Annotated in this window: 51 protein-coding genes (2 of these 51 only partly in view); 29 read left to right on the top strand and 22 right to left on the bottom strand. The window is 67.6% G+C overall.

Going from position 1 to position 55994, the window contains the following annotated elements; translation table 11 throughout:
• Positions 1-8447 carry the 5' portion of a SwmB domain-containing protein gene (locus D5041_RS00630; RefSeq protein ID WP_265283596.1) on the bottom strand. Its footprint begins 235 nt before the window's first position, so the window shows 8447 of its 8682 coding nt (coding positions 1-8447); the start codon lies at positions 8445-8447; its stop codon lies beyond the left edge, outside the window.
• Between the two features lie 662 nt (positions 8448-9109).
• Between D5041_RS00630 and D5041_RS00625 the strand changes: the two genes are divergently transcribed.
• The gene (locus D5041_RS00625; protein WP_407702242.1) at positions 9110-9559 is read left to right on the top strand and encodes a hypothetical protein; all 450 of its coding nucleotides are present in this window, start codon (positions 9110-9112) and stop codon (positions 9557-9559) included.
• Between the two features lie 26 nt (positions 9560-9585).
• Positions 9586-10416 carry a DUF2145 domain-containing protein gene (locus tag D5041_RS00620; protein WP_265284358.1) on the top strand — a complete coding sequence of 277 codons (831 nt, stop codon included), beginning with the start codon at positions 9586-9588 and terminating at the stop codon, positions 10414-10416.
• A gap of 51 nt (positions 10417-10467) precedes the next feature.
• On the opposite strand, the gene D5041_RS00615 is transcribed toward D5041_RS00620, so the two are convergent.
• On the bottom strand, positions 10468-11820 hold the full coding sequence (locus D5041_RS00615) for a glycerate kinase type-2 family protein (protein ID WP_265283594.1): 1353 nt from the start codon (positions 11818-11820) through the stop codon (positions 10468-10470).
• Between the two features lie 122 nt (positions 11821-11942).
• Here D5041_RS00615 and puuE point away from each other — a divergent pair, with 122 nt between their 5' ends.
• The 3 genes from puuE to D5041_RS00600 are packed head-to-tail and all read left to right on the top strand — an operon-like array spanning position 11943 to position 15903.
• Complete coding sequence (gene puuE / locus D5041_RS00610; RefSeq protein ID WP_010105583.1) at positions 11943-12908, top strand: allantoinase PuuE; 966 nt, start codon at positions 11943-11945, stop codon at positions 12906-12908.
• Positions 12905-14644, top strand: coding sequence for a hydantoinase/carbamoylase family amidase (locus D5041_RS00605; protein ID WP_265283593.1), 1740 nt, complete (start codon positions 12905-12907; stop codon positions 14642-14644). Before puuE ends, D5041_RS00605 begins: the two co-directional genes overlap by 4 nt.
• Positions 14641-15903 (top strand): M20 family metallopeptidase, encoded by a 1263-nt coding sequence (locus D5041_RS00600; protein ID WP_265283592.1) that lies wholly within the window; start codon positions 14641-14643, stop codon positions 15901-15903. Before D5041_RS00605 ends, D5041_RS00600 begins: the two co-directional genes overlap by 4 nt.
• A gap of 27 nt (positions 15904-15930) precedes the next feature.
• Here the strand turns inward: D5041_RS00600 and modE are convergent, their stop codons facing one another.
• Positions 15931-16695: a molybdenum-dependent transcriptional regulator ModE gene (gene modE, locus D5041_RS00595; RefSeq protein ID WP_265283591.1), complete on the bottom strand. Its 765-nt coding sequence runs from the start codon at positions 16693-16695 to the stop codon at positions 15931-15933.
• Positions 16696-16832: 137 nt separating this feature from the next.
• On the opposite strand from modE, the gene modA reads away from it, so the two are divergent.
• The 3 genes from modA (at position 16833) to D5041_RS00580 (ending at position 19020) form a co-directional block, all read left to right on the top strand.
• Positions 16833-17594 (top strand): molybdate ABC transporter substrate-binding protein, encoded by a 762-nt coding sequence (gene modA / locus D5041_RS00590; RefSeq protein ID WP_407702199.1) that lies wholly within the window; start codon positions 16833-16835, stop codon positions 17592-17594.
• 81 nt (positions 17595-17675) lie between these two features.
• Entirely contained in the window at positions 17676-18329 is a 654-nt protein-coding gene (gene modB / locus D5041_RS00585) for a molybdate ABC transporter permease subunit (RefSeq protein ID WP_010105672.1), read from the top strand.
• Position 18330: 1 nt separating this feature from the next.
• The gene (locus D5041_RS00580; protein ID WP_265259509.1) at positions 18331-19020 is read left to right on the top strand and encodes an ATP-binding cassette domain-containing protein; all 690 of its coding nucleotides are present in this window, start codon (positions 18331-18333) and stop codon (positions 19018-19020) included.
• A 111-nt stretch (positions 19021-19131) separates the two neighbouring features.
• On the opposite strand, the gene D5041_RS00575 is transcribed toward D5041_RS00580, so the two are convergent.
• Positions 19132-19290: an AbrB/MazE/SpoVT family DNA-binding domain-containing protein gene (locus tag D5041_RS00575; protein WP_265259508.1), complete on the bottom strand. Its 159-nt coding sequence runs from the start codon at positions 19288-19290 to the stop codon at positions 19132-19134.
• 78 nt (positions 19291-19368) lie between these two features.
• Between D5041_RS00575 and relB the strand changes: the two genes are divergently transcribed.
• The 6 genes from relB (at position 19369) to D5041_RS00545 (ending at position 26793) form a co-directional block, all read left to right on the top strand.
• A complete protein-coding gene (gene relB / locus D5041_RS00570) occupies positions 19369-19638 on the top strand; it encodes a type II toxin-antitoxin system RelB family anti-toxin (protein WP_265283590.1) in 270 nt (89 codons plus the stop codon).
• Positions 19631-19771, top strand: coding sequence for a DUF4433 domain-containing protein (locus tag D5041_RS00565; protein ID WP_265283589.1), 141 nt, complete (start codon positions 19631-19633; stop codon positions 19769-19771). The genes relB and D5041_RS00565 overlap by 8 nt, the downstream gene beginning before the upstream one ends.
• 18 nt (positions 19772-19789) lie before the next feature.
• Positions 19790-20848: a type II toxin-antitoxin system antitoxin DNA ADP-ribosyl glycohydrolase DarG gene (gene darG / locus D5041_RS00560; protein ID WP_265283588.1), complete on the top strand. Its 1059-nt coding sequence runs from the start codon at positions 19790-19792 to the stop codon at positions 20846-20848.
• A 241-nt stretch (positions 20849-21089) separates the two neighbouring features.
• Positions 21090-22856, top strand: coding sequence for a gamma-glutamyltransferase (gene ggt, locus D5041_RS00555; RefSeq protein WP_265283587.1), 1767 nt, complete (start codon positions 21090-21092; stop codon positions 22854-22856).
• A gap of 206 nt (positions 22857-23062) precedes the next feature.
• A complete protein-coding gene (locus D5041_RS00550; protein ID WP_265283586.1) occupies positions 23063-24349 on the top strand; it encodes a C4-dicarboxylate transporter DctA in 1287 nt (428 codons plus the stop codon).
• A gap of 122 nt (positions 24350-24471) precedes the next feature.
• Positions 24472-26793: an NADP-dependent malic enzyme gene (locus D5041_RS00545; protein ID WP_265259503.1), complete on the top strand. Its 2322-nt coding sequence runs from the start codon at positions 24472-24474 to the stop codon at positions 26791-26793.
• Between the two features lie 12 nt (positions 26794-26805).
• Here D5041_RS00545 and D5041_RS00540 read toward each other — a convergent pair whose 3' ends face one another.
• Together D5041_RS00540 and xseA are read right to left on the bottom strand one after the other, a co-directional pair.
• Positions 26806-27801, bottom strand: coding sequence for a hypothetical protein (locus D5041_RS00540; RefSeq protein ID WP_265259502.1), 996 nt, complete (start codon positions 27799-27801; stop codon positions 26806-26808).
• Between the two features lie 199 nt (positions 27802-28000).
• Complete coding sequence (xseA, locus tag D5041_RS00535; RefSeq protein WP_265283585.1) at positions 28001-29323, bottom strand: exodeoxyribonuclease VII large subunit; 1323 nt, start codon at positions 29321-29323, stop codon at positions 28001-28003.
• Positions 29324-29677: 354 nt separating this feature from the next.
• Between xseA and D5041_RS00530 the strand changes: the two genes are divergently transcribed.
• The 7 genes from D5041_RS00530 (at position 29678) to ltaE (ending at position 34786) form a co-directional block, all read left to right on the top strand.
• Positions 29678-30325, top strand: a complete 648-nt coding sequence (locus D5041_RS00530; protein ID WP_010101482.1) for a MotA/TolQ/ExbB proton channel family protein — start codon at positions 29678-29680, stop codon at positions 30323-30325.
• Positions 30322-30750, top strand: a complete 429-nt coding sequence (locus D5041_RS00525) for an ExbD/TolR family protein (RefSeq protein WP_010101483.1) — start codon at positions 30322-30324, stop codon at positions 30748-30750. Before D5041_RS00530 ends, D5041_RS00525 begins: the two co-directional genes overlap by 4 nt.
• Before the next feature lie 5 nt (positions 30751-30755).
• Positions 30756-31841 (top strand): tetraacyldisaccharide 4'-kinase, encoded by a 1086-nt coding sequence (gene lpxK, locus D5041_RS00520; protein WP_265283584.1) that lies wholly within the window; start codon positions 30756-30758, stop codon positions 31839-31841.
• A 38-nt stretch (positions 31842-31879) separates the two neighbouring features.
• Positions 31880-32062, top strand: coding sequence for a Trm112 family protein (locus D5041_RS00515; protein WP_010105649.1), 183 nt, complete (start codon positions 31880-31882; stop codon positions 32060-32062).
• The gene (gene kdsB / locus D5041_RS00510) at positions 32059-32883 is read left to right on the top strand and encodes a 3-deoxy-manno-octulosonate cytidylyltransferase (RefSeq protein ID WP_265259499.1); all 825 of its coding nucleotides are present in this window, start codon (positions 32059-32061) and stop codon (positions 32881-32883) included. Before D5041_RS00515 ends, kdsB begins: the two co-directional genes overlap by 4 nt.
• Before the next feature lie 126 nt (positions 32884-33009).
• The gene (adk, locus tag D5041_RS00505) at positions 33010-33693 is read left to right on the top strand and encodes an adenylate kinase (RefSeq protein ID WP_265283583.1); all 684 of its coding nucleotides are present in this window, start codon (positions 33010-33012) and stop codon (positions 33691-33693) included.
• 22 nt (positions 33694-33715) lie between these two features.
• Complete coding sequence (ltaE, locus tag D5041_RS00500; RefSeq protein ID WP_265259497.1) at positions 33716-34786, top strand: low-specificity L-threonine aldolase; 1071 nt, start codon at positions 33716-33718, stop codon at positions 34784-34786.
• Positions 34787-34817: 31 nt separating this feature from the next.
• Here ltaE and D5041_RS00495 read toward each other — a convergent pair whose 3' ends face one another.
• From D5041_RS00495 to lptF, 5 genes are read right to left on the bottom strand one after another with little or no spacing between them, the layout of a single operon-like run.
• Positions 34818-36008 carry a pyridoxal phosphate-dependent aminotransferase gene (locus D5041_RS00495; RefSeq protein WP_265283309.1) on the bottom strand — a complete coding sequence of 397 codons (1191 nt, stop codon included), beginning with the start codon at positions 36006-36008 and terminating at the stop codon, positions 34818-34820.
• A gap of 25 nt (positions 36009-36033) precedes the next feature.
• The gene (locus D5041_RS00490; protein WP_265283310.1) at positions 36034-36975 is read right to left on the bottom strand and encodes a CysB family HTH-type transcriptional regulator; all 942 of its coding nucleotides are present in this window, start codon (positions 36973-36975) and stop codon (positions 36034-36036) included.
• Positions 36976-36997: 22 nt separating this feature from the next.
• The gene (locus D5041_RS00485; protein WP_029554347.1) at positions 36998-37357 is read right to left on the bottom strand and encodes a sirohydrochlorin chelatase; all 360 of its coding nucleotides are present in this window, start codon (positions 37355-37357) and stop codon (positions 36998-37000) included.
• A gap of 20 nt (positions 37358-37377) precedes the next feature.
• Positions 37378-38487 (bottom strand): LPS export ABC transporter permease LptG, encoded by a 1110-nt coding sequence (gene lptG, locus D5041_RS00480; protein ID WP_029554348.1) that lies wholly within the window; start codon positions 38485-38487, stop codon positions 37378-37380.
• A complete protein-coding gene (lptF, locus tag D5041_RS00475) occupies positions 38484-39587 on the bottom strand; it encodes an LPS export ABC transporter permease LptF (protein ID WP_029554349.1) in 1104 nt (367 codons plus the stop codon). The genes lptG and lptF overlap by 4 nt, the downstream gene beginning before the upstream one ends.
• 26 nt (positions 39588-39613) lie before the next feature.
• Here lptF and D5041_RS00470 point away from each other — a divergent pair, with 26 nt between their 5' ends.
• The 7 genes from D5041_RS00470 (at position 39614) to D5041_RS00440 (ending at position 45227) form a co-directional block, all read left to right on the top strand.
• Complete coding sequence (locus D5041_RS00470) at positions 39614-41170, top strand: leucyl aminopeptidase (protein WP_265283582.1); 1557 nt, start codon at positions 39614-39616, stop codon at positions 41168-41170.
• A 15-nt stretch (positions 41171-41185) separates the two neighbouring features.
• On the top strand, positions 41186-41620 hold the full coding sequence (locus tag D5041_RS00465) for a DNA polymerase III subunit chi (RefSeq protein ID WP_265259494.1): 435 nt from the start codon (positions 41186-41188) through the stop codon (positions 41618-41620).
• Entirely contained in the window at positions 41620-41925 is a 306-nt protein-coding gene (locus D5041_RS00460) for a hypothetical protein (RefSeq protein WP_010104566.1), read from the top strand. The genes D5041_RS00465 and D5041_RS00460 overlap by 1 nt, the downstream gene beginning before the upstream one ends.
• Positions 41926-42068: 143 nt before the next feature.
• A complete protein-coding gene (locus tag D5041_RS00455) occupies positions 42069-43199 on the top strand; it encodes a branched-chain amino acid ABC transporter substrate-binding protein (protein WP_265283581.1) in 1131 nt (376 codons plus the stop codon).
• A 106-nt stretch (positions 43200-43305) separates the two neighbouring features.
• Complete coding sequence (locus tag D5041_RS00450) at positions 43306-44433, top strand: branched-chain amino acid ABC transporter substrate-binding protein (protein ID WP_265283580.1); 1128 nt, start codon at positions 43306-43308, stop codon at positions 44431-44433.
• Between the two features lie 147 nt (positions 44434-44580).
• Positions 44581-44817, top strand: a complete 237-nt coding sequence (locus D5041_RS00445; RefSeq protein ID WP_265259492.1) for an antitoxin — start codon at positions 44581-44583, stop codon at positions 44815-44817.
• On the top strand, positions 44817-45227 hold the full coding sequence (locus D5041_RS00440; RefSeq protein ID WP_265259491.1) for a type II toxin-antitoxin system VapC family toxin: 411 nt from the start codon (positions 44817-44819) through the stop codon (positions 45225-45227). Before D5041_RS00445 ends, D5041_RS00440 begins: the two co-directional genes overlap by 1 nt.
• Positions 45228-45283: 56 nt before the next feature.
• Here the strand turns inward: D5041_RS00440 and D5041_RS00435 are convergent, their stop codons facing one another.
• Positions 45284-46018, bottom strand: coding sequence for a glutamine amidotransferase (locus tag D5041_RS00435; protein WP_265283579.1), 735 nt, complete (start codon positions 46016-46018; stop codon positions 45284-45286).
• A 97-nt stretch (positions 46019-46115) separates the two neighbouring features.
• Positions 46116-46925 carry a YggS family pyridoxal phosphate-dependent enzyme gene (locus D5041_RS00430; protein ID WP_265283578.1) on the bottom strand — a complete coding sequence of 270 codons (810 nt, stop codon included), beginning with the start codon at positions 46923-46925 and terminating at the stop codon, positions 46116-46118.
• 52 nt (positions 46926-46977) lie between these two features.
• Here D5041_RS00430 and ptsJ point away from each other — a divergent pair, with 52 nt between their 5' ends.
• A complete protein-coding gene (gene ptsJ, locus D5041_RS00425; protein WP_265283577.1) occupies positions 46978-48279 on the top strand; it encodes a MocR-like B6 salvage transcription factor PtsJ in 1302 nt (433 codons plus the stop codon).
• A gap of 61 nt (positions 48280-48340) precedes the next feature.
• Here the strand turns inward: ptsJ and D5041_RS00420 are convergent, their stop codons facing one another.
• The 9 genes from D5041_RS00420 to ybeY all read right to left on the bottom strand — a co-directional run.
• Positions 48341-49348 (bottom strand): D-2-hydroxyacid dehydrogenase family protein, encoded by a 1008-nt coding sequence (locus D5041_RS00420; protein WP_010104578.1) that lies wholly within the window; start codon positions 49346-49348, stop codon positions 48341-48343.
• Positions 49349-49465: 117 nt separating this feature from the next.
• On the bottom strand, positions 49466-50533 hold the full coding sequence (gene cheB / locus D5041_RS00415) for a protein-glutamate methylesterase/protein-glutamine glutaminase (RefSeq protein WP_265283576.1): 1068 nt from the start codon (positions 50531-50533) through the stop codon (positions 49466-49468).
• A gap of 12 nt (positions 50534-50545) precedes the next feature.
• On the bottom strand, positions 50546-51262 hold the full coding sequence (gene cheD / locus D5041_RS00410; protein ID WP_265283315.1) for a chemoreceptor glutamine deamidase CheD: 717 nt from the start codon (positions 51260-51262) through the stop codon (positions 50546-50548).
• Positions 51263-51291: 29 nt separating this feature from the next.
• The gene (locus tag D5041_RS00405; RefSeq protein ID WP_265259486.1) at positions 51292-52194 is read right to left on the bottom strand and encodes a CheR family methyltransferase; all 903 of its coding nucleotides are present in this window, start codon (positions 52192-52194) and stop codon (positions 51292-51294) included.
• Between the two features lie 82 nt (positions 52195-52276).
• The gene (locus D5041_RS00400; RefSeq protein ID WP_010104583.1) at positions 52277-52765 is read right to left on the bottom strand and encodes a chemotaxis protein CheW; all 489 of its coding nucleotides are present in this window, start codon (positions 52763-52765) and stop codon (positions 52277-52279) included.
• A 24-nt stretch (positions 52766-52789) separates the two neighbouring features.
• Positions 52790-54868 (bottom strand): chemotaxis protein CheA, encoded by a 2079-nt coding sequence (locus tag D5041_RS00395; protein WP_265283575.1) that lies wholly within the window; start codon positions 54866-54868, stop codon positions 52790-52792.
• Between the two features lie 29 nt (positions 54869-54897).
• Positions 54898-55260: a response regulator gene (locus D5041_RS00390; protein WP_010104587.1), complete on the bottom strand. Its 363-nt coding sequence runs from the start codon at positions 55258-55260 to the stop codon at positions 54898-54900.
• A 42-nt stretch (positions 55261-55302) separates the two neighbouring features.
• Entirely contained in the window at positions 55303-55749 is a 447-nt protein-coding gene (locus tag D5041_RS00385; RefSeq protein ID WP_010104588.1) for a hypothetical protein, read from the bottom strand.
• Between the two features lie 181 nt (positions 55750-55930).
• On the bottom strand, positions 55931-55994 hold the 3' end of the coding sequence (gene ybeY / locus D5041_RS00380) for an rRNA maturation RNase YbeY (RefSeq protein WP_265284356.1). The gene runs 395 nt beyond the window's last position; 64 of the gene's 459 nt are visible here — the last part of the coding sequence; its start codon lies beyond the right edge, outside the window; the stop codon is at positions 55931-55933.

Raw genomic sequence — 55994 nt, 5'->3', positions numbered from 1 at the left:
CCGCCCACGCCCAGCGCCGGGTCCAGATACAGGCTGAACGTCTGGCTGCTGCGGCCCGTGGCCAGTGTCGCCTCGAAGCGGAGGAGTCCGAGGGGTGTCTCCATCCCCTGGGGCAACTCGGCGGGTGCGTCCTCTTGCTCCAGGCGGGTGATGCGTGCGCCGCTGCTGTCCGGGTCCAGTTGGCCGTCCTGGCTGCCGGCTACCAGGGTCACGGGGGTGCTGGCCGTGTCTGCGGGCTGGTTTGCTCCGGTGGGGCTGCTGAGCACAAGGCGGGTCGAATGCACTGCTGCCTGCGTGCTGTCCGGGATGCCGTCTCCGTTGCCGTCGTCGGCCACGGGGGCTGCGCCAGCGGGGCTGGAGGTGCCGGGGGGCTGGTTCTTGGCGCTGCCGGGAATGCCGTTGCTGTTCGTGTCCTGGGTGCTCTTGTCCGTCGGGCCTGCCGGGGCCGAGAGGGTTGAGAGGGTCGAGGGGGTCGAGAGGGTCGATGGGGCTGACGAGGTCGACGGAGTTTGACCCTGTGGCGCGGGTGTGTTGTTGAGCACCTCGGTGGCCGCAAAGCTGACCGCGTCGTTGCCGGCAGCGTCCTGTATGGCGTTGGCGTCGTCGTCGGTCGTGGGGTCGGCGTAGGCGACGGTGACCGTCTGGCCGTGGGTGACTGCCGTGGTCAGTGTGAGCGTGACGGTTTTTGCGCGGGCATCGACGGTGACGTTGGTGACGGCGTTCTCGGCGCCATCGACGAGCACCGCAAAGGCTTCGCTCTCCGGCTGGTAGATCGGGTCCGCGTCCAGGTTGTCCGTGTTGCCAAAGCTGAGTACCAGTTGGTCGCCGTTGACCCTGGGGCGCGTCGTGTCGCCGGTGGTGATCAGCTGCGGGCCCTCGCGGTCCGGCACGCGGTTGTCCACTGCCGTGGACGGGAAGCTGGTCAGGCGGTTGCCGGCAGTGTCCCGTATGGCGCTGGTGTCGTCGGGCGTGCTGTCGTTGTAGGCGATGCTCACGCTCTGAGCATGTCGCACGGGGGTACTCAGCGTCAGGTAGACGAGCTTGCTGTTTGCACCCACGATGATCGAGGTGACGGCATTGGCTGCCCCGTCCACAAGCACCGTGAAGTCCCCGCTGAGCGGCTTGTGGGCCTCGGTGGTGTCCAAGTTGCTCGCGTCGCTGAATTCGAGCACCAAGTCACTGTCAAGGACCCTGGGGCCTGCGGTGCCGCTGGTGATCAGCTGCGGGGCCGTGGTGTCTGCTGGCGCTGGCGTGTTGTTGACCACCACGGTGGCCGCAAAGCTGACCGCGTCGTTGCCGGCGGCGTCCTGTATGGCGTTGGCGTCGTCGTCGGTCGTGGGGTCGGCGTAGGCGACGGTGACCGACTGGCCGTGGGCGACCGCCGTGCTCAGCGTGAGCGTGATGGTTTTGTCTTGGGGCTCGACGGCGACGTGGGTGACGGCGTTCGCGACGCCCTCCACGAGCACCGCAAAGGCCTCGTTCGCCGGCTTGCGGGTCGGGTCTGCGTCCAGGTTGCCCGTGTCGCTAAAGCGGAGCACCAATTGGTTGCCAGTGACATGGGGGCGATGGTCGTCGGTGGTGATCAGCTCCGGGGGCGTGGTGTCTGCTGGCGCTGGCGTGGTGTTGGTCACCGTGGTGGCCGCAAAGCTGGCCGCGTCGTTGCCGGCGGCGTCCTGTATGGCGTTGGTGTCGTTGTCGGTCGTGGGGTCGGTGTAGGCGACGGTGACTGACTGGCCGTGGGTGGCCTCCGTGGTCAGCGTGAGCGTGACGGTTTTGTCTTGGGGCTCGACGGTGACGTGGGTGACGGCGTTCAGGGCGCCATCGACAAGCACCGTAAAGGCTTCGCTCGCCGGCTTGCGGGTCGGGTCCGCGTCCAGGTTGCCCGTGTCGCTAAAGCGGAGCACCAATTGGTTGCCAGTGACATGGGGGCGATGGTCGTCGGTGGTGATCAGCTCCGGGGGCGTGGTGTCTGCTGGCGCTGGCGTGGTGTTGGTCACCGTGGTGGCCGCAAAGCTGGCCGCGTCGTTGCCGGCGGCGTCCTGTATGGCGTTGGCGTCGTCGTCGGTCGTGGGGTCGGCGTAGGCGATGGTGACCGACTGGCCGTGGCTGACCGCCGTGCTCAGCGTGAGCGTGACGGTTTTGTCTTGGGGCTCGACGGCGACGTGGGTGACGGCGTTCGCGACGCCATCCACGAGCACCGCAAAGGCCTCGTTGGTCGGCTTGCGGGTCGGGTCCGCGTCCAGGTTGCCCGTGTCGCTAAAGCGGAGCACCAGTTGGTTGCCGGTGACATGGGGGCGATGGTCGTCGGTGGTGATCAGCTCCGGGGGCGTGGTGTCTGCGGGCGCTGGCGTGGTGTTGGTCACCGTGGTGGCCGCAAAGCTGGCCGCGTCGTTGCCGGCGGCGTCCTGTATGGCGTTGGCGTCGTCGTCGGTCGTGGGGTCGGCGTAGGCGATGGTGACCGACTGGCCGTGGCTGACCGCCGTGCTCAGCGTGAGCGTGACGGTTTTGTCTTGGGGCTCGACGGCGACGTGGGTGACGGCGTTCGCGACGCCCTCCACGAGCACCGCAAAGGCCTCGTTGGTCGGCTTGCGGGTCGGGTCCGCGTCCAGGTTGCCCGTGTCGCTAAAGCGGAGCACCAATTGGTTGCCGGTGACATGGGGGCGATGGTCGTCGGCGGTGATCAGCTCCGGGGGCGTGGTGTCTGCTGGCGTGGTGTTGGTCACCGCGGTGGCAGCAAAGCTGGCCGCGTCGTTGCCGGTAGCGTCCTGTATGGCGTTGGTGTCGTCGTCGGTCGTGGGGTCGGCGTAGGCGACGGTGACCGACTGGCCACGGGTGACCGCCGTGGTCAGCGTGAGCGTGACGGTCTTGGCTTGGGGCTCGACGGTGACGTTGGTGACGGCATTCGCGACGCCATTGACAAGCACCGTAAAGGCTCCGCCCGCCGGCTTGTGGTCCAGGTTTGCGTCCAGGCTGCCCGTGTCGCTAAAGCCAAGCACCAGCTGGTTGCCAGTGACCTTGGGGCGATGGTCGCCGGAGGTGATCGGCTGTGGGGGCGTGGTGTCTGCTGGCGCTGGCGTGGTGTTGGTCACCTCGGTAGCAGCAAAGCTGGTCGCGTCGTTGCCGGTGGCGTCCTGTATGGCGTTGGCGTCGTTCCCGGTTGTGGGGTCGGTGTAGGCGACGGTGACCGACTGGCCGTGGGTGAGCGCCGTGCTCAGCGTGAGCGTGACGGTTTTGGCTTGGGGCTCGACGGTGACGTTGGTGACGGCATTCGCGACGCCCTCCACGAGCACCGTAAAGGCCCCGGGGGGCGGTGTGTGGGCCAGGTCCGCGTCCAGGTTGCCCGTGTCGCCAAAGCGAAGCACCAGTTGGTTGCCAGTGACCCTGGGGCGATGGTCGCCGGAGGTGAGCAGCTGCGGGGGCGTGGTGTCTGGCGTGTTGTTGACCACCGCGGTGGCAGCAAAGCTGGCCGCGTCGTTGCCGGCGGCGTCCTGTATGGCGTTGGCGTCGTTGCCGGCCGTGGGGTCGGCGTAGGCGACGGTGACCGACTGGCCGTGGGTGAGCGCCGTGCTCAGCGTGAGCGTGACGGTTTTGGCTTGGGGCGCAATGGTGACGTTGGTGACGGCATTCGCGACGCCATCCACGAGCACCGTAAAGGCCCTGTTGGCCGGCTTGCGGGTCGGATCCGCGTTCAGGTTGCCCGTGTCGCCAAAGCGAAGCACCAGTTGGTTGCCAGTGACCTTGGGGCCATGGTCGTCGGTGGTGATCAGCTGCGGGGGCGTGGTGTCTGCTGGCGTGGTGTTGGTCACCTCGGTGGTGGCAAAGCTGGTTGCGTCGTTGCCTGCGGCGTCCTGTATGGCGTTGGTGTCGTTGCCGGTCGTGGGGTCGGCGTAGGCGACGGTGACCGATTGGCCGTGGATGACCGCCGTGCTCAGCGTGAGCGTGACGGTTTTGGCTTGGGGCTCGACGGCGACGTGGGTGACGGCATTCGCGACGCCCTCCACGAGCACCGTAAAGGCCCTGTTGGCCGGTTTATGGGCCAGGTCCGCGTCCAGGTTGCCCGTGTCGTCAAAGCCAAGCACCAATTGGTTGCCGGTGACCTTGGGGCGATGGTCGCCGGTGATGATCAGCTGCGGGGGGGCGGTGTCTGGTGTGATGGTGGTCACCGCGGTGGCCGCAAAGCTGGCCGCGTCGTTGCCGATGGTGTCCTGTATGGCGTTGGTGTCGTCGTCGGTCGTGGGGTCGGTGTAGGCGACGGTGACCGACTGGCCGTGGATGACCGCCGTGCTCAGCGTGAGCGTGACGGTTCTGTTCTGGCCATCGACGGCGACGTGGGTGACGGCATTCAGGGCGCCATCCACGAGCACCGCAAAGGCCCCGCCCGCCGGCTTGCGGGTCGGGTTCGCGTCCAGGTCGCCCGTGTCGCTGAAGCGGAGAACCAATTGGTTGCCAGTGACATTGGGACGATGGTCACCGGTGCCGATCAGCTGCGGGGCCGTGGTGTCTGGCCGGGTGTCCACGGTGTAGTTGTCGCTGCCGAGGCTGCCGGTGGCGGCGTTGCCTGCAGCGTCGGTCACGCCCGTGAGGTTGACGCGGATGGTGTTGCTGCTGTCTTCGACGTTGGCCGTTGGCGTGAACGTGGCGGTCCAGGTTCTGCCGTCTGCATGCGCCGTGAGGGGGCCCAGCGTGCCGTTGGCTTCGGCAAGAACGATGTCGTCGCTCGTGAAGCCGGTGACGGGCTCGTGGAAGCTGAAGGTGACGGTGGTGCTCTCGCCAGCGGTCAGGCGGGTGTCGTCCAGCCAGATGGTCACGGTGGGCGGGAGGGTATCGACGCGGTAGTTGGAACTGACGGCGGTGCCTTGGCCCGTGCGGCCGTTGTCATTGGTCACGCCGGCCAAGTTCAGGCGGATGGTGTTGGTCGGGTCCTGGGAGATGGCCCAGGGCGTGAAGCGGGCGGTCCAGGTGAGGCCGTTGTCTGCGGTGCCGAGCGTGCCGAGCGTGCCGCTGGCATCCGTGAGGTCCACGTCGGTGGCGTCCAGGCCGTTGACGCGCACGTTGAAGGTGATGGTGACGAGGGTGCTCTCGCCCACGGTGAGCGAGCTGTCGGCCAGCGCGATGGTGGCGCTGGGGCGCGTGCCGGTGGTGATGTTGGTGTTGATGCCGTATTTGATGCCGGTGACGGCGCTCATCGATGGCGGCAATATGCCCTTGTTGCCCGAGAGGTCGGTCACTCGGTTCAAATACACGCCCAGGTTGACTTCCCTGATCGCGACGGTGCTTGTCGGGGCGGTGAGTGTGGCGGTCCAACTGGTGCCGCCGTCGGTGGAGATCAGGTTCGACACCGTGCCACCGGAGCCGTCCACGATGTCCTTCTCAGTGGTGGACGTCGCGGTGCCACCGGCACCGTCCACGATGTCGGTGGACGTCCTGGTCTCTGTAATGGTGTAGAAGGATATGCAACTGGCGTCGAGCGTCGTCACTGGCTCGTTGAAGGAAAAGGAGATGGTGGCCGTTTCGCCGGCATCGAGGATGGTGTCCGGCTCTCCCGGCCTGAAGGTGATGTGGGCGCCACCCTCATGCGGGAGCCCACTCCTCAGATGGGGCCCCTGGTGGTCAACGGAGTAATGGGGGCTGTATGCGTCTCCCTGGTCCGGACCCTGGTTACCCGCCTCGTCCGTCACGCTGTTCCGGCGCAAAACGACGAAGTTGCCGCTCAGTTTGCGTCCGTCGTTCTCGGTGTAGCCCTGCGGGGTCACTGTGACGAGCCAGGTATGACCGCCATCGTGGTCGATCAAGTTGCTCAGAGTGCCGCGGACCGGTGAGTCTTCGTGTACCCGGAGGTCGTCCAGGCTGAGGCCAATGACTTTTTCGGAGAAGCGCAGGATGAGGGTGCCGACGTCGCCGATTCCCAGCGTCGTTTTGACCATCGTGATCTCCACGGTCGGCCGTTGGAAGTCGATGGCGTAGGTGCTGCTCGATTCCAGAGGGCCCGTGACCGGGTTGCCATCGCTATCGCTCATGCCGGTGAAGTTCACGGTGATTTTGTTGTTCCTCGTGGCCGGGACGTCATCCCCCGTCGGGGCCGTCAATGTGGCAGTCCAGACGGCGCTATGGCCGCTGGCGTCGGGGCTTTGGGCGACCGGAGGGGACAGCGTGCCTTTTCCCGGGGACAACTGCAGGTTCGTGCTTCTGAAACCCTTGACCGGTTCCGAGAAGGTGAAGGTGACGGTCATCGTCCTCTGGTCCAGCGTCAATGCGCTGTCGCTGAACGTGATTCCACTCGCGGGCAGCGTGGGGGTCAGGGTTTGGACGGAGTAGACATTGCTGCTGAAAGGGGTCGCGTTCGATCCCCAGTTGCCGCCCTTGTCGAGCACTTGGCTCAGATTGAGGGAGATCGCGCAATCGGAGGTGTTCGTGCTGGAAAGGTCGGCTGTGAACTTGGCGGTCCAGGTGAGGCCGTCGTCGGCGGTGACGAAATTCGTCAGCAAGCCTCCGGCATGGGAGAGGTCGACCTTGTCATGGAAGGAAGCAACTTTCGTGTTGAAAACAAAGGTGACGGTGGCGATTTCGCCGGCCAGGAGGCGGGTGTCGTCGATCGTGATGCGCACGTCCTGGGGTCTTTTGGTGTCGATCGTGAAACCAGGGGAATAGTAGGTCCCCGAGCCCGCATTGCCGTTCCGATCCGTGATGTTGGCAAGGTTCAGGCTGACCCGATCCGTGATGCGGGCAAGGTTCAGGCCGAAGCCGGGATGACTCCTCCCGATCTCCACGTCCCCGTGCGCCGTCAGCGTGGCCCAGTAGCGCTTGGCATTGTCGAGGTCCCTGGTCAATGAACCGTCGGCCCAGGAGGTACCGGCCGGGGGCGTGCAGTCGGAGAGGCTGAAACTCGACGCCAGCGGCTCTTCGTTGAACTCGAAATACACCTTGGACGATGGGGAATCCGCGCGCAGATCGTATGGAGCGCCCCCGGGGCTGCGGTATGCCTCGGCCCAAATTCTGACGGAGGTGACCGCGGGCTGCGTGGGGGGCAGGGTGTGGACGGAGTAGGCACTGCTTTTGAAAGGGACCGGGTTCAATCCCGTGTTGCCGCCCATGTCGAACACTTGGTCCAGAGTGAGGGAGATCGCGCAATGGGAGGAGTTCGTGCCGGAAAGGACGGCTGTGAACTTGGCGGTCCAGGTGAGACCGCCGTCGGCGGTGACGAAATTCGTCAGATTGCCTCCGGCCTTGGAGAGGTCGACCTTGTCATGGAAGTAGGAAGAAACTTTCGTGTCGAAAACAAAGGTCACGGTGGTGATTTCGCCGGCCAGGAGCTCGGTGTCGTCGAGCGTGATGCGCACATCCTTGGGTATTTTGGTGTCGACCGTGAAATAACCGGAATAGCAGGTCCCCGAGCCCGCGTTGCCGTTCTCATATGTGATGTTGGCAAGGTTCAGGCCGACGCGATCCCTCTCGGTTTCCACGTTCTCGTGCGCCGTCAGCGTGGCCCAGTAGCGCTTGGCATTGTCGGGGTCCCTGGTCAATGAACCGTTGACCCAGGAGGTACCGGCCGGGATCGTGCAGTCGGAGAGGCTGAAACTCGACTCCAGCGGCGTTTCGTTGAACTCGAAATACACCTTGGACGATGGGGAGTACGCGCGCAGGTCGTATGGAAAGCCCCCGGGAAGGTCCGGGGGAAAGCCGTCTGCCACGGCCCAAATTCTGACGGTGGTGTGCGCGTGGACGGTGTAGACATTGCTGCTGACAGGGGTCGCGTTCAATCCCCTGTTGCTGCCCACGTCGAACACTTGGCTCAGCTTGAGGGAGATCGCGCAATCGGAGGCGTTTGTGTTGGCAAGGGCGGGTGTGAGTTTGGCGGTCCAGGTGAGACCGCCGTCGGCGGTGACGAAATCCGTCAGCTCGCCTCGGGCCTTGGAGAGGTCGAGGCTTCTCTGGAAGTAGGAAGTAACTTTCGTGTTGAAAACAAAGGTGACGGTGGCGGTTTCGCCGGACAGGATGTCGGTGTCGTCGATCGTGATGCGCACGTCCTGGGGTCTTTTGGTGTCGACCGTGAACTCAGGGGAGTAGTAGGTCCCTGAGCCCGCATTGCCGTTCTGATCCGTGATGTTGGCAAGGTTCAGGCCGACGCGACCCCTCTCGCTCTCCGCGTCCCCGTGCGCCGTCAGCTTGGCCCAGTAGCGCTTGGCATTGTGGGGGTCCCTGGTCAATGAATCGTCGGCCCAGTAGGTACCGGCCGGGGTCGTGCAGTCGGAGAGGCTGAAACTCGACGCCAGCGGCGCTTCGTTGAACTCGAAATACACCGTGGACGATGAGGAATCGGCGAGCAGCTTGTATGGAAAGCCGCTGGGAAGGGCCCCGGGAGTGCCCCCGGGAAAGCCCAAGGGAAGGCCCCAGGGTCTGTGGTATGCCACGGCCCAAATTCTGACGGTGGTGACAGCGGAAGTAGCCATGGTGTTTCCTTTTGATCAAGTGGTTGATGTGCGGTTGCGGACTCGGTGTGGCCATTGTTTGTGACAGGTTTCAATGGAAACGAGCACGTAACAAAGTGACTCGGATTTAAACACAGGTTTGGTGCTTTATTGGGCAATTTTTTGTTGCCCCGGCGTGCTGCCGTTCGATTCCCATGCAGAACATGGCGCAGACGGTGGTCCTGCCCCACCCTCCCTTTGGCGCGGCCAATTGCCGTGCCCTGCGCGCTCGGGAATCAGCTCCCCCGATACGGTGCAGGAGACCCGGCGCCCGCGGCCCTTTTTGCGGGAAATTGAGCGTGACCGTGCGCGGGGGGCGCGGAGCGATTGGCGTTGCCCGAGGCGCTCGTTGGCCGTGGCCGTCCAGACCGTGCGGTCGGTGCTGGCCATCGGGCGCTTGCCGGGGGAGTCCGGTGGCATGGCGGCTTCGCGCCGGGAACGCGCGCTACCGGCAACCCGCGGCCGTGCGTTGCATCGTGTGGCAAATCAACGTGCACAATGGCCGCTGGTCGTACCGCTTCATCACTATCGTCTGCCTGCGTATGTCCCTGTCCCAACGCTCCGGCATCTGCCTGCCAGCCCCTTCGCGTCCGTTGTCCCATGGGCCTGCCGTGTTCCACACGAGACGACGAAGAGCCCGAACCCTGCTCAGCACACTCACCCGCCATGCGCTCGCAGCCTGCCTGCTGTGCGCCGTGGCGACCCTGCCCGCGCGGGCGCAGAGCGAGGTGTCTGCCGCGCTGTCCATGCTGCCCCTGGCCTCGGTCGTTGGTACGGCCGAGATGGCGTCCAGCGCGGCGGGTGCGGTGGGGGCCTTGCCGGTGGCCCTGTCGGTGAACGGTGCGCAGCTCACGGTCAAGGCGGTGCAGGCCTCGGCGACCGGCACGGTGTATTTGCTCGAGCGCGTGTCCGATGCGGCCCAGGTCAGCGTGCAGGTCGTGGGCCGGGGGGTAGGCGCGTCGGCCCATGCCGTGGGCACGGTGCTCCAGTGCAGCGTGATCGCCACGGGCGTGGTGCTGTCGGCGGCGGGGGAGGCCATTGCCTTCGTGCCCGACGCCATCGCCCGTGCGCTGTTGTACAACGAACGCCTGTGAGGAGCGGAGCCATGCTGGCAGTGCAGATGATTCGCGCGTGCGCCCGGTCCGGCGCACTGCGCAGTTGGGGCATGGCCCTTCTCTTGGCCGCCGCGCTGGCCACCCAGGCGCATGCGGGCCGTTCCTGCGAGGCGCGCAAGCCCACGCTGCAGGTCATTGAGCGCGGCATGAAGCTGGCCCAGCAGACCGCCGCCGCGCTGGACGCCGAGAACACCCGGTCCGGCGCGCAGCTCGTGCTGCTTGGCCGTGCGGGGCAGGATCTGGGCAAATACGGTTTGCGCTACTCGCACTTTGGCTGGGCCTACAGGACGCCCGAGGGCAGCTGGCGCGTGGCGCACAAGCTCAACGAATGCGGCACGGCCGAGGGCCATCTGTACCGCCAGGGGCTGGGCGAGTTTTTTCTGGACGACCTGTGGCGCTACGTGGCCGTGTACGCCGTTCCCACGGCCGAGGTGCAGCAGCGCCTGCTGTCCGTGCTGCTGCACGACGAGCGCATCCGGGCGCTGCAGCACCTGCCCTACAGCACGGTCAGCTACGTGTGGGGGGCCAAGTACCAGCAGTCCAACCAGTGGGCGCTGGAGACGCTGGCCATGGCGATGGACCCCGCCGCGGTGCACACGCGCGCGCAGGCGCAGGCTTGGTTGCAGCTCAAAGGCTACGCGCCCAGCGTGCTCAAGATCGGCGCGCTCACGCGCCTGGGCGGGCGCCTCGGCTCGGCGAACATCGCGTTCGACGACCACCCGGGGGAGAAGCGGTTCTCCGACCGCATCGAGACGGTCACGGTGGATTCGGTGCTGGATTGGCTGCAGCGCGCGCAGCTGGCGGCGCAGCCGGTGGGGCTGGCGTTGGAGGATTGAGCGCTTGGCATGTTCATCGCGGCGCCAGCAACCGCGCAGGCGGAGCGGGTGCTACACGATCAGCAGCGCCCGAAAGTCGTTCACATTGGTGTGCGTGGGGCCGGTGACCAGCAGGTCGTCGAGTTGCGCGAAGAAGCCCCAGGAGTCGTTGCCCGCCAGATGCGCGTCGATGTGCAGCCCCGCGCTGCGCGCGCGCGCCAGCGTGTCGGGGCAGACAAGGGCTCCGGCGTTGTCCTGGCTGCCGTCGATTCCGTCGGTGTCCGCCGCCAGCGCCCACACGGCGGGCGCGCCCTGCAGCGCCTGCGCGAGTCCCAGGCAGAACTCGCCGGCCCTGCCGCCGCGTCCGCGCGGCAGGCCGGGCGCGCGCGCACGCACCGTGACGGTGGTCTCTCCACCCGACAGGATCACGCAGGGCGCGGCAAACGGCTGGCCGCGCCGCGCGACCGAGCGCGCGAGCGCCGCGTGCACCCGGCCGACTTCGCAGGCCTCGCCCTCGATCTCGTCCGACAGCACGTGCACGGCCAGCCCCGCGGCGCGCGCCGTGGCGGCGGCGGCTTCCAGCGCCTGCCAGGGTGTGGCGATGAGTTGCAGGCAGTGGCCCGCAAAGCGCGCGTCGCCGGGTTTCGGGGTCTCCAGTGTGCCCGCTTCCAGGGCCGCCCTGGCGGCGGCGGGAACGTCGATGCCGTAGCGCGCGAGGATCGCCAGCGCGTGCGCGCAGTGGCTGGCGTCGGGCACCGTGGGGCCGCTGGCGATGACGCCCGGGTCGTCCCCCGGAACGTCGCTGATGGCCAGCGTCAGCACGCGCGCGGGCGCGCAGGCGAGCGCCAGCCGCCCGCCCTTGATGCGCGAGAGGTGCTTGCGCACGCAGTTCATCTCGCTGATCTGCGCGCCGCTGTCGAGCAGGGCGCGGTTGATGCGCTGCTTGTCGTGCAGCGTCAGCCCGTCGCAGGGCAGGGTGAGCAGCGCCGAGCCGCCGCCCGAAATCAGGCACAGCACCAGATCGTCCGCGCTCAGCCCCCGGGTCAGCGCCAGGATGCGCTGCGCCGCAGCCAGTCCCGCGGCGTCGGGAACGGGGTGCGCGGCCTCGACGACCTCGATGCGCTGCGCCAGGCCGGCGGGCCGCGGGGGGATGTGCCCGTAGCGCGTGAGCACCAGGCCGGACAGGGGCGCGTCGCCGGGCCACAGCGCCTCCAGCGCCTGCGCCATGGCGCCGCCCGCCTTGCCCGCCCCGAGCACGAGGGTACGCCCCTTGGGCGGCGCCGGAAGCCAGGCGCGCATGCCTTCCAGGGGCTGCGCGCTGCGCACGGCGGCGTCAAACAGGGCGCGCAGGAAGTCGCGTGGCCGGGAGCGGAAGTCCGGAATGCAGGCCGGCGCTGCGGCCGGGGTGGAGGGGGGCGTGTGCATGGCGCGCATTGTGCAGCAGGCCCCTGCGCTGGCGGCCGGCGCTCGGGGCGTGGGCGGGCCGTGCAAGCGTCCCCCGTATCATGCCGCCATTGCGCCCTCTGCCCGCGAGCGCGCGGCACCCCATGATCTACGACAGCACCCAAGCCTACCCCCGCGATCTGACCGGCTATGGCAGGCATCCGCCGCACGCGCAATGGCCGGGCGGCGCGCGCATCGCCGTGCAGTTCGTGCTGAACTACGAGGAAGGCGGAGAGAACGCCGTGCTCCATGGCGACGCCGGTTCCGAGCAGTTCCTCTCCGAGATGTTCAGCCCCGCGAGCTACCCCGCGCGGCACATGAGCATGGAGGGCATTTACGAATACGGCGCGCGCGCGGGGGTGTGGCGCATCCTGCGCGAGTTCGAAGCGCGCGCGCTGCCGCTCACGGTGTTCGGCGTGGCGAGCGCCCTGCAGCGCCACCCCGAGCTGACCCGGGCCTTCGTGGAACTGGGCCACGAGATCGCCTGCCATGGCCTGAAGTGGATTGCCTACCAGCATGTTCCGGAAGACGTCGAGCGCGCGCACATGGCGCAGGCCATGGCCATCATGGAGCGCCTGACCGGCACCCGCGCGCTGGGCTGGTACACCGGCCGCGACAGCCCGAACACCCGCCGCCTGGTGGCCGACTTTGGCGGCTTCGAGTACGACAGCGATTACTACGGCGACGACCTGCCCCTGTGGATGCTGGTGCGGCGCAGCGACGCCAGCGTGGTGCCGCAGCTCGTCGTGCCCTACACGCTGGACTGCAACGATATGCGCTTCGCGTTGCCGCAGGGCTATGCGCACGCCGACCCGTTCTTTCAGTACATGAAGGACAGCTTCGACGCCCTGTACGCCGAAGGCGACCCGGCGGGCGCCGACGCGCCGAAGATGATGAGCGTCGGCATGCACTGCCGCCTGCTCGGACGCCCCGGGCGCATCGCGGCGCTGCAGCGCTTTCTGGACCATATTCAGCGGCATTCGCAGGTCTGGGTCTGCCGCCGCATCGACATCGCGCGCCACTGGAGACAGGCGCATCCCTGCCCCGCACAGAAAGCCGACCCGCCATGACCCCGACCCCCCCGACCCTGGAGAGACTCAACGGCGCCAGCGCCGCCGACGCCCTGCGCCTGCTCGACGGCCTGTACGCGCACGCGCCCTGGGTCGCCGAGCGGGCGCTGGCCCTGCGCCCCTTGCGCTCGCTCGCGCAGCTGCGGCATGCGCTCGTGCAGGCGGTGCGCGGCGCCGGTGCCGACGCGCAGCTGGCGCTGATCCGCGCGAATCCATGGCGCATGGACCAGGCCCTGGCGCAGCGCAGCCCCACGCCGGACGAGAGCGCGCGCATCGCGCGGCTGGACACGGCCTACGAAGAGCGCTTTGGCTTCCCGTTCGTCCTGGCCGTGCGCGGCCCGCGCGGAACGGGGCTGACGCAGCAGGAAATCATCGACACCCTGGAGCGGCGTCTGGAAAACCACGCCGATTTCGAGCGGGCCGAGGCGCTGCGCAATCTCCACCGCATCGCCGAGCTGCGCCTGAACGACCGGTTCGGCGCCGAACCGACGCTGGGCAACGACCTCTGGGACTGGCATGAGAAGCTGGCCGAGTATTCCGACCCGGGCTTTGCGCAACAGGGCCAGCTCACCGTCACCTACCTGACCGACGCGCACCGCGCCTGCGCCCGGCGCATCGGCGACTGGATGCGCGACTGCGGCTTCGACGAGGTCGCGACCGACGCCGTGGGCAACGTGGTGGGCCGCTACCACCCGGCAGCCGACGGCGCGCGCTACCTGCTGACCGGCTCGCACTACGACACCGTGCGCAACGGCGGCCGGTACGACGGCCGCCTGGGGATCTTCGTTCCCATGGCCTGCGTGCGCGAGCTGCAGCGCGCGGGTCGGCGCCTGCCGCTGGGCATCGAGGTGGTCGCGTTCGCGGAAGAGGAAGGCCAGCGCTACCCGGCGAGCTTTCTGGGATCGGGCGCGCTCACCGGGGACTTCGACCCCGCGTGGCTCGACCAGAGGGACGCCGAAGGAATCAGCATGCGCAGCGCCATGCAGCACGCGGGCCTGTGCGTTGAAGCAATCGCCGCGCTGCGGCGCGACCCGCAGCGCTACCTGGGTTTCGTCGAGGTGCACATCGAGCAGGGCCCGGTGCTCAACGAGCTCGACCTGCCCCTGGGCGTGGTCAGCTCCATCAATGGCTGCGTGCGCTTCATCGGCGAGATGATCGGCATGGCCAGCCACGCCGGAACCACCCCCATGGGCCGGCGCCGCGACGCCGCCGCGGGCGTGGCGGAACTGGCGCTGTACATCGAGCAGCGCGCCGCGCAGGACGAGGGCTCGGTGGGCACCATCGGCCTGCTCGACGTGCCCGGCGGATCGATCAACGTGGTTCCGGGGCGCTGCCGGTTCAGCCTGGATCTGCGCGGCCCCAGCGACGCGCAGCGCGACGCGCTGGTGCAGGACGTGCGCGCGCAGCTTGGCCGGATCGCCGCGCGCCGCGGCCTGCGCTACACGCTGGACGAAGCGCTGCGCGCTGCCGCCGCCCCCAGCGCGCCCGCGTGGCAGCGCCACTGGGAACGCGCCGTGGAAGCGCTCGGCCTGCCCGTGCTGCGCCTGCCCAGCGGCGCAGGCCACGACGCCATGAAGCTGCACGCGATCCTGCCCCAGGCGATGCTCTTCGTGCGTGGCCAGAACGCGGGAATCAGCCACAACCCGCTCGAGTCCACCACGAACAACGACATTCAGCTGGCCGTGGACGCCTTCGCCGGGCTGCTGCAGCAGTTGGCCGGGGAGGCGCAGCCATGAGCGTTGGGTACAGCGCCGCGCACGGCGCCGTGCACGGCGCGCTCGACGCGTGGATCGACCAGCATTTCGACGCCCAGGTGCGCTTTCTGCAAGCCCTGGTGCGCGTTCCCACTGACACCCCCCCGGGGAACAACGCGCCGCACGCGGAACGCACGGCCGAGTTGCTCGCGGACTTTGGCTACGCGGCCGAAAAGCACGCCGTTCCCGCAGCCGACGTGCGCGCCCATGGGCTGGAGTCGATCACCAACCTCATCGTGCGCCGCCGCTATGGCGCGCCCGGCGCGGGCCGGACCATCGCCCTGAACGCGCACGGCGACGTGGTGCCCCCCGGCGAGGGCTGGACGCACGACCCCTACGGCGCCGAACTGCACGACGGCGCGATGTACGGCCGCGCCACGGCTGTGAGCAAGAGCGACTTTGCGAGCTATACCTTTGCCGTGCGCGCGCTCGAGGCCGTGGCCCGGCCCACGCAGGGCGCGGTGGAACTGCACTTCACCTACGACGAGGAGTTCGGCGGCGAACTCGGCCCGGGCTGGTTGCTCGAAAACGGCCTGACCCGGCCCGACCTCGTGATTGCCGCCGGCTTCTCCTACGCGGTCGTGAGCGCGCACAACGGCTGCCTGCAACTGCAGGTCACCGTGCACGGCCAGATGGCGCACGCCGCCGTGCCGCATACGGGCGTGGACGCGTTGCAGGGCGCGGTGCATATCCTCGGCGCGCTGTACGCGCAAAACCAGGGCTACCGGCAGATCCGCTCGCGCGTCGCGGGAATCGGGCACCCGTATCTGAACGTGGGCCGCATCGAAGGCGGAACGAATACCAACGTCGTTCCCGGCAAGGTCGTGTTCAAGCTCGACCGCCGCATGGTCCCCGAGGAGGATGCGCAGGAAGTGGAGGCCACGATTCGCCGCGTGATCGCGCAGGCCGCCAGCGGGTACGCGGGCATCACGGTGGACGTCGAGCGCCTGCTGCTGGCCCGCGCCATGACGCCGCTCGCGGCCAGCCAGCCGTTGGTGGACGCCATCCAGCGGCATGCGCAGGCGGTGCTCGGCGAGCCCGTTCCCGCCGTGGGAACGCCGCTGTACACCGACGCGCGCCTGTACGCGCAGCGTGGAATTCCCGCGGTGATCTACGGCGCGGGTCCGCGCAGCGTGCTCGAATCGCACGCCAAGCGCGCCGACGAACGCCTGCAACTGGAAGACCTGCGGCGCGCGACCAAGGTCATCGCGCGCACGCTGCACGAATTGCTCGCGGGATGAGGGCCTGCCCCGGCCCGGGGCAGAAAATCAACCGGCCAGCGCCACCACGACGGCTGATTCCTCGACGTCGGCCAGCGCCTGCTGCCGGACGCGCAGGCCGCTGCGGGCGTCCGCGAAGCCGATGATGCGACCGCCCGCGGGCAACTCCAGCGTGACCTCGTCGCCCTGCGGACCGCGCTCGACGCCAGCGACCTGGCCGCGCAGCTGATTCGCCGGCACCTCGGCGGGGGCAGCGCCCGGGCGCGTGACGCGCACCGAGGTCGCCTTGCACAGCGCAATCACCCGCAGGCCGGGGCGCAGTCCGAGCAACTCCACGCTCTCGCGCGTGATGCGCGCGCAAAGGACCGCAGCGTCCCCGACCCGCAGCTGAACACGCGACAGGGGACCTGCCGTCTCGACGCCGAGCACGGTGGCCGCGAACTGATTGCGCATGCTGGTTCTCAACGCAAACAGCGTCGCGCCGGATGCGTCCGCCGCGCCGGAGGCCGCCCGCCAACGCTGCTGGATCAGCGCCTTTGCCGCGTCCAACTCCCCGGCGAGCTCGAGCAGCTGGACGCCATGCGCCGTCAGCGTTGCGCCCCCGCCGCCAGCGCCTCCGACGGCGCGGTGGACCAGGGGAACGCCGGCCAGGTTGGTGAGCGTGTCGATCGCCTGCCAGGCGGCCCTGTAGCTGACCCCGGTCTCGCGGGCGGCCTGCGAGATGCTGCCGCTGCGCCCGATGCCCCGCAGGATGTCGATGCGCTTGTCGCTCAGGCCATGGTCCAGCGCGTCGGTGAGTCGGGGTTTTCTCATCGCGCGGATTGTGCAAGCAATCTGCACGGTAACTGCCCGGCATCCTGCCTCCCGGCGCGCGCGGGTGCGGCAGCTGCTTGCCATGCTAGCATCGCTATTCAAGTAGCGAATAGCGCAATGCCCGAGGAAAAACAAGCATGACGACCCCGACCCCGACCCGACTGCGCGCGGTGATGCTGGCGGCCACCCTGGCCTTCGCCGGCGCAGCCTCCCGGGCGCAGGAACTGGTGGTCTCCGCCGCCGCGAGCCTGACCAACGCCTTCCAGGCCGTGGGCCAAGCCTTCGAGCAGGCGCAGCCGGGCGCCAAGGTGCGCTTCAACTTTGCTGCGTCCGGCCCGTTGCTCGCGCAGATCCGGCAGGGCGCACCGGTGGACGTGTTTGCCTCGGCGGATCAGGAGAGCATGCACCGGGCGGCCGGCCTCATCGTGGCGGCGACGCGCGCCGACTTTGCCGCGAACACGCTGGTGCTGATCCTGCCGTCGGCATCGGCCCAGGCGCCGAAGGCGCTCGGCGACCTCGCGAGCCCGTCCTTCCAGCGCGTATCGACCGGAACGCCGGCCACCGTGCCCGTCGGGCGCTACACGATGGAGGCGGTCGAGAGGGCCGGCCTCACGGCGGCCCTGCAACCCCGGTGGATCTACGGCGAGAGCGTGCGCCAGGTCCTGAACTACGTGGCGCGTGGCGAGGTCGATGCCGGCTTCGTCTACCGCACCGACGCCATGGTCGAACGCGAGAAGACGCGCATCGCGTTCACGGTGCCGACGAGCACGCCGGTGACCTATCCCATCGCGCAGGTCGCGGCGAGCCAGAACGCCGCGCTGGCGAATGCGTTCATCGCCTTCGTGCGCGGCCCCGCCGGCCAGGAGATCCTGCAGCGCTTTGGCTTTTCCAAGCCCTGAAGTGGAACATCTCCGAGTCGCCTTCCGTGGTGTCCTGGCGTGGGGAGCCGCGCCTGTTGGGCGGATGCGTGGGCGCAGGGCATGCTGATTGCGCTCTGGCTCACGCTCAAGGTTGCCCTGCTGGCCACGCTGATCGCAGGCCTGGCAGGGATTGGCCTCGCCTGGTGGCTCGCGCGCAGCAAATTCCCCGGAAAGGGCATTCTCGACGCGATCCTGGTGCTGCCCATGGTGCTGCCGCCCACGGTGATCGGCTACTACCTGATCGTGCTCATCGGGCGCAACGGCGCGCTCGGCCGGCATCTGCACGACTGGTTTGGCATCAACCTCATGTTCACCTGGCAGGGCGCCGTCATCGCGGCGTCGGTGGTCTCCCTGCCGCTGGTCTACAAGGGCGCGTACGCGGCCTTTGAAGAGGTTGACGGGCGCTTCGCCCACGCGGCGCGCACGCTCGGCGCCGGCGAGTTCGAGCTGTTCATGCGCGTCGCGCTTCCCTTGGCGATCCGTGGCATCGCTGCCGGACTGATGCTGGCCTTTGCCCGCGCCATGGGCGAATTCGGCGCCACCCTGATGATCGCCGGCAACTTGCCCGGCAAGACGCAGACCCTGTCCATCGCCGTCTACGAGGCGGTGCAGGCCGGCGAGGACGGGCGCGCCCTGTGCATCACCCTGACCATGTCGGTCGTCTGCATGGCCGTGCTCGTGGTCTCGGGCCGCTTGCTCCAGGCGCGGCACTGAGATGAGCGCGCTCGATGTCCGGCTGCAGTGCACCCTGCGCTCGGCGGAGCGCAGGTTCGATCTGGACGTGGCCTTCGAAGCCCATGCGCATCATTGCGCGCTGATGGGGCCGTCGGGCTCGGGCAAGTCAACCGTCCTGATGGCCATCGCCGGGCTGGTGCATGCGGCGCGCGGCCATGTGCGCATCGCCGGCCAGACCCTGCTGGACACGGCGCGTGGCGTTGACTTGCCGGCGCGCAAGCGCCGGGTCGGCGTGGTGTTCCAGGACTACGCCCTGTTTCCGCACATGACGGTGGAGCGCAATCTGCAGTTTGGCGTCCACCGGCTTGGCCGGCGCATCGACACCGGGGGCATGGAGCGGGTGCAGGCCCTGATCCGGCAGTTCGATCTGCAGGCGCTGCGCAGCAGCCTCCCGCGCAATCTCTCCGGAGGCCAGCGCCAGCGCGTCGCCCTCGCGCGGGCGCTGGCGACCGAACCGCAACTGCTGCTGCTCGACGAGCCCTTGTCCGCGCTGGACGTGCCCCTGCGCGCACGGCTGCGGCGTGAACTGGCCGAGATGCTCGGGCGCGTGCCGGTGCCGACCCTGCTCGTGACCCACGATCCGCAGGACGCCGAAGCCCTGGCACGCGAGGTGATCCAACTCGACAATGGGCGCGTCGTGGGTCAGGTCTTCAGCCCGAAGGTTTGCTGAGATGCCGCTTGCCGAGCGCCCCGAGCGGGATGTCAGCCGCTCGCGCGCCTCCGGCGGATTCCCCTTGATGACGTAGTTCGCTCGCCATGTTCGTATCCAGCATGAAGCGGCTCAAAACAGGTTCCTCTCTTGCTCCGGCAAGTCTGCGCGATCGACCATGAAATCGGGCGGAATCTCGGTGCGATCGGCAAGTTCGAAGAACTCCTGCCAAGAGGCGGCCTTGGCCGACTCGCCACGCAAGGGCACGCATTTTTTGAAAATGTTTGACATAGCGTACATTCCATAGAAAAAAATACCAAAAGTTCGATAACACGCACATGCTGGGCAGGCCCCACTATAAGAGGCGATATGGACAGGATCTTACGAGCGCAGGACAGCCAGACCTTCGGGCGCATGCTCAGAGATGAGCGCAAGGCGTTGGGCAAGAGCCAGGACGATGTGGCTGCGGCGGTCGGCACGCGCAGGCAGACCATCGCCGATCTGGAGCACGGCAAGAACGTCGGCTCGCACACCGTTTTCGCGGTGCTCGCCGCCATCGGCAAGATGGTGGCGATCACCGACGCGCGTCCTGATCTCGAAATGATCCGCACCATGCTGGAGGAGTCCGGCAATGGCTGACGCGCTGCGCGGCAAGATCAAGGCCCTGGATGTGAGCATTCACTCGGCGGCCGTCTACGGTCGAGTTGTCAACGCCCTTTCGGCACACGGACACCGGCCAACGGTCGAAGTGCGCCCGGACTGGTATTACTGAAGCGAGAGGAACATCACCATGATCGAGTACACCTCGGGCGACATCCTCCAATGTGAGGCCGACGCACTGGTCAACACCGTCAACTGCGTCGGTGTGATGGGGCGCGGCATCGCCTTGCAGTTCAAGAACGGCTACCCCGAAAACTTCAAGGCTTACGAAGCGGCCTGCAAGCACGAAGCGGTGCAGCCTGGCCGCATGTTCGTTTTTGATACGGGGCAGCTCACCCTGCCGCGCTTCATCATCAACTTCCCGACCAAGCGCCACTGGCGTGGCAAGAGCCGCATGGAGGACATCGAGGCGGGCCTGACCGATCTGGTCCATGTCATCCGTGCCAAGGGCATTCACTCCATCGCCATTCCGCCACTGGGCGCAGGTTTGGGCGGGCTTGACTGGAGGGAGGTGCGTCCCCGCATCGCACGTGCGCTGGCAGAGCTTGCCGGCGTGCGTGTGCTGGTGTTCGAGCCCAAGGGGGCCCCAGCCAACGACAAGATGGCGCATGCGCGCGAGGTGCCCAAGATGACGGTGGGCCGCGCCGCCTTGGTGGAACTGATGCAGCGCTACCTCGGCGGTCTGCTCGACCCCTTCGTCACCTTGCTGGAAATCCACAAGCTGATGTACTTCATGCAGGAGGCCGGTGAGCCGCTACGTCTCCAGTACGTCAAGCATCACTACGGCCCCTACGCGGAGAACCTTCGGCATGTGCTGCAGGCGGTGGAAGGCCATTTCATCACGGGTTATGCCGATGGCGGCGATGCGCCGGACAAACCACTCACGCTGGTGCCCGGGGCGGTGAATGACGCCAAGGTCTACTTGGCTCAGCACGAAATCAGCCGCGCCCGCTTTGAACGGGTGACCAAGCTGGTAGAAGGCTTCGAGTCATCCTACGGGCTGGAACTTTTGGCCAGCGTACATTGGGTGATGAGCCGCGAGGGCGCCACACGGCACGAGAGCGTGGAGCGCCAAGTCCATGGCTGGAATGCCCGCAAGCGGCAATTCACGCCCCGTCAGCTGGCCATTGCCGAAGAGCGGCTGCGCTCCCAGGGCTGGCTATCGCCCGAAGTGGCTTCGGCCCATTGAGGATTCATCAGGGAATGCAAAAAAGGACCGGAGCGAGGCGCGTATCCACACCGGTCCAACCGGCTGCCGCAGGCTGATCGGTAGCCTTCCCCGTGACGGCAATCGATCAGGGGAACGCGCGCATCCAACCGGCATGGCATGAGCGCCGCATCGGCCTGCGCCATCGAGACTGAGTCGCTACACTGCGCGCCGGGCGCCCGCCGCAAGGGGCCCTTGCATGGCAACAACGAGGAGACAAAGCATGAACATTCGCCATACGCTGCTGAGCAGCAGCATTGCGCTGGCCCTGGCCAGCCTGAGCGCCTGCGGCAACGCCCCGCCGGCCGTGAGCGCGGCAGCGCCGGCCCAGCAAACCGCTGCGGCGCCCTACGACCTCGACATGGACCGCTTCCACCCCGTGGTGGCGCGAAATGGCATGGTTGCTTCGGAACAGGAGCTCGCCTCGCGGGTGGGCCTGGACATCCTGCGGGCCGGCGGCAACGCGGTGGACGCGGCCGTGGGCGTCGGCTTTGCGCTTGCCGTGGTGTTGCCCAACGCGGGCAACCTGGGCGGTGGTGGCTTCATGCTGCTGCACGAGGCCAAGACCGGCCAGAGCGTGGCGCTCGATTTCCGCGAAATCGCGCCCCGCGGGGCGCGGCGCGACATGTACCTGGACGCCCAGGGCCAGGTGATCCAGGACAAATCGCTTTACACGCACTACGCCGTGGGCGTTCCCGGCACCGTCGCCGGCATGGAACATGCGCTCAAGCGCTGGGGAACGATGCCCCTGGAGAAGGTCATCGCGCCCGCCATCGCGCTGGCCAACCAGGGCTTTCCCGTGAGCGAGACGCTGGCCAGGGTTTTGCAGCAGGAACAAAAGACCATGGGCCCGTGGCCCGCGACCCGCGCGATCTTCTGGAAAAACGGCGCGCCGCTGAAGGCGGGCGACCTGCTCGTGCAAGAAGACCTGGCCCAGTCCATGCGCCTGATCGCGCAGCAGGGCGCCAAGGCCTTCTACGAGGGCGAGATCGCGCAGAAGATTGCGGCCGAAATGGCGCCGCACGCCGGCGCCATCACGCTGCAAGACCTGCGCGCGTACCAGGTGGTCGAGCGCGCGCCCACGCGCGGCATCTACCGTGGCTACGAGATCGTGACCATGCCGCCGCCCTCCTCGGGCGGTGCGCACCTGGTGCAGATGCTGAACATGCTCGAGCCGCTGCCGCTGGCCCAGTGGGGAGCAAACAGCGCGCAGACCATCCACTACCTGGCCGAGAGCATGAAGCTGGCTTATGCCGACCGCGCCGAATACCTGGGCGACCCGGATTTCGTGCGAATCCCGCTCAAGGGACTGACTTCCAAGCCCTACGCCCAGGCGCTGGCCAAGGGCATAGACGGCAACGCGGCGCGCCCGGGAAGGAGCATCGCGCCGGGCCGGCCCCAGGCGTATGAAAGCGACCAGACCACGCACTACTCGGTGGTTGACAAGGCCGGCAACGCCGTGGCCGTGACCTACACGTTGAACACCAACTTTGGCAGCGGCATCGTTGCCCAGGGAACGGGGATCATGCTCAACAATGAGATGGACGACTTCTCGGCGAAACCCGGCGTGGCGAATGCCTACGGCCTCGTGGGCGGCGAGGCGAACGCCGTGGCGGCCGGCAAGCGCCCGCTGTCGTCGATGACGCCCACCGTGGTCCTCAAGGACGGCAAGCCGACCCTGGTGACCGGCAGCCCCGGCGGCGCGCGCATCATCACCACGGTGCTGCAGACGGTGCTCAACATCATCGACTTCGGCATGACCCCCGCGGAAGCCGCAGCCAGTCCCCGCGTGCACCACCAGTGGACGCCCGACGAACTGCGCGTGGAAAAGGGCCTGAGCCCCGACACCCTGGCGCTGCTCAGGCAGCGCGGCCACAGCATTGCCGTGAAGCCGGCGATGGGCCGCACACAGACCATCCAGCTGCGCGACGGCATCCTGTACGGCAACTCCGACCCGCGCAACCCGGACGGCAAGACCTTGGGCTATTGATGTGATCGATTGACACCCGATCGGGCGGCGGCAAGGGCCTGCCCCGCTCCCCCTCCAAGCCACCCCCTTGAGCGGGTGGCTTTTTTCATGCAGCAGGGCCCCCGCTCTGTCACCTGGGGAACAAGCCGGGCACCCCGATACGCAATCGGCAACCTATGCTTGCGCTGCGGAGCCGCTTGTGTGCGATCCATCCCCAAGGAGTGTCCATGCCCCGGGTTTTCCCCTCCCTCTTTGGCCAGGTGGTCCTGGCGCTGCTCGCCGGCGTGGCGCTCGGCCTGGTCTGGCCCGATACCGCGTTGCAGCTCAGGCCGCTCGGCGACGGGTTCATCAAGCTGATCAAGATGCTGATCTCCCCGATCGTTTTCTGCGTGGTGGTGCATGGCATTGCGGGAAGCGGCGATCTGCGGCGCGTGGGCCGCGTCGGCCTCAGGACGCTGATCTACTTCGAGGGGGTCACCACCGTCGCGCTCGTGCTGGGCCTGGCGCTGGCGCTCTGGTTCGAGCCCGGCGCGGGAATGAACGTGAACCCCGGGACACTCGACGCCCAGGCCCTGGGTGCCTACACGGAGAGCGCGCACAAGCTCACCGGGGGCGGCTTCAGCGACTTTCTGCTGCGGCTCGTCCCGACCACGGCGGTGAGCGCCTTCGCCAACGGCGACGTGCTCCAGGTGCTGCTGTTTGCCATCGTCTTCGGCTGCGCGCTGGCGCTGCTGGGCGAGCGCGGCGCGCGCGTCACGGAACTGGTCGAGACGCTTTCGCTGGTGCTGTTCAAGGCCATGGGGCTGATCATCCGGCTCGCGCCGCTGGGGGTGCTCGGCGCCATCGCGTTCACGGTCGCCAAATACGGCCCGGGCACGCTCAGGCAACTGGGCATGCTGGTGCTGCTGTTCTACGCCGCCGTGCTGCTCTTCGTGGTGGCGGTGCTCGGGCCCATCATGCGCTTGTCGGGCCTGAGCCTGTTCAAGCTGCTGCGCTATCTGCGCGAGGAACTCGCCGTGGTGTTTGCGACCACCTCGTCCGACAGCGTGCTGCCGCAGGTCATGGCCAAGCTCAGGCGCATGGGAATCCGCGATTCCACGGTGGGACTGGTGATCCCCACGGGCTATTCGTTCAACCTCGACGCGTTCTCCATCTACATCACGCTGGCGGCGGTGTTCATCGCGCAGGCCACGAACACGCCGATCTCCATGGCCGATCTGTGGGGCATTTTGGCGGTCTCGCTGCTCACGTCCAAGGGCGCACACGGTGTTCCCGGGTCGGCCATCGTCGTGCTCGCGGCCACCTTGCAGGCGATTCCCGCGATCCCCGCGATCGGTCTGGTGCTGGTGTTGTCCGTGGACTGGTTCATGGGGATCGCCCGGGCGCTGGGCAATCTGATCGGCAACTGCGTGGCCACCGTCGCCGTGGCCGCCTGGGAGGGCGACATCGACCGCGAACGCGCGCACGCCGTGCTCGACGGGCGCGAGCCGCCACCGCCCCACGGACCGGCCTGACGCGCCCCGCGCGCCAGCGGGCGGGAGTGGACCGGATAGGCATAAACCGCGATGCCGGCCAGCCACACCATCGGCTACCCTGTTTCGCACCCCCACCGAGGACTTCCGAACAGGATTGCCGCATGCCCGAGAAACTTTCCGCCGCCGAAGAATCGCTGCGCGACGCCGCGCGCGAGTACCACCGCAACCCCGGCCGGGGCAAGATATCGGTGACCCCCACCAAGCCCCTGTCGAACCAGCGCGACCTCTCGCTCGCCTACTCGCCCGGCGTGGCCTACCCCTGCCTGGACATACAGGCCGACCCGTCCAAGGCCTTCGACTACACCTCGCGCGGCAACCTGGTGGGCGTGATCACGAATGGCACGGCCGTTCTTGGCCTGGGCGACATCGGCCCGCTGGCGGGCAAGCCGGTGATGGAGGGCAAGGGCTGCCTGTTCAAGAAGTTCGCCGGCGTGGACGTATTCGACATCGAATTGGCCGAGCGCGACCCCGACAAGCTCATCGCGATCATTGCCGCGCTCGAGCCCACGCTGGGCGGCGTGAACCTCGAAGACATCAAGGCGCCCGAGTGCTTCTACATCGAGCGCGAGCTGTCCCGGCGCATGAACATCCCCGTGTTCCACGACGACCAGCACGGCACGGCCATCATCTCCAGCGCCGCGCTGCTCAACGGCCTGGAACTGGTGGGCAAGGACATCGGCGCGGTCAGGATCGCCGTCTCGGGCGCCGGCGCCGCCGCGATTGCCTGCGTCAGCGTGATGCTGGGCCTGGGCGTGCGCGCGCACAACGTCTTCATGTGCGATTCCAAGGGCGTGATCTACGCGGGCCGCCCCGGCGGCTACGACGCATCCAAGGCGCGTTACGCCCAAGAGACCGACGCGCGCACGCTGGCCGACGCCGTCAACGGCGCGGACGTGTTCCTGGGCTGCTCGGCCCCCGGCGTGCTCACGGCGGAGATGGTGCGGAGCATGGCGCCCCGGCCGATCATCCTGGCGCTGGCCAACCCCGAGCCCGAAATCCGCCCGGAACTGGCCCGCGCGGTGCGCCCGGACTGCATCATCGCCACGGGCCGTTCGGACTACCCGAATCAGGTGAACAACGTGCTGTGCTTTCCCTACATCTTCCGCGGCGCGCTGGACTGCGGCGCGACCCGGATCACCGAAGCCATGAAGCTGGCCTGCGTGCGCCAGATTGCCGACCTGGCCAAGGCCGACATCAGCGAAGAGGTGGCCAACGCCTACGCCGGCAAGGAACTCGCTTTTGGCCCCGACTACCTGATCCCCACGCCCTTCGACTCGCGCCTGATCCTCAAGATCGCGCCCGCCGTGGCCCAGGCCGCAGCCGACTCCGGCGTGGCCACGCGCCCGATCACCGACATGGAGGCCTACAAGGAAAACCTCTCGCGCTTCGTCTACCAGACGGGCATGCTGATGCGCCCCGTGATCACCGCAGCCAAGGCCCTGCCCGACGCGCAAAAGCGCGTCGCCTACGCCGACGGAGAAGACGAGCGCGCGCTGCGCGCCGCGCAGATGGTGATAGACGACAGGATCGCGCGGCCGATCCTGATTGGACGCCCCGCGGTGATCGCCGCGCGCATCCGGAAAGCCGGCCTGCGCATGCAACCGGGCAACGACGTGCAGTTGTGCAACCCCGAGGACGACCCGCGCTTTCGCCAGTACTGGGAGCACTACCACCAGCGCATGCGCCGCGACGGCGCCACGCCGGAAGTGGCCAAGGCCGCGGTGCGCCGCTCGAACACCATCATCGCCGCGCTGATGGTGGCGCTGGGCGACGCCGACGCCATGATCTGCGGCCTGGTGGGAACCTATGAAACGCACCTGGAACGCATCCACAGCATCCTTGGCCGCCAGCCGGGCGTGCACGACTACGCCGCGCTCAACGCGCTCATGACCAGCCGCGGAACGCTCTTCATTGCGGACACCTATGTGAACGAAGACCCCACGGCGCAGCAACTGGCAGACATCGCCTGGATGTCGGTGCAGGAAGTGCAGCGCTTTGGCCTGCCCGCAAAGGTGGCCTTCCTGTCGCATTCCAACTATGGCTCCTCCAAGCGCGCGTCGGCCAAGAAGATGCGCCTGGCGCGTGACCTGTTCGTCGCTGCGCACCCCGGGATCGAATGCGACGGCGAACTGCACGGCGACGCCGCGCTCGATCCGGGAATCCGCAACACCTATCTGTCGGACGCGACGCTGACCGACGCGGCGAACCTGCTGATCTGCCCGAACATCGACGCGGCCAACATCCTCTACAACGTGCTCAAGACCACCACCAGCGGCGGCGTGACCGTGGGCCCCATCCTCATGGGCGCAGCCGCCACGGCGTACATCCTGACCCCGGCCGCCACCGTGCGCCGGGTGCTCAACATGACGGCGCTGGCCGTTGCCAGCGCGGCGGCGCGTCCCCGTGTTCTGCCCCGCGGATAGCGGCACAACCTCTCACCATGGAAGTTGCCCTTTCAGTTCGTCCAGTGCGAGCTGGATTCGGTCGTCGGCGTTCTCCTGCAGGCTGAGCGTCAAGGAGAGCGGGTCCACGGTGCTGGCGTTCGGCATCAGCGCCGGGCTGTAGCTCCACAGCTGCCATTCTTGTGCGCCCGCTTCGGGATCAGGCAATTCGCGAACGCCGGCATCCGTCGCAGCCTTCCAGTCTGCGGCGCTCAACGCATGCACCGGCCATTTCGGCTCGGACAGCATGGAATGGCGCGCGAGAGCGCTCAGACCCGCGAGGCGGCTGGGCCGGTGTGCGGCGACCCCATGCGCTGCCACCCAGACCGTGCGCCGGACCGGCGTTCGCAGTGCGGGCCTCGCACGCTCCCAGACCTGCTTCGGCGGGAGTTCCATGCGCAGCCAGCGCGAACGGCCGACCGTGTGCGCGGCAGCCAGCCCGGCCGCAGTCAGTTCCCTGACCGCGCGCGACAGTGTCATGGGCGTGTAGCCCAACGCAGCCGCGACCTCGGAGGGCTGCCAATCGGGCTGCCACGGCTGGCGCAGCAAGGCGGTGATCAGCATGGCTTGCGCGGATGGGCTCAGCGCCGCTTCCGTGGCCGGAGCGCGCTGCCGAAAATACTCACGCAGGTCCAGTCCCAGGTCCGGCAGATAGAGTTGGTTGCCCGGCACGATGAACGGGACTTTTTGCTCGATCAAGCGCCGACGGTCATAAGAGGCCAGTGCATCGGTGACGTAGACCGCCGGCTGACCCGCCAGGGCCAGGACCTTGTCCAGCCAGGTACGGACTTCGCTGAGGGACTGCTTGGCCTCAGCCCGCCCGATCGCCAGGACGACGGGCTGCCCCAGCAGTTCCAGCTCGCTGAACTGGAAGGCGTCGCGCAGGAAGTAAGGCAGTTCGTTTGCACGCCCCCACGGCCTCAGGTCTGGCGCGTCAATGCCCAGAACCTCGTGGAGATAGTGCAGGACGGCGGTCGCTTGGGTCGGCAAAGTGCATCCTGTATAACTTTTATTCCGCACGATAACATGCATATTGTTATCGTGCAAACTGGCGTTATTATGGCGGTGTCGATGGTTCCCGGCCCTATGCCGAGCCGTCCGGTGAAAGGAAGCAGACACGATCGGGACGAGGGCCCGCCATTCACTTATATGCGCGAGGCCTGGCACGAGGGGGGGGGGAATTTCAGACTTAGACGCCGGGCCGGGCCACGGTCAGGTCGATCGTTCCGTCGGCCAGCGTGGCCCGCAGCGCGTCGCCGGGGCGTGCCTGGCGCACCTGGGTCACGGCCTGGCCGCCGGCGCTGGTGAGCAGGGCGTAGCCGCGTTGCAACACCAGGCGCGGGTCGAGCAGTTCCAGGCGCAGGGCCGCGCGCTCCAGCCGATCTGCCTGCCGCGCCAGGTGCCGCTGCCATGCGGCGGGCAGTTGCACTTGCAGCGCTTGCCGGGCCTGCGCGCGGTGTTGCAGGTTCAGCTGCGCGCTGTGGCGCATGCGCTGGGCAAGCTGCGCCAGCTGCATCTGCTGGTGCGCCACGCGGCCCGACGGGCGGCCGAGCCGTGCGGCCGCCTGGTCCAGCCGCTGCTGCCGCGCGTCGAGCTGGCGCTGCACGGCGTCGCGGATGCGGCCGGCGAGCCGGTCCAGCGCCCCCAGCCACATGTCGCGGGGCTGGGCGAGCAGTTCGGCCGCCGCCGTGGGCGTGGGCGCGCGCAGGTCGGCGCAGAAGTCGGCGATGGTGAAATCGGTTTCGTGCCCGATCCCGCTGATCAACGGCACCGGGCTTTGCACGATGGTGCGCGCCAACTGCTCGTCGTTGAAAGCCCACAGGTCCTCGATGGAGCCGCCGCCGCGCACCAGCGCGATGACGTCGATCGCCGGAGTCTGGTCGGGGTGGGCCCCGGGCACCGCGCGCGCGCGGGCCAGCAGATACAGTTTTTCCAGCGCCTCGATGATCGACGGCGGCGCGGCCGCGCCCTGCACCTGCGCCGGAACCAGCAGCACCGGGATATGCGGCACGCGGCGGCGCAGGGCCGTGATCACGTCGTGCAGCGCCGCGGCCCCGGGCGACGTGACCAGGCCGATGCCGCGCGGTTGCAGTGGCAGCGCGCGCTTGCGCGCGCTGTCGAAGAGTCCTTCGGCGTCGAGCCGGGCCTTGAGCCGCAGGAAGCGCTCGAACAGCGCTCCCTGCCCGGCGCGCTGCATGCTCTCGACGATGAACTGCAGGTCCCCGCGCGCCTCGTAGACCCCCAGGCGGCCGCGCAGTTCGACCAATTGGCCGTCGCAGGGCGCGAAGTCGAGCAGGTCGGCGGCGCGGCGGAACATGGCGCAGCGCAGCTGGCCGCTGGCGTCCTTGATCGAAAAATAGCAATGCCCGCTGGACGCACGCGACCAGCCCGTGACCTCGCCGCGCACCGCGACCGGATTGAAACGCAGTTGCAGGGCGTCAGCAATGGCGCGGCATAGCGCGCCAACCTCCCACACGCGGGCCGAAACGGCGGGTTCCGGACGTTCAAACATAAGGAGCGGCGGGCCTTGGCGCGGTGTTCACACGCTGAGTACTCCACAGAAACCGGCGAGCGGCAGGGAACACGCCGATGCCCGCGAAAACTGACGGCAAAATGTCAGGACCCGTGCAAGTCCTTGATATATATGGGGCTAAGGTTTTCACTGAGTACTCTTTTATCCGTCTGCTGCGGGTCAGGCACGCGCCCGCAGGGCGCCCGAAGCGGTTTGCCCACAAAGTTATCCACAGTTCTGCGGCGCTGCGCGAGCGTGGGGCCGGGCGATTCGCCAAGTGACGGTTTGTCACGCGAGAGCCAGAGCGAGCTGGGCATAATCCCCGGCTTGCTTTAATCTGCGCGGAGAGAGAATTTGCTGTCCATCATACAGGCCGCGGGCTGGCCCATCTGGCCCCTGATCGCGTGCTCCATTTTGGGGATGGCGCTTGTTTTCGAGCGTTTCGTGGCCCTCAAGACGGCCCGCGTCGCGCCCCCGAAACTGCTCGACGAAGCGATCGCGGTGTCGTCCAAGGCGCTGCCCACGCCCGACGTGGTGAACCAGCTTGCGCAGAGCTCGGCCCTGGGCGAGGTACTCGCCAGCGGCCTGCGTCGCCTGAACAGCGCGCCCCAGAGCAGCGAAACCGACGTGCGCGCCGCCATGGAGGGCACGGGGCGCGCCGTGGCGCATCGCCTGGAGAAATACCTGTCGGCGCTGGCCACCATCGCCTCCGCGGCCCCCTTGCTGGGCCTGCTCGGCACCGTGATCGGAATGATCGAGATCTTCGGTTCGCAGGCCGGCTCGGGCGGCGTGGGCCAGGCGCTGGGCGGCGGCAACCCGGCCCAGCTGGCGCACGGCATTTCGATCGCCCTGTACAACACGGCGTTCGGGCTCATCGTGGCCATCCCCGCGCTGATCTTCTGGCGCTACTTCCGCGCCCGCGTGGACGCCTACCTGCTCACGCTGGAACTGGCCTCCGAGCAGTTCGTGCGCCACATTTTGCAGTTGCGCAAGACGAAATGAACTTCCGCCCGCGCGCCAAGGACGAACCCGAGATCAACCTGATCCCGTTCATCGACGTGTTGCTGGTGATCCTCATCTTCCTGATGCTGACCACCACCTACAGCAAGTTCACGCAATTGCAGCTCACGCTGCCCGTGGCGGACGCCGAGGCGCAGCGCGACTACCCCCGGGAGGTGATCGTCTCCGTTGCCGCCGACGGCCGCTACGCCGTGAACCAGGGCGGCGTCGATGGCCGGAGCGTGGACGCCGTGGCGCAGGCGCTGCGCAGCGCCGCCGGCCGGGACAGCGTGGTGGTCATCAGCGCCGACGCCCTGTCGTCGCACCAGTCCGTGGTCACGGTGATGGAGGCCGCGCGCCGCGTGGGGCTGGTGCAGATCACGTTTGCCACGCAGTCGTCCGCGGCTTCGCGCGCGGCCAGACGCTGACGCGCATGGCCAACCCCGCCCCCGCCCGCCCGGTCCCCGGTCCCGCAGCGCCGCACGGCCTGCAAAAGATCTGGCAGACCCGGGGCCTCGCGGCCTGGGCGCTGTGGCCGCTGTCACGGCTTTATGCGGCGCTGGCGGCGCTGCGCCGCGGGCTGTACCGCGCCGGGGTGTTCGCGGCCGAACACCCGGGTTGCCCGGTGATCGTCGTCGGGAACGTGATCGCCGGAGGCGCGGGAAAGACCCCCGTGGTCATCGCGCTCGTGCAATACCTGCAGGCGCGCGGGCTGCGCGTCGGCGTGATCTCGCGCGGCCATGGGCGCAGCACCCGCGACTGCCGCGCGGTGCTGCCCGGCAGCCCGGCCAGCGAGGTGGGCGACGAACCCGCGCTCATCGCGCGCCGCATTTGCGCAGGGGGGGACGGCACCGTCCCCGGCGTTCCCGGCGTGCCCATCTTCGTGGCCACGCGCCGCGTTGCCGCCGCGCGCGCGCTGCTCGCCGCGCACCCGCAAACCGACGTGCTCGTGTGCGACGACGGCCTGCAGCACCTGGCCCTGCTGCGCGATCTGGAAATCTGCGTCTTCAACGACCAGGGAACAGGCAACGGCTTTCTGCTGCCCGCCGGCCCGCTGCGCGAGCTCTGGCCGCGCGCGGTGGACTTCGTGCTGCACGCGGGCGCCCGGCCCCCGGGCGCATCGGCGGCGCCCGCTTTCGGCATGCGGCGCAGCCTGGCCCCCTGCGCAGTGCGCTGCGACGGCACCCGGCTGCCCCTGGCCTGGCTGCAGGGCCAGCCCTTATACGCGCTCGCAGCCGTGGCGCGGCCGGGCGAGTTCTTTGCCATGCTGCGCGCCGCGGGGCTGACGCTGGCGTGCACCGAGGCCCTGCCCGATCACTACGACTTCAAGCGCTGGAAGGGCCCGCCGGAGCCGCACATGCCCGTGCTCTGCACCGAAAAAGACGCGCTCAAGCTGTGGGGGCTGTACCCGGGTGCGCTCGCCGTTGCGTTGGTGCTGCACATCGACCCGCGCTTTTTCCAGGCCCTCGACGCGCGCCTGCCCCCCGGCGCGCAATGCCACCGCTATCATCCGGCCTGAACGCACGAGCCCGCGCGACCCTCCAAGCCACTGCCCCCATGGACCCGAAACTGCTCGAACTGCTGGTCTGCCCGGTCACCAAGGGCCCCCTGCGCTACGACCGCCAGGCGCAGGAGCTCGTCTCGCGCAGCGCCCGGCTGGCGTACCCGGTGCGCGACGGAATTCCCGTGCTGCTGGAAAACGAAGCCCGCACCCTGACGGACGAGGAACTCGAGCAGTGAGCGCGGCCCTGGACGGGGCGGCCGTGGACCGGCCCGTGGACCTGCGCTTCACGGTGCTGATCCCGGCGCGCAGGGCCTCGAGCCGCCTGCCGGACAAGCCCCTGGCCGACATCGCCGGCCTGCCCATGGTGGTGCGCGTGGCGCGGCGCGCGGCCCAGAGCGCGGCCCGGCGCGTGCTCGTGGCGACCGACGACGCGCGCATCCAGCAGGTCTGCGCGGCGCACGGCGTCGAGGCGCTCCTGACCCGCGCGGACCACGCCAGCGGCAGCGACCGGTTGGCCGAGGCCTGCGCCCGGCTCGATCTCGCCGGAGACGAGATCGTCGTCAACGTACAGGGCGACGAGCCGCTGATCGACCCCGGGCTCATCGACGCCGTGGCAGCGCTACTGCCGGCCCGGCCCGAGGCCAGCATGGGAACGGCGGCGCACGCCATTGCCTCGCTGGACGACTACGCCGACCCCAACGTCGTGAAAGTGGTGCTCGACGCCCGGGGCCTGGCGCATTACTTCAGTCGCGCACCGATTCCTTTTGCGCGCGACCGCGCAGGCACGGCGTGGTGGCAGGACGCAGCGTCCGGCGGCGCCGCGGCGCTGGCAGGGTTTGCGCCGCTGCGGCATGTCGGCATCTACAGCTACCGCGCAGACTTTCTGCGGCAGTTTCCCCGGCTGGCCCCGGCGCCTGCCGAGGCGCTCGAAGCGCTCGAACAATTGCGCGCGCTGTGGCATGGCCACCGCATCGCGGTGCACCTGGCGGACGCCGCATCCGGACCGGGTGTGGACACGCCCGAGGACCTGGAGCGGGTGCGCCGCATTTTTCGCTGAGCGCGCCCCGGGCCGCCCGGGGGCGCATGCTATCCTCGAACGTAACCGGCGCGGCGCGGGCGCAGGGCCGGCTCCGGGCAGCTGCGGCCCCCGGTGTGCACCGGTTTCCAACCTTCGAGGAGCTCCATGAGACTGATTCTGCTGGGCGCACCTGGCGCCGGAAAGGGCACGCAAGCCAGCTTCATCTGCCGCGAATACGGCATCCCGCAAATCTCCACCGGGGACATGCTGCGCGCCGCCGTGAAGGCGGGAACGCCGTTGGGCCTGCAGGCCCGGGCGGTGATGGATTCGGGCGCGCTGGTCAGCGACGACATCATCCTCGCGCTCGTCAAGGAACGCATCGCGCAGCCGGACTGCGCCAAGGGCTTTCTGTTCGACGGCTTCCCGCGCACCCTTGCCCAGGCAGACGCCATGAAGGCCGCGGGCGTGCGGCTCGACTGCGTGCTCGAAATCGACGTGCCCTTCGACGCCATCATCGAGCGCATGAGCGGCCGCCGCCTGCACCCGGCCAGCGGCCGCACCTACCACATCCGGTTCAATCCGCCCCGGGTGCCGGGCAGGGACGACGCGACCGGCGAGGAACTGGTCCAGCGCGAGGACGACAAGGAAGAAACCGTGAGGAAACGTCTGCAGGTCTACAGCGACCAGACGCGCCCCCTGGCGGACTACTACCGCAGCTGGGCCCAGGCCGAACCCGCAACCGCCCCCCGGTACCGCAGCATCAGCGGAACGGGCAGCGTGGACGAGATCACCGTGCGCGCGCTGCAGGCGCTGGCGGACTGCCCCCGGCCGGTGCTGGTCGGCCATTGACCGAACCCCGGGAGCCCACCCCATGCCGGACTTTCGCAGCGACACCGTCACCCAACCCACGTCCGCCATGCGCGAGGCCATGTTCCAGGCCCCGCTGGGCGACGACGTGCTGGCCGACGACCCCTCGGTGAACGCGCTGCAGGAGCACGCGGCCGAGTTGCTGGGCTTCGAGGCGGCGCTGTTCGCCCCCTCGGGAACGCAGACCAATCTGATCGCGCTCTGGGGCCATTGCCAGCGCGGCGACGAGGCCATCGTCGGCCAAAGCTGGCACAGCTACCGCTGGGAGGCGGGCGGCATGGCCGTTCTCGGGTCGATCCAACCGCAGCCGGTCGAGACGCAGCCCGACGGCACGCTGCGCCTGGCGGACATTGCCGCCGCGATCAAGCCCGACGACCCGCACTTTGCGCGCACCCGCCTGGTGGTGCTGGAAAACACCACTGGCGGCCAGGTGCTGCCGCCGCAGTACCTCGCCGAAGTCGCCCGGCTGGCCCGGGAGCACGCGCTGGCGCTGCATCTGGACGGCGCGCGCGTGTTCAACGCCGCCACGGTGCAGGCCGCGCGCAGCGGCAGCGACGTGTACGCCGAGGCGCGCAGCCTGTGCCGCGAATTCGACTCGGTCTCGCTGTGCCTGAGCAAGGGCCTGGGGGCGCCGGTGGGGTCGCTGCTGCTCGGCCGGCGCGACTTCATCCGCCAGGCGCGCCGCACGCGCCAGATCCTCGGGGGCGGCATGCGGCAGGCCGGAATGCTCGCGGCTGCGGGCCACTACGCGCTGCGCCACCACGTGCGGCGCTTGTCCGAGGACCACGCGAACCTGGACCAACTCGCCCGGGGCCTCGCCGAAGCAGGCCGCAGCCACCCCGTGCTCCAGGGGCGCATCCACGTGCAGCCCTGGCAGACGAACATCTTGTTCACGGATCTGCAGGCCGACGTGGCGCCCGCGTTCAGCGCCTGGCTGGAGCGCAACGGGGTGCGCGTGACGGGCAGCCTGTACGGCGGCCAGACCCGGCTGCGCTGGGTGACGCACTTGGACGTGGGCCCGGCCGACGTGGCCGCGGCGCTGGACTGCGTGGCGCGTTTTGCGCTGCCGGGGTAGATCGGGCGCGCTCCCCCCCACCCCAGGGCGACTACAGCCTGCGCAGCCGCTCCAGCGCCGCGCGCAGCGTGGCTTCCTTTTTGGCAAAGCAAAAGCGCACCACGCGCTGCTCGAAGCCGTCGCCGTAGAAGGCCGACAGCGGAATCGCCGCGACGCCGATCTCGCGCGTCAGCCACTGGCAGAAGTCGGATTCGCTGCGCTCGCTCACGGCGGAGATGTCCACGCACTGAAAGTAGCTCCCTGCGCTTGGCAGCAGCCGCAGGCGCGAGCCTGCGAGCCCCTCGCGGAACAGGTCGCGCTTGGCCTGGTAGAACGCGGGCAACTGCAGGTAGGGGGCAGGGTCTTGCAGGTACTCCGCCAGGCCATGCTGCATGGGAGTGTTCACGGTGAATACGTTGAACTGGTGCACCTTGCGGAACTCCGCCGTGAACTGCGCCGGGGCTGCAACCGAGCCGACCTTCCAGCCCGTGACGTGAAAGGTCTTGCCAAAGCTCGAGACGATGAAGGCCCGCGCGGCCAGGCCCGCGAAGCGTGCGGCGCTCTGGTGCTCGGCGCCGTCGAACACCATGTGCTCGTACACCTCGTCGCTGATGAGCACGACGGCGGTGGGCGCGAGCAGGTCTTCGAGCTGGCGCATTTCGGCGGCGCTCCAGACGGTCGCGCCGGGGTTGTGCGGGCTGTTCGTGATGATGGCGCGGGTGCGCGGCGTGATCGCGGCGCCGATGCGCGCAAAGTCCGGGCGAAAGCTCCCCGGCGCCAGGGGAACGCGCACGGCGCGGCCGCCGGCCAGGTCGATGTTCGGCACGTAGCTGTCGTAGCAGGGGTCGAGAACGATGACTTCGTCGCCCGGGTGCACGATCGCCAGCAGCGCGGTGAGGATGGCCTGGGTGGCGCCCGCGGTGATGGTGATTTCGGTGTCCGCGCTGTACCGGCGGCCGTGCAGCGCCTCGATCTTGTCGGCAACGGCCGCGCGCAGCGCAGGGATTCCCGGCATCGGCGGGTATTGGTTGTGCCCGGCCTGCATGGCCCGGGTCACGGCGTCCGGCAGCGCGCGGTCGCAGGCAAAGTCGGGAAACCCCTGGCCCAGGTTCACGGCCCGGTGCTCGGCCGCGAGCGCGGACATGACGGTAAAGATGGTCGTTCCCACCTGCGGCAGCCGGCTGACCAGGCGGGGTGGGGCGGCAGTATGGGCGGTATGGGCGGTGTCGGCGGCTGGGGTCATGGTGCGGGTCCGGGGCGGGGGGGCATCAGAGCTCGTAGTCGTTGACGTGCCCGTTCATGGCGCGGGCGATCAGTTCGCGGCTCAGCCGGTCGCTGATCAGTTCGGCGAAGCGGTAGACGAAATTGCGCAGGTAGGCGCCGCGCTTGAAGGCCACACGGGCGACGTTCTGGCCAAAGAGCTGGCCCATGGGGCGCACCGCGAGGTCGCCGACCGGGTCGTCGCGCATGGCCATTTCGGCGACGATGCCGACGCCCAGGCCGAGCCGCACATAGGTCTTGATGACGTCGGAGTCAATGGCTTCGAGGACCACGCGCGGTTGCAGCTTGCGCGCGCCGAAGGCCTGGTCGATCTTGCCGCGGCCAGTGAACGAGGGGTGGTAGGTGATGAGCGCTTCGTGCGCCAGGTCTTCCAGGCCGATGCGCTCCTTGTGCGCCAGCGGGTGCTCGTTCGGGACGACCAGCACATGCTGCCACGCGTAGCACGGCAGCGTGACGAGTTCCGGGTAATCCGCAAGGGACTCGGTGGCCATGCCGATTTCCGCCACCTCGTCGATGACCATGCGCGCCACTTCGTGTGGCGTGGCCTGGTGCAGGCTGATGTGCACCTTGGGGTAGGCCTCGCGCAGGCCGGCCACGGGAACGGGCAGCACGTAGCGCGCCTGGGTGTGGGTGGTGGCGATGCTCAGGGTGCCGCTGTCCTGCGCGCTGAACTGTTCGCCGATGCGCCGCAGGTTGCCCACCTCGCGCATGATGATCTCCACGCTGCGCAGAACGTGCTGACCCGGCTCGGTGATGCGCTTGAGGCGCTTGCCATGGCGCGCGAAGATGTCCACGCCCAGTTCCTCCTCCAGCTCGATGATGGCCTTGGACACGCCCGGCTGCGAGGTGTGCAGCGCTTTGGCGGCCTCGGTCAGATTGAGGTTGCGGCGTGCCGCTTCCTGAACGAAGCGGAATTGGTGCAGGTTCATGTCGGGTTCAGAGCAAGGGATCTCATTCGCAAGCGATGTCGGCCATCAATGCGGTCATGCGCGGATCTTCGCCGATCGCCGCCTGCACGTGGAACTGCACGCCGGGGTGGGCGCAGCGCAGCTGCGCCACGAGCCGGGGCAGGTCCTCGCGCGCATGCCTGCCGCTGCCCAGGAACATGGGGACCACGGTGAGCCGCGTGGCGCCGCGTGCGACGAGCCGCGCGGCCGCCTGCGCGAGCGACGGCGCGCAGCCCTCCAGATACGCGCAGGCCACGCTGCGGCCCGGGTGGCTGGTGCGAATGCGCGCCGCGACCGCCTCCACCGGAGCGCGCCACAGCGGGTCCCGCGAGCCGTGGGAAAAAAGGACGATGGCCTGGCCCATGGTGGCGGCGTGGATGCCGTTCAACGCCGCAGCACCAGCCAGCCAAAGGCGGCCAGCGAGAGCAGCGAATAGATCAGCCCCGGCGCGGCGGCGGTCAGCCAGGGAGACCAGTTCTGCAGGTTGCCTGCGTAGCCGAAGATGTTGTTCAGCAGGAAGAAGCTGATTCCGGCCATGACCCCGGCAAAGACCTGGCCCGCAATTCCGGCGGAGCGGAAGTGCAGATAGGCAAAGGGCAGGGCGAGCACCACCATCACCAGGCAGCTCAGGGGGTAGAACACCTTGCGCCAGAACTCGATCTCGTAGCGCTGGGCCGATTGGGCGTTGGTGTTCAGGTGGCGGATGAACTGGAACAGGTCCAGCGTCGCCATGCGGTCGGGCCGCAGCAGGGACGCGGCGACCATGTCGGCGCTGATGGTGGTGCGCCATTGCAGGCTGGGGGCGTCGAGGTACTGCACGTGCGCCGCATCGTTCGCGTCGCCCTGGTCGAAGCGGCTGCGCTGCACCTGCTCCAGCGTCCAGGCGCCGTCCGGTCCGAACTGGCCCGAGACGGCCCGCGTCTGCGAGGCCAGGCGGCCCTTGGCGTCGAACTCGAAAATGCGCACGCCGAGCATTGCGCCCCCGGTGCTCAGGGCGTGCACGTTCACCGCGAAGGAATGCGTGTTCTGGCGCTCCTTGAGCCAGGCGCCGGTGGCGCCCGAGGTCAGGCGCCCGAGATGGATCGCCTTGATTTGCTGGGCGCTGCGCTCCGTCAGCGGCGCGAGGTAGTCGCCGAGCGCAAAGGTCAGCAGCACGAAAAAGCCGCCCAGCGTGAGCAGCGTGCGCAGGGCCTGCCAGGGGCCCATTCCGCTGGTGCGCATGATGGTGAACTCGGAGCTTTGCGCGAGGCGGGCCATCACGAAGATGGTTCCTATGAGCACCGTGATCGGCAGCAGCTCGTACAGGTGGCTCGGAACGCCCAGGGCCACGAACAGCAGCGCGTGCGAGAGCTGGTAGCCCTCGGCGTCCGCCAGGCCGACCCAGCGCAGCTCATCGACCACGTCGAAAAAGAAGAACAGCGCCAGAAAACCCGCCGTGACGAAGGCGACCGCCGACAGGGCCTCGCGGTGGATCAGGCGGCGCAGGGTCTTCATGCGCGCGCCCCCGGCCCGCGGGACGGTCGCAGGCGCAGCAGGCTCCATTGGTTGTGGCGCAGCGCCAGGAGCGCCAGTGCCAGGAGCAGCATGCCGCCGTGCAGCAGCAGCATGAAGTTCGCCAGGCCCAGCCGGCCCGCGCCGATCCAGCTCTGACCGAGCGCCATCAGGTTGTAGTAGACGATGAAGGCGAACAGCGCAACCACCATGCTGGCGCTGCGCGCCGTGCGCGGATTGCGGCTCGTCACGGCCAGCCCGAGGAGAACGAAATTCGACGCGGCCAGTGCCAGCCCCAGGCGCCAGCCGAGTTCCGCGCGGGACGCGGGCAGGGGCTGCATGAGCAGATCGTAGGTGGTGCGGGTCTTGAGCGCGATGGCCTCGGCGGAGCCCGGCGGGGTCGAGCCGATGCGCGTCGTGTACTCGGAAAACTCGCTCACCATGACGCCGGGCTTGTCGCGCTCGACCTCCAGCCGCTGCCCATTGCTGAGCACGACCATGCGCTCGCCGTCGCGGGTCTCGATGCGCACGCTGCGCGCGGAGGTGACGGATTCACGCCGGTCATCGGTGGCGGCAATGAAGACGTTGTTGCCCGCCTGCGCGTCGGAGCTGTCCTTGTCGATGAAGAACACCCGGCTGCCGTTGGACGACTCCTGAAACTCGCCGGGCGCAATGCGGTCGATGTCGCTGCGCCGCTCGTAGCGGGTCCTGAGCTCCTGGATCTGCGCGTTCGCCCAGGGCCAGACGAGCAGCGAGAGCACGGCAACCAGCGCCACCACCGGCCAGGCAAAGCGCAGCAGGGGCCTGAGCAGGCTGGCCAGGCCCCGGCCGCTGGCGAACCAGATCACCATCTCGCTGTCGCGGTACATGCGCGACAGCATGCCGACCACGGCAATGAACAGGCTCAGGCCGAGAATCGCGGGCAATTGCCCCAGAACGGTAAAGCCCATGACCAGCGTCACGTCGGAAGGGCTGACGTTGCCCCGGGACGCCTGGCCCAAGGTACGGATGAGCATCATGGTCATGACCACGGTCACCAGCACCACCAGCGTCGCGCCGAAGCTGCGCGCCAACTCCTTGCGGATGGATGAATCGAATAACATCAGCTTCGTCAAGGAAAGCGCCAATTATGAACTTCGATCTCAAAACCCTGAGCCTGGCCGCGGCCGCTGCGCAGACATGCGACCTGCTGCTGGTCCTCATCCCCGAGGGCTTCAGGCCGGGGCAGGACGCCCTGTCCACGCTGGCCGCGCTGGCGCTCAGGAGCGGCGACCTGGTGCTCAAAGCGGGCAAGCAATTGCATCTGTACCAGCCACCTGCCGTGGCCGCGCGCCGCGTGGTGCTGGTCGGCGCGGGCGATGGCTCTGCCCGGGCGGTGCAGCAGGCGCTGCTCGCAGCAGGCCCCGCGATCCAGGCGCCCCAGACCAAGCGCCTGGTGCTGTGCCTTGCGGGGGCCGTCAGCGCGGGCGCCGTGAGCACCGCGCTGCAGGCGCTCGCCGAAGCCAGCTACGTCTACACCAGCACCAAACCCACGGCGCAGGCGCGCAGCCTGCAGCGCTGCGTCGTGGGGGTTCCCGACGCCGCCGCGGTCCGCGACGCATTCGACCGCGGCGTGGCGTTGGTGGCGGGCGTGGAGCTGGCCCGCGAATGGGGCAACCGCCCGGCCAACCATGCCACCCCGAGCCTGTTGGCCGACGCTGCGAGGGCGCTGGCGAAACTGCCGCGCATCCAGTGCAAGGTGCATGGCCCCGCCGAAGTGGCCCGCCTGGGGATGGGCGCATTCATGGCCGTCGCGCGCGGCTCCGAAGAGCCTCTGCGTTTCATCGAACTGCGCTACGGCGGGGCCGCCAAGGACCAGGCGCCCGTGGTGCTCGTGGGCAAGGGAATCACCTTCGACACCGGGGGCATCTCGATCAAGCCCGCAGCCGAGATGGACGAGATGAAGTTCGACATGTGCGGCGCCGCCAGCGTGCTCGGGGCGTTCCGCGCCCTGGGCGAGTTGCAGCCCGCGATCAACGTGCTGGGCCTGATCCCGGCGTGCGAGAACATGCCCGACGGACGCGCCGTCAAGCCCGGCGACGTGGTCACCAGCCTGAGCGGGAAAACCATCGAGGTTCTGAATACCGACGCCGAAGGGCGCCTCGTGCTGTGCGACGCGCTGAGCTACGCCGCGCGCTTCAAGCCCGCCGCCGTGGTCGACATCGCCACCTTGACCGGGGCCTGCATGATCGCGTTGGGCAACGTGCGCAGCGGGCTGTTTGCCAACGACGACGGCCTGGCCGCGGCGCTGCACGCGGCCGGCGAGGCGGCGCTCGACACCTGCTGGCGCATGCCGCTGGACGACGACTACGCCGAGGGCCTGAAGAGCAATTTTGCCGACATGGGCAACGTCGCGGGCCGCGCCGGCGGCGCCATCACCGCGGCCAAGTTCCTGCAAAAGTTCGTCGGCGAAATGCCCTGGGCGCACCTGGACATCGCCGGAGCGGCCTGGAAGAGCGGCACCGCCAAGGGCGCCACGGGGCGGCCGGTGGGCCTGCTCGTGCACTACCTGTTGGGTCAGGCGGCGCAGCGCGCCCCATCCGAGCCCGCGCCGCGTGCTGCATCCAAATCCGCGCAACGCGCCGCCGCATCCAAACCTGCGGCGCGCGCCGTGCCCCGGCGTGCGCCGCGCGCGAGGGCTTCCTGAACACGCAGCGGCGGCATGACCGAGGTCGCTTTCCACTTCAACGCGCCGGACAAGCTGGCCTACGCCTGCCGCTTTGCGCGCAAGGTGCAGCGCAGCGCAACCCGCCTGGTGATCGCCGCGCCCGCAGAGACGCTGGAGTCCCTGGACCGCATGCTCTGGACGCTCGCGCCGCAGGATTTCGTCGCCCACTGCCGGGACGACGCGCCCGAAGACCTGCTCCACGCGTCGCCGGTTCTGCTGACTTCGCACGCGCGCCGCGCGGCGCACCACGAGGTGCTGCTGAACCTCGCCGCCGAAGTCCCCGATGGCTTCGACCGTTTCGAGCGACTGGTCGAAGTGGTGAGCGCGCAGGACGCGGTGGACCGCGACGCGGCGCGTGCGCGCTGGCGCCACTATGCCTCCTTGGGATACACCATCGTGCGCCATGATCTGGTGCTGAAAGCGGGCTGATGGCAGACACGCCGCCGCGCTTCGTTCCGCTGCTCACCGAAGTGGTGCAGCCGCCCGCCTCCCTCCCGGACAGCCCGCCACCCGCTGCGCCCCGCCCGCTTCCCGAGGAAGTGGAGGACTACCTGGTGCAGCGCGTCATGCAGCACGTGGACAGGCTGCTGGAGACGCACCTGCAAGAAGCCATCGCCACCCTGCTGAAAGAGCAGGCGCTGCCCGGGCTGCGCGCAGAGATCGGGTCGCTGGTGCGCCATGCGGTGCACCAGGCCGCGGCGCAATCCCGGACCGACGGCGCGCCCCCGCAGTGAAGCAATGACGACGCGCCGCCGTGCTGCGCTTCCTTACATTTGCTCGTGGTTTCCCATGCGCTCTGGCGCGCAAATTGCGCTATGGTCACCCGCGCTGAGACACGCAACGGGTTCTCGGCGTTTATCTTTACGGGAGATTTGATATGCAATTGAAGCTGAAACTGACCGTGCTTGCTGTCGTCGCTGCTGCGGGCGGCGGCGTGGCCTGTGCGCAGGAGCAGGTGGTCAAGATCGGCCACGTGGCACCGCTTTCCGGCCCCCAGGCGCACTACGGGAAGGACAACGAAAACGGCGCACGCATGGCCATCGAGGAATTGAACGCCCAAGGCATCACCATCGGCGGCAAGAAAATCCGCTTCGAGTTGCAGGCCGAAGATGACGCCGCCGACCCGAAGCAGGGCGCGGCCGTCGCGCAGAAGCTGTGCGACTCGAAGGTCGCGGGCGTCGTCGGCCACCTGAACTCCGGCACCACCATTCCCGCGTCCAAGATCTACCACGACTGCGCAATCCCGATGGTCACGGGCGCTGCGACCAACCCCAACCTGACCAAGCCCGGCTACAAGACCACGTTCCGCATCATCGCCAGCGACAGCGCGTTGGGCGCCGGCCTGGCGACCTACGCTGCGGACACGCTCAAGCTCAGGACCGTTGCCATCATCGACGACCGCACCGCCTACGGTCAGGGCGTGGCAGAAGTATTCAAGAAGACCGCCATCGCCAAGGGAATCAAGGTCGTCGACGAGCAGTTCACGACCGACAAGGCGACGGACTTCATGGCCATCCTGACCGCCGTCAAGGCGAAGAGCCCCGACGCCGTTTTCTACGGCGGAATGGACCCCCAGGCCGGCCCCATGCTGCGCCAGATGGAGCAACTGGGAATGGGGAACATGAAGTTCTTCAGTGGTGACGGCTCTTGTACTGCGGAAATCGCCAAGCTCTCAGGGGGCGCCAAGACCCTGAGCAACATGATTTGCGGTGAAGGCGCCGCGTCCCTGGCGAAAATGCCCGGCGGAGCGGCCTGGAAGGCGAAGTACGACGCCAAGTACCCCGGCCAGTTCCAGCTCTACAGCCCCTACACCTACGACGCCACGCAGCTGCTGGTCGACGCCATGAAACGCGCCAACTCGGTTGACCCCAAGGTCTACGTGAACGAACTCGCGAAGTCCAACTACAAGGGGGTGACCGCGGAGATCGTCTTCGAGCCGAATGGCGACTTGAAGAACCCCGCGATCACGCTGTACGTTTACAAGGACGGCAAGAAGACCCCCATGTAACCGGATCTGCGGAGATCCCGAAAAGGCTTCCCGCGGGAAGCCTTTTTAGCGCCCGCCTGCGTTGTGGCGCACACGGATTCGTTTGTCTTTGTTTGGAGAAATCGATATGCAATGGAAGTTGAAACTGACCGTACTCGCTGGTGTCACGGTTGCGGCGGGTGCGGTCTGCGCGCAGGAGCAGCTGGTCAGGATCGGCCACGCGGCGCCGCTGTCCGGCCCCCAGGCGCACTACGGCCGGGACAACGAAAACGGCGCACGCATGGCCATCGAGGAATTGAACGCCCAAGGCATCACCATCGGCGGCAAGAAAATCCGCTTCGAGCTGCAGGCCGAAGACGACGCTGCCGACCCGAAGCAGGGCGCGGCCGTCGCGCAAAAGCTGTGCGACTCCAAGGTCGCGGGCGTCGTCGGCCACCTGAACTCCGGCACCACCATTCCCGCGGCCAAGATCTACCACGACTGCGCAATCCCGATGGTCACGGGCTCTGCGACCAACCCCAATCTGACCAAGCCCGGCTACAAGACCACGTTCCGCATCATCGCCAGCGACAGCGCGCTGGGCGCCGGCCTGGCGGTCTACGCTGCGGACACGCTCAGGCTCAGGACCGTTGCCGTCATCGACGACCGCACCGCCTACGGCCAGGGCGTGGCAGACGTGTTCAAGAAGACCGCCATCGCCAAGGGAATCAAGGTCGTCGATGAGCAGTTCACGACCGACAAGGCGACCGACTTCATGGCCATCCTGACCGCCGTCAAGGCGAAGAATCCCGACGCCGTTTTCTACGGCGGAATGGACCCCCAGGGAGGGCCCATGCTGCGCCAGATGGAACAACTGGGGATGGGTCACATGACGTTCCTGGGTGGTGACGGCATTTGCACGTCGGAAATCGTCAAACTCTCAGGCGGTGCCAAGACCCTGAACAACGTGGTCTGCGCCGAGGGCGCCGCTCCCCTGGCAAAGATGCCCGGCGGGACAGGCTGGAAGACCCGGTTCGACGCCAAGTACCCCGGCCTGTACCAGATCTACGCCCCCTACACCTACGACGCCACGCAACTGCTGGTTGACGCCATGAAGCGTGCCGACTCCGTAGACCCCAAGGTCTACCTGAACGAACTGGCCAAGTCCCACTTCCAGGGGGTGACCGCAACGATCGCCTTCGAGGCCAATGGCGAGATGAAGAACCCTCCCTTCACGCTGTACCACTTCAAGGACGGCAAGAAGACCCCCATGTGAGCGCAGAGTGAACGCTTGCAGCGGGCCTGCGGTTCCATCTGGATATGATCTTGGGCTTGCGCAGCTGCAAGATTGGCGGCTGGGCGGTCCACGACTGGAAACCGTTGTTGTCCGTCCGAAGTACACCACGCAAGAATGGGGTTTGGAATGCATACCACCAAGACTTTCAAGAATGGCAATTCGCAGGCTGTGCGTATTCCAGCTGACTTGGCCTATGAGCGCATGGGCGAGGAGTTGGAGATCGAGCGCTTGGGAAAGGAACTGCGTATTCGTCCGGTGCGTCGTTCACTTGACGGGGTGTTGAAGAAGTTTGCCAAATTCGAGCCGAATTTCCTGCTTGAAGGACGTGGTGAACAAGAGCAATCTGGACGCGAGGTTCTGTAATGCCACGTTTCATGCTGGACACAAACATGTGCATCTACTTGATGAAGAATCAGCCTGAACAAGTGGCAAAACGGTTTGCGCAGTGCTACGTTGGCGATGTGGTGATATCTGCAATCACATATGCCGAGTTGGAATACGGAGTCTCTGTGTCAGCGAGCCGTGCTCGCGAGCGCAGGAACCTCGATGCGCTGATTGGAGACATTCCGGTCGTCTCTTTCGATGCGACAGCGGCAGTGGCATATGGTCCTATCCGCGAAGCAACGCGCGAGCGCAAGAAGGATCACTTGGACAAGTTGATAGCTGCACATTCGGTCGCACTCGACGTGGTGTTGGTCACAAATAATGAGCGGGATTTTGTAGATTACCCAGGGATAAAGTTGGAGAATTGGACGTCACCGACGGCGTGTTGATGGCGTTGTTGCACCCCCGCTTGGCGCGAAAAACGCCTTCGGCGTAGGCCTGCGCATCATGGGTGCTGGAAAAACGCAGTGCCATGCCCAGGACCCGCTTCCAAGTTGTCCAGCCAATCGGAAATGACCCGGCGTGCAGCACCCGCCAAGCGCTCTCCAAACCGTGCCGCGTCGGCGCGCAAAGCGCGTGGGTCAATGCCGGCCTGCCCCAATTCGCTGGCGTGGCCGACCAGCCACCGTTCGAGCGTGCGCGCATCGGCCTCCAGGTGGAATTGCAGGCCCAGCACGTTTGGCCCGATCGAGAATGCCTGATTGGCGCCTGCCGGCGTGCTGGCCAGCCGGACCGCGCCGTCCGGTATGTCGAACTGGTCGCCATGCCAATGCAGGACTTCCGTATCGCCAAGCCCGGCCAGTACGGAATCCTCGCCGGCCGGCGTCAGTGCAAGAGGAGAGAAGCCGATTTCCTTGATACCCAGTGGATACACCTTGGCCCCCCGGGCTCTTGCAATAAGCTGGGCGCCCAGGCAGATACCCAGCAAGGGGCGGCCGGTTTCCAGGCGCTGGCGGACCACGGCCAGTTCCGGTTCAAGAAAGGGATAGACCTGCTCGTCGCAGGCCCCAATGGGGCCTCCCAGCACGATCAACAAATCCGCCCGTTGCAGCGCAGGATCGTCGAGCTTTTCCAGCGTTGGGTCGATGTAGCGCAGTTCATAACCGTGCTCGAGCATCACGGTATCGAGGGTACCAACGTCCTCAAAATGGATGTGGCGCAGTGCAGTCGCTGTTTTCATGAGAGTTCCAGGGTGGTGGTTGGCCATGAACTGCCGGGCTTTGTTGCCGACAACTCCGCGGCTGCGCGGGGGTGGTAGCTGGGTGATCGGGGGGCATTCAGCATGGCTGCGCAGCAGCCGGCCAGAAATGGCTGTCGGGCAGGGCACGCGCCCCGTAGAGGGCTTGCCCCACACGAACCACGGTTGCTCCTTCGTCGATAGCGGTTTCGAAGTCGCCGGACATGCCCATTGACAGTTCGGTGATCCTGTTCCCATGGGGGACCTCTGCCTGGAGGCGATCCCGCAGTGTCCTGAGCAGCGCAAAGCACGGTCGCACGCGCGCGTTTTCCGGCGACAGTAGGGCCAGCGTCATCAGGCCGCGCACCTGCAAGGCCGGGTAAGCGGACAGTTCGCGCACGAAGCGCACGACCTCCTCGGGAGGCAGGCCGTACTTGCTGGCTTCGCCGGACGTGTTGACTTGAACGAACACGTCCAGGCCGCGGCCCTCCGCCTGCAGGCGCCGCTCCAGCACCTCGGCCACACGCAAGCTGTCGAGTGCTTGGAATTCCGATGCGAACTGCGCAACCAGTTTCGCCTTGTTCGTCTGAAGGTGGCCGATCACGGACCAGCGCAGGCCGGTCAAATCGGCCATGGCCTTCCATTTGCCGTGCGCCTCCTGGACCTTGTTTTCGCCCAACTCCCGGCAGCCAGCTTCATAGGACAGGCGGATACGCGCCTCATCGACGGTCTTGCTGACGGGCAGCAACCGCACTGTGGCGGGGTCGCGGCCTGCGCGCTGGCAGGCGCGATCAATGCGGCCGTGCACCTCGGCCAGATTGCGGCGAAAGTCTGCCACCGTCAGCGCTTGCGGGTAGCGCGAAGGGTCAGCCGTTTCCTCGGCAGGGGAGCGCTGTACTGTACGGGTCATGCGCCGCAGCGTAACATATACCTATGCCAATTGAAAGTTTGATCTAGTACAAATGCGGATCATTGGAAAAACAGCGGCGGAGATCTTCGACAGCGTGCGCCTGCTCACCCAGTCAGGAAGCCTGAAACCCGGTCAGGCCCTGCCCCCGGTGCGAGACTTGGCGGTAGCGCTCGAGGTCAACCACAACACGGTTGCAGCGGCCTACAAGCGCTTGGTCACAACGGGCATTGCGCTTGCGCAAGGGCGCCTGGGTACCGTTATCCGCGAACCCACCGTCCTGGGTGAGCAGGAGGGAACCGCTTTCGATACATCGCTGGCCGATGTCGCCAGCGGGAATCCGAATCCTGCATGGTTGCCGGACATCACGACGGCATTCGCCCGGGCGAGCTATCGGCCCCGGCTTTATGGAGAGCTGACGGTGGCATCGGAACTCGCTGCGTATGCGCGCCAGTGGTTTGCGGGTGATTGCCCCGCGACGGACGAGATCGAACTCACCTGGGGGGCCGTGGATGCCATCGAGCGGCTCTTGGCTGCGCACTTGGTGGCGGGGGACCGGGTGGTGGTGGAAGATCCCTGCTTTCTCAGCAGCATCAACACGCTGCGTACCAGCGGCCTGCAAGTCCTCGGCGTGGCTGTGGACGCCGAGGGCATGCGTGCCGATGCGCTGGAGGAGGCGCTCTGCGCAGGGGCCCAGGCGGTCATTCTGACGCCGCGTGCGCACAACCCGACCGGCTGCAGCCTGAGTGCGCAGCGGGCGCAGTCGATCCGGGCCGTGCTTGAACGCTATCCGCACCGGTTGGTCATCGCGGATGACCATTTCGCACTGCTGTCCGTCGGTGACTATCACTCTCCGATTCCCGTCTCGACCCAGCGCTGGGCACTTGTGCGCTCAGTCTCCAAAGCGCTGGGACCGGACCTGCGCATGGCATTCGTGGCCAGCGACCCGCAGACTGCATCGGGACTGCGGCTGCGCCTGGCCTCGGGGACGACCTGGGTTAGCCATGTGCTGCAGGGTATCGTGCAAGCCTGTCTATTTGACGCAGGGTTTGGCGCGCGTCTCGCGCAGGCGCGGGAGGACTATGCGCGGCGGCGCGACTGGATCGTTTCTGCGCTGACCGACCAAGGGCTGGCGACTGCCGGACCGGCAGATGGCCTCAACGTATGGTTGCCCCTGGAACGGGAGAGTCAGCCCGTGGTTTTCGCATTGGCTCAGCGCGGCTGGCTGGTTCGCAGCGGCGACGGGTTCCGTGTGCGCGCAATGGCGCATGGACTGCGGCTCACCGTCTCGAATCTCGAGAAGGTGCAGGCGATGCGTCTTGCCGCGGATATCCGGGCCAGCCTTGGCAGGGGCTGAAAGCAGCGCCCCCGTCTCACCACAATGCAAAGGCCGCTGTCCACCGCGGGGCAGGCGCCCGTCAGCGCCGCACCTGAAGCGCGCCGGGGTTGACGATGCTTGTCGGCGTTCCCTTGATGAAATTCACCACGCTGTCGAACGCTGCGCCAAAGTACATCTCGTAGCTTTCCTGTTCGACGTAGCCGATGTGCGGCGTGCAGATGCAGTTTTCCAGCCGCAGCAGCGCGTGGCCTTGCAGGATGGGTTCGCTCTCGAACACGTCCACCGCGGCGATGCCCGGGCGGCCGCGGTTGAGCGCCGAGATCAGCGCGTCCGGCTCGATCAGTTCGGCGCGCGAGGTATTCACCAGCAGCGACGTGGGCGGCATGCGCGAGAGGTCTTCGAGCGAGATGATCGCGCGCGTCTCGTCGTTCAGGCGCAGGTGCAGCGAGATGACGTCGCATTGCGAGAAGAAATCCGCGCGCGTTTCTGCGGCCTGGTAGCCGTCCGCGAGCGCCTGCGTGCGCGAGGCCTCGCGGCCCCAGACGCACACCTGCATGCCAAATGCCCGGCCATAGCCGGCAACGATCTGGCCGACGCGGCCGTAGCCCCAGATTCCCAGCGTCTTGCCGCGCAGCACGCTGCCAATGCCGAAGTTGGTTGGCATGGACGCGGTCTTCAGGCCCGATTGCTGCCAGGCGCCGTGCTTGAGGCTGGCGATGTACTGCGGCAGTCGGCGCATGGCCGCCATGACCAAGGACCAGGCAAGCTCTGCCGGAGCCACCGGGGAGCCCACGCTTTCGGCGACCGCAATGCCGCGCTTCGTGCATGCCGCCACGTCCACGTGGCTGCCCAGCCTGCCGGTTTGGGCGATCAGCTTGAGCCGCGGGAGCTTTTCCACCAACTGGCGCGTGATGTGCGTGCGCTCGTGGATGAGCACGATGATGTCGGCGTCCTTGAGCCGCGCGGAGAGCTGGCCCAGCCCCTTGACGGTGTTGGTATAGACCTTGGTGGTGTACGCGTCGAGCCGGCAGGCGCAGCGCAGCTTGCGCACTGCGTCCTGGTAATCGTCGAGGATCACGATGTTCATCCCGGCATTGTGCCTTGGTGCGCAGCGCGGCAGCGCGGCGCGCACCAATGTGGCGCGGCGGGATGTCCGGCTTTTTGGTGACAGGATGTTTTTCGGCCTACGGCCCGTTGACGCCCGTCAGATGCGGTGGTGCAGCCGGTCCGTGGTCGCGCGCAGGCGCGCAATCAGCGCCGCAGCGATCTGGCCCAGCGGCAGGACCTCGTCGGCGGCGCCATGCGCGATGGCCTCGCGCGGCATGCCGAAGACGATGCTGCTGGCCTCGTCCTGCACGTAGTTGTAGCTGCCCGCGTCGCGCATCTCGCGCATTGCGGCGGCGCCGTCGTTGCCCATTCCGGTGAGCATGATGCCGAAGGCGTTGCGTCCCACGACGGCGGCTGCTGACTTGAAGAGCACTTCCACGGAGGGCTTGTGGCGGTTCACCGCCGGGCCGTCGTCGACCTGCGCCACATAGTTGGCGCCGCTGCGCGCCACATGGAACTGGCTGCCTCCGGGGGCGATGTAGGCGTGGCCGGGCAGTATGCGTTCGCCATGCGTTGCTTCCCTGACCGTTATCCGGCACAGCCCGTTCAGGCGCGCCGCGAAGCTCGTGGTAAAGCCCGGCGGCATGTGCTGGGTGATGGCGATCGCCGGGGAGTCCGCCGGCAGTTGCACCAGCAGTTCCCGGATGGCCTCGGTGCCCCCGGTGGAGGCGCCGATGCAGATGAGCTTTTCCGTCGCCAGGTGGCCCAGCAGCGCGGGCGCCGGCCCGCATGGGGTCTGGTGCGCAGGCGCCCGGCGCACCTGCGCCACCGCGGCGACGCGGATCTTCTCCACGATCTGCGCGGCCAGCGCCTCGAGTCCGCCCGCCAGGCCGATGCGCGGCTTGGCAACGAAGTCCACGGCGCCCAGTTCCAGCGCCCTGAGGGTGACCTCGGCGCCGTGCTGCGTGAGCGTGGAGATCATCACCACGGGCATCGGGCGCAGGCGGATGAGGCGCTCCAGGAAGTCGATTCCGTCCATGCGCGGCATCTCGACGTCGAGCGTCAGGACATCCGGGGCGAGCGCGCGGATCATCTCGCGCGCCACCAGGGGATCGTGCGCCGCGCCAATGCACTCCATGTCGCGCTGCCGGTTGACGATCTCGGACAGCAGGCTGCGCACCAGCGCCGAATCGTCGACCACGAGCACCCGGATCTTTCTGTGCATTCGTCGCCTTCCTCAAAACAGATCCACGGACCCCCCGGAGGTGCTCTTGGCCACCGTGGCGGCGTTGCCCTGCACCTCTTGCGCCGCCAGCGTCTCGGGGTGCGCATGCGCCAGACGCTTGACCATGGCCTTGCCGGTGACGGGGAAGAAAACGACCTTGCGTGGATAGATGTCGAGCACGTCCTCGGAGACGATGGGAATGCGCTCCGTATGCAGGTAGTTCAGGACGAACTGGGTATTGCGCTCTCCCACGTTCATGGTCGTGAACTTGTGCATCACCTGCGCGCCGCCAAAAATCTTTGCCTGCATGGTTTCCCGGCGCGCCCCGAGTTTCAGCATTTCGTTGATCAGCAGTTCCATCGCGTAGGAGCCGTAGCGCCCCGATGCGTCGGCCAGGTCGCCGTCGGGGAGCATGAAATGGTTCATTCCGCCCACGTGCGCGCGGCTGTCCCACAGGCAGGCGGCAATGCACGAGCCGAGCACCGTCATGATGATCATGCTTTCGTCGGAGACGAAATACTCGCCCGGCAGAACCTTCGCCGCGCTGTGCTGAAAGTGCGCGTCCAGATAGAAGAAGCTGGCCTCTCCGGGTCTGCGGCCGCGCGCCTTGAGCTGCGGCAACGACGCGACGCGCGCGGGCCCTGCACCAGAGGACTGGAGGTCCGCGCTCAGGGGCGCGATCCGGGGCGCGCGGCGCCGCTCGCCGGGGCCTGTGTGGATGGTGGTCATGGGGGCTGCCTGAGGACGGCATGCGCGGGTCAGCGGCGTTCGTACACCGTCTTGCCGCGCAACGCGAAGAGGTCGCGGGACGCGCTGAAGTTTTCGGCATGCCCGACGAACAGCATGCCTGCCGGTTTGAGCACGCGGTGGATTCTCTCGAGCACCCGTCGCTGCGTGGGCGCGTCGAAGTAAATCATCACGTTGCGACAAAAAATCGCGTCGAAGGGCTCCTGGAACGGCCAGTCGTCGCGAATCAGGTTCACGCTCAGGAATTCGATGGCGCGGCGCAATTCGGGCTTGGCGCACACCAGCCCCGCGTTCGCGCCCTTGCCGCGCAGGAAAAACTTGTGCAGCCGCGCGGGGCTCAGGCCCTTGAGGCCCTCGAGCCGATACACCCCCTGCGCCGCAGTGGCGAGCACGCGCGAGTCAATGTCGCTCGCCGTGAGCTTGAACGCGGCATGGGGGCCGAGCGTCTCGAAAGCCGTCATGGCGATCGAGTACGCCTCTTCGCCCGTGGACGCGGCGTTGCACCAGACGCGCCAGCGCGCCGACGGGGCGGAGCGCAGGTGCGCGGCAAGGATGTCGAAATGGTGCTGCTCGCGAAAGAATGCGGTGAGGTTGGTGGTGAGCGCGTTCACGAACTCCTGCCACTCGGGGCCGTCGTGCGCCTCCAGCCAGCCCAGGTAGTCGTGAAAGCTGCTGTGCCCGGTGTCGCGCAGGCGCCGCGAGAGCCGGCTGTAGACCATGGCGTTCTTGCCGTCTTGCAGGCTGATTCCCGCATGGCGGTAGATCAGCGTCTGCACGCGCGCAAAGTCGGCGTCGGTCCAGACGAATTCCAGCCCCTGGCCCAGCGGGGGGCGCGTGCGTGCCGTGGCCTGCGCCGGTGCGTTCCCGGGTGCGGTGGACCGGGGATGAAACAGGGCGTTGCCGGGGAGGTCCATGTTGATCGTCCGACGGGGAATGTCGTTTGTTCCAAAAGGTCCGCTGCGTCTGTTCTCTGCGCCCGGTGCGGCTGCGTCCCGGTCATTCATTCGCCGCGACCAGCTCCATGTCTGCGCTGGCCATGAGTTTTTCGATGTCCAGCAGGATCAGCATGCGCTCGTCCACCGAACCCAGGCCGAGGATGCAGCCGTTTTCGATCGCGCTCTCCACGTCCGGCGCCGGGCGGATGCTGTCGGACGCGAGGTCCATCACGTCGCTCACGGAATCGACGACGATGCCGACCACGCGCTGGCGCAGATTCAGGATGATGACCACGGTGAAGTCGTTGTAGTCGGCCTGCGCGCAGTGGAGCTTGATGCGCATGTCGACGATGGGGACGATGGTTCCGCGCAGATTCACCACGCCCTTGATGAAGCCGGGCGCGTTGGCGATCCGCGTTGGCGGCTCGTAGCCGCGGATTTCCTGCACCTTCAGGATGTCGATGCCGTACTCCTCCTGGTCGAGGCGGAACGCCAGGTATTCGCGCGCGTCCGGGCACGCAGCGTCTTTCGTTCGGGCCAGCGCTTGCATGCTGCGTTCTCCTTTAGCGGCGCGTCAGTGACGCGTCCGGCGCACGAGCGCGGCCGTGTCCAGAATCAGCGCCACGGTGCCGTCGCCCAGGATGGTGGCGCCGGACACGTTGGCGACCTTGCGGTAATTCGACTCCAGGTTCTTCACCACCACCTGGTGCTGGCCCAGGAGCTCGTCGACCAACAGCGCCACGCGGCTGCCGTCGGCCTCGATCACCACCATGACGCTGCCGGACTTGTCGAGGTCGAAGCGGGGGACCTGGAAAATCTTCTCCAGCGCGACCACGGGCATGTATTCGTCGCGCACCTTGACGAGCTGCGCACCCTGCGCCACCGTGCTCACGCCGTTGGCGTGCACCTGGAAGGACTCGACGACGGAAGACAGCGGCAGGATATAGACCTCGTCGCCGACCCCCACGGACATGCCGTCCATGATCGCCAGCGTCAGCGGCAGGCGCACCGCGACCTTCATTCCGTGGCCTTCGCTGGAGTCGATCTCGACCGAGCCGTTGAGCGCGGCGATATTGCGTTTCACCACGTCCATTCCCACGCCGCGCCCGGACAGCTCGGTGACCTCGTCGGCGGTGGAAAAGCCCGGGGCAAAGATCAGCTGCCAGACCTCCGCGTCGCTCATTTGCTCGGACAGCTCGATCCCGCGCTCGCGGGCCTTTTCCAGAATCTTCGCGCGTGCCAGGCCGCGCCCGTCGTCGCGCACCTCGATGACGATCGAGCTGCCCTGGTGCGAGGCCGCCAGGGTGATGGTTCCGTGCTCCGGCTTGCCCTTGGCGATCCGCTCGGCCGGCAGCTCGATGCCATGGTCGCAGCTGTTGCGCACCAGATGCGTCAGCGGGTCGGTGATTTTTTCCACCAGGCCCTTGTCCAACTCGGTGGCCTCGCCCAGCGTCACCAATTCGACCTTCTTGCCCAGCCGGTTGGCCAAATCGCGCAGCATGCGCGGGAAGCGGCTGAAGACGATGGACATGGGGATCATGCGGATCGACATCACCGACTCCTGCAGGTCGCGCGTGTTGCGGTCCAGATCCGCGAGTCCCGCGATCAGTTGCTGGTACGCGCCGGCGTCGATCCCGCGGCTGCACTGCGCGAGCATGGCCTGGGTGATCACCAGTTCGCCAACCAGATTGATGAGCTGGTCGACTTTTTTGATGTCCACACGGATCGTCGCGGACTCCATTTGCGCCTGCACCACGGCCTTGGAGCCGGCCGCTTTCGGGGGCACCGCTGCCGAAGGTGCCATGCTCTGCGGCGCGCCCGGGGCACCGTGGAACAGCCCGTAGAACGCATTCCCCTCTGCATCCTGCTGCTGGGCAGGGGCCGCCGCCGCGCCGTTCCCCGCAGCGCGGATGAGCACCTGCTCCTTGGCGACGTGGAAGGCAAAAAGGTCGAGCAGCTCGTCGTTCGTCGCGCTCGTCTCGACGGTAAAAAGGCGCGTGTCGGGCGGCATGCCGGGACTGTCGGGCGCGTCGCGCATGCTCCCCAGGCCGGGGATGTCGCGAAACAGTTCCTTGATCGCGTCCGCCTGCTCCAGGCGCTCCAGGGGGCCGATCCGGATTTCGATCCGGCGCACCGGCCCGGCGAGCGCGGGTGTGGGCGCGGGCGTGGGCGGCTTGGGCGCAGCCGGCGCTGGCGCGTCAGGGACCGCAGGCGCGTCCGCGGCAAGGTCCCCGGCTGCCAGATCGCTGATGCGCAGCACCAGGTCCGCGGTGGAAACCGCCTCTCCCTGCCCGCCGGCGCGGTGGCGCGCGAGCAGGCTGCGCGATGCGTCGGCAGACTCCAGGAGCACGTCCACCATCTGGGCCACGGGCTGCAATTCGCGGCGGCGCAGACGGTCGAGCAGGGACTCCATCTGGTGCGTCAGCTCCGCCACGTCCGAGAAGCCGAAGGTGGCGCAGCCGCCCTTGATCGAGTGCGCGCAGCGGAAGATGCCGTTGAGTTCCTCGTCGTCGGCGTGGCTCAGATCGAGGTCCAGCAGCATCTGCTCCATCTGATCGAGGTTCTCTCCGGCCTCCTCGAAGAAGATCTGATAGAACTGGCTCAGGTCGAAGTCGGCGCTTGCGGCCGGTCCTTCTGGGTGGGTTTGCGCCATGGTGGCTCCGTGTACTCGGGGGGTCTCGCTCAACGCATCACTTTCTGGATGACTTCGATCAGGCGATTCGGATCGAACGGCTTGACCAGCCAGCCCGTGGCACCGGCGGTGCGTCCGGCCTGCTTCATCCGATCGCTCGACTCCGTGGTCAGAATCAGGATCGGAATGGTTTTGAACTTGGGGTGCTCGCGCAGCTTGCGCGTGAGCCCGATGCCGTCGAGCCGCGGCATGTTCTGGTCCGCGAGCACGAGGTCGATGTCGTGTGTCTCGGCCTTTTCCAGGGCGTCTTGCCCGTCCACCGCCTCGACCACGTGATAGCCTGCGCCCGCGAGGGTGAAGGACACCATTTTTCGCATCGAAGGGGAATCATCCACGGCAAGAATCGATTGCATGTAGGGCTCCAGCGGATTCGAATGGGCAGAGGGCAGGGCGGGTCAGAACAGGTCCACGGACCCGGCGTCCATCTCGCTTTGGGTGACCGGATTCGGCCGGTCCGGCGCCATCTCGGCAAAGGGCGCAGCGTCCTCGCCCTCCTCGCAGCCCATGGTCTCGGACGCCAGGCGAAAGGCGCAGCCCTGCAGGACCTTGGTGGTGTGCCAGATCAGCTGCGAGGCCATGTCCTGGAACTGCAACTCGGTCACGGCGCTGCGCAGCGCGCAACGCGCCGTCACCAGTGCGGGAGAATCGGCGACGACCCGGTCGGTCAGCACGGCGTTCGCCTCGCCGAAGCGCTCAAGCAGGTTGTCCGTGGCGTGGTTCAGCAGGCCCTCCAGGCGGTGCAGGTCGTGCATTACAACCAGCAACGAATCCTGCAGTTCCGCGGTCACCATGACGGGGACCTGGACGGCGGGGCCTCCAGGCGGCGTCAACGTAGATTGCATCGTTTCTCCAGCGCAGCACGGTCACAGCAAAGCACGCGAAACCCGGGACCACGATGCCTGCGCCAAAGCCCCCCGATCCCTTGTGCAACCCGCGCCCATTGGACGCTGACGCCGAAACCATCTCAAGCAGAAAAATGCCCTTGTTTGTTCTATTTTGTATTCCAGGAGGCCCTTGCGGCGCTCAGGCGTAGGGGTCGGCAAACCCCAGCTGCTGCATGATTTGCGTCTCGCGGGCCTCCATGGCG

Origin of the sequence: Verminephrobacter aporrectodeae subsp. tuberculatae (genome assembly GCF_026127385.1) — a bacterium.
Classification (GTDB): Bacteria; Pseudomonadota; Gammaproteobacteria; order Burkholderiales; family Burkholderiaceae_C; genus Acidovorax; species Acidovorax aporrectodeae.
This window is presented reverse-complemented; position numbering and strand designations above follow the sequence as displayed.

What these genes read in the sequence shown, in the direction of transcription:
- D5041_RS00445 (WP_265259492.1), top strand. Translation starts at nt 44,581, where the DNA reads ATGCATACCACCAAGACTTTCAAGAATGGCAATTCGCAGGCTGTGCGT.
- D5041_RS00385 (WP_010104588.1), bottom strand. Translation starts at nt 55,749, where the DNA reads ATGCAATCTACGTTGACGCCGCCTGGAGGCCCCGCCGTCCAGGTCCCC.
- D5041_RS00390 (WP_010104587.1), bottom strand. Translation starts at nt 55,260, where the DNA reads ATGCAATCGATTCTTGCCGTGGATGATTCCCCTTCGATGCGAAAAATG.
- puuE (WP_010105583.1), top strand. Translation starts at nt 11,943, where the DNA reads ATGATCTACGACAGCACCCAAGCCTACCCCCGCGATCTGACCGGCTAT.
- modE (WP_265283591.1), bottom strand. Translation starts at nt 16,695, where the DNA reads ATGAGAAAACCCCGACTCACCGACGCGCTGGACCATGGCCTGAGCGAC.
- D5041_RS00580 (WP_265259509.1), top strand. Translation starts at nt 18,331, where the DNA reads ATGAGCGCGCTCGATGTCCGGCTGCAGTGCACCCTGCGCTCGGCGGAG.
- D5041_RS00440 (WP_265259491.1), top strand. Translation starts at nt 44,817, where the DNA reads ATGCCACGTTTCATGCTGGACACAAACATGTGCATCTACTTGATGAAG.
- D5041_RS00400 (WP_010104583.1), bottom strand. Translation starts at nt 52,765, where the DNA reads ATGCAAGCGCTGGCCCGAACGAAAGACGCTGCGTGCCCGGACGCGCGC.
- D5041_RS00575 (WP_265259508.1), bottom strand. Translation starts at nt 19,290, where the DNA reads ATGTCAAACATTTTCAAAAAATGCGTGCCCTTGCGTGGCGAGTCGGCC.
- D5041_RS00545 (WP_265259503.1), top strand. Translation starts at nt 24,472, where the DNA reads ATGCCCGAGAAACTTTCCGCCGCCGAAGAATCGCTGCGCGACGCCGCG.
- D5041_RS00435 (WP_265283579.1), bottom strand. Translation starts at nt 46,018, where the DNA reads ATGAAAACAGCGACTGCACTGCGCCACATCCATTTTGAGGACGTTGGT.
- lpxK (WP_265283584.1), top strand. Translation starts at nt 30,756, where the DNA reads ATGGCCAACCCCGCCCCCGCCCGCCCGGTCCCCGGTCCCGCAGCGCCG.
- D5041_RS00620 (WP_265284358.1), top strand. Translation starts at nt 9,586, where the DNA reads ATGATTCGCGCGTGCGCCCGGTCCGGCGCACTGCGCAGTTGGGGCATG.
- cheB (WP_265283576.1), bottom strand. Translation starts at nt 50,533, where the DNA reads ATGCACAGAAAGATCCGGGTGCTCGTGGTCGACGATTCGGCGCTGGTG.
- modA (WP_407702199.1), top strand. Translation starts at nt 16,833, where the DNA reads ATGACGACCCCGACCCCGACCCGACTGCGCGCGGTGATGCTGGCGGCC.
- D5041_RS00430 (WP_265283578.1), bottom strand. Translation starts at nt 46,925, where the DNA reads ATGACCCGTACAGTACAGCGCTCCCCTGCCGAGGAAACGGCTGACCCT.
- cheD (WP_265283315.1), bottom strand. Translation starts at nt 51,262, where the DNA reads ATGACCACCATCCACACAGGCCCCGGCGAGCGGCGCCGCGCGCCCCGG.
- D5041_RS00490 (WP_265283310.1), bottom strand. Translation starts at nt 36,975, where the DNA reads ATGAACCTGCACCAATTCCGCTTCGTTCAGGAAGCGGCACGCCGCAAC.
- D5041_RS00460 (WP_010104566.1), top strand. Translation starts at nt 41,620, where the DNA reads ATGGCAGACACGCCGCCGCGCTTCGTTCCGCTGCTCACCGAAGTGGTG.
- D5041_RS00550 (WP_265283586.1), top strand. Translation starts at nt 23,063, where the DNA reads ATGCCCCGGGTTTTCCCCTCCCTCTTTGGCCAGGTGGTCCTGGCGCTG.
- darG (WP_265283588.1), top strand. Translation starts at nt 19,790, where the DNA reads ATGATCGAGTACACCTCGGGCGACATCCTCCAATGTGAGGCCGACGCA.
- D5041_RS00485 (WP_029554347.1), bottom strand. Translation starts at nt 37,357, where the DNA reads ATGGGCCAGGCCATCGTCCTTTTTTCCCACGGCTCGCGGGACCCGCTG.
- adk (WP_265283583.1), top strand. Translation starts at nt 33,010, where the DNA reads ATGAGACTGATTCTGCTGGGCGCACCTGGCGCCGGAAAGGGCACGCAA.
- ptsJ (WP_265283577.1), top strand. Translation starts at nt 46,978, where the DNA reads ATGCGGATCATTGGAAAAACAGCGGCGGAGATCTTCGACAGCGTGCGC.
- D5041_RS00405 (WP_265259486.1), bottom strand. Translation starts at nt 52,194, where the DNA reads ATGGACCTCCCCGGCAACGCCCTGTTTCATCCCCGGTCCACCGCACCC.
- xseA (WP_265283585.1), bottom strand. Translation starts at nt 29,323, where the DNA reads ATGTTTGAACGTCCGGAACCCGCCGTTTCGGCCCGCGTGTGGGAGGTT.
- ltaE (WP_265259497.1), top strand. Translation starts at nt 33,716, where the DNA reads ATGCCGGACTTTCGCAGCGACACCGTCACCCAACCCACGTCCGCCATG.
- D5041_RS00605 (WP_265283593.1), top strand. Translation starts at nt 12,905, where the DNA reads ATGACCCCGACCCCCCCGACCCTGGAGAGACTCAACGGCGCCAGCGCC.
- D5041_RS00600 (WP_265283592.1), top strand. Translation starts at nt 14,641, where the DNA reads ATGAGCGTTGGGTACAGCGCCGCGCACGGCGCCGTGCACGGCGCGCTC.
- relB (WP_265283590.1), top strand. Translation starts at nt 19,369, where the DNA reads ATGGACAGGATCTTACGAGCGCAGGACAGCCAGACCTTCGGGCGCATG.
- D5041_RS00525 (WP_010101483.1), top strand. Translation starts at nt 30,322, where the DNA reads ATGAACTTCCGCCCGCGCGCCAAGGACGAACCCGAGATCAACCTGATC.
- D5041_RS00470 (WP_265283582.1), top strand. Translation starts at nt 39,614, where the DNA reads ATGAACTTCGATCTCAAAACCCTGAGCCTGGCCGCGGCCGCTGCGCAG.
- D5041_RS00455 (WP_265283581.1), top strand. Translation starts at nt 42,069, where the DNA reads ATGCAATTGAAGCTGAAACTGACCGTGCTTGCTGTCGTCGCTGCTGCG.
- D5041_RS00565 (WP_265283589.1), top strand. Translation starts at nt 19,631, where the DNA reads ATGGCTGACGCGCTGCGCGGCAAGATCAAGGCCCTGGATGTGAGCATT.
- D5041_RS00615 (WP_265283594.1), bottom strand. Translation starts at nt 11,820, where the DNA reads ATGCACACGCCCCCCTCCACCCCGGCCGCAGCGCCGGCCTGCATTCCG.
- modB (WP_010105672.1), top strand. Translation starts at nt 17,676, where the DNA reads ATGCTGATTGCGCTCTGGCTCACGCTCAAGGTTGCCCTGCTGGCCACG.
- D5041_RS00495 (WP_265283309.1), bottom strand. Translation starts at nt 36,008, where the DNA reads ATGACCCCAGCCGCCGACACCGCCCATACCGCCCATACTGCCGCCCCA.
- D5041_RS00465 (WP_265259494.1), top strand. Translation starts at nt 41,186, where the DNA reads ATGACCGAGGTCGCTTTCCACTTCAACGCGCCGGACAAGCTGGCCTAC.
- lptG (WP_029554348.1), bottom strand. Translation starts at nt 38,487, where the DNA reads ATGAAGACCCTGCGCCGCCTGATCCACCGCGAGGCCCTGTCGGCGGTC.
- lptF (WP_029554349.1), bottom strand. Translation starts at nt 39,587, where the DNA reads ATGTTATTCGATTCATCCATCCGCAAGGAGTTGGCGCGCAGCTTCGGC.
- D5041_RS00395 (WP_265283575.1), bottom strand. Translation starts at nt 54,868, where the DNA reads ATGGCGCAAACCCACCCAGAAGGACCGGCCGCAAGCGCCGACTTCGAC.
- D5041_RS00420 (WP_010104578.1), bottom strand. Translation starts at nt 49,348, where the DNA reads ATGAACATCGTGATCCTCGACGATTACCAGGACGCAGTGCGCAAGCTG.
- D5041_RS00515 (WP_010105649.1), top strand. Translation starts at nt 31,880, where the DNA reads ATGGACCCGAAACTGCTCGAACTGCTGGTCTGCCCGGTCACCAAGGGC.
- ggt (WP_265283587.1), top strand. Translation starts at nt 21,090, where the DNA reads ATGAACATTCGCCATACGCTGCTGAGCAGCAGCATTGCGCTGGCCCTG.
- D5041_RS00450 (WP_265283580.1), top strand. Translation starts at nt 43,306, where the DNA reads ATGCAATGGAAGTTGAAACTGACCGTACTCGCTGGTGTCACGGTTGCG.